The organism is Prevotella sp. P5-64, assembly GCF_002251285.1.
Lineage (GTDB): Bacteria > Bacteroidota > Bacteroidia > Bacteroidales > Bacteroidaceae > Prevotella.
In genome coordinates this window covers 173,015-230,685 of sequence record NZ_NPJK01000035.1, presented here as the reverse complement: position 1 = coordinate 230,685, position 57,671 = coordinate 173,015, and the positions used below count along the sequence as shown (strand labels likewise).

Genomic DNA, 57,671 nt, shown 5'->3' with positions numbered 1-57,671 from the left:
AAGCAGCTCTTGACGCATCATTTACAATTAACTGAATGTCAGCAGAAACATAATTGTGCGTCATATCTGCAAGCAATCCATAATCTAAGCCAAAATCGTATGGACGTTTTTCAAGGTATAACTTGAAAAGCGCTTCTCTTGCTGCTTTGTCGGGAACTCCAAGATAATATTTTTTTTCAAGCCTGCCAGCACGCAATACAGCCGGATCAAGTACATCAGGCTTATTGGTGGCACCTATGATAAAGATACCTTTCTCACCTGTTCTGTCCATCTGTGCCAGGAACTCGTTAATGCCAGACATACCTTTATCTTCAGCTAATGAACGATCCTTTAATAAATCATCCAATTCATCAATAAATATAATGGTAGGAGCATTTGCTTCTGCTTCTTGAAACATTGCAGCTATATTTTCCTGAGTAGCATTTATCCATTTGCTTTTTAGGGTAGCTGGAGTTACTTGCATGAAATTAAACCCGACTTCTTCTGCAAAATGTTTTGCAAAAAAAGTCTTGCCACAACCAGGAGGCCCGTATAATAACATTCCATTCGGAATTGTCACACCATATCTATGATATTCCTCTGGATTATGAAGTGGCTCTATAACCTCTTCCCTCATTTGACGTTTTAGGTCATCCATGCCAGCAATAGCTGCGAATCCAGGTCCCTCCACCTTGCGTGAAAGAGACCGCTTAGAATCTTTATCTTCCTTTTTTGATTCGTCAGATTTTACTTTTCTATACGTCGGCTGGCGTTCTACTTTTATCTCACCATCAATTGCTTTTATGAACTCCTGAGCTGTTTGGAAACGGTTTTCTACATCATAACTTAATGCCTTTATTATACAGTTTAAGAACTGTTCATCTAACTCAAAGATATCAGTTGTAGGGATTTTAAGAGGTTTTTCCCTTTCAGATAAAATGCGTTCCACTTTATCACCTTTGATCCTTGAAATGTCAAGAAACCAAGGTAGCTCTCCATATAGCAGGTGATACATCATTACACCGACAGAATAGATGTCAGATTGTATCTGGCAAACACCAGAGAATCTCTCAGGTGCCAAATAAAAAGGATTCAGTTCATTTAAGTTTGGCTTTGCTGGTGGTTGATTCAGGAACCGAGCATGTCCAAAATCAATCAACTTCAAATCCTCCAAGCCACCTACTAAATTTAGCATTACATTTTGAATCGTTACCTCTCCATGCACGATAGGCTCGTCTTGGTTGTGAATTGAATCGAGTGCTGACAGTACAGCTTTGGCAATCTTCTTAATATCGTAAACACTAATATCATCGTCTCGAATAATTCTCTGAGCAAGTGTTTCACCACTAATAAACTCCGTTACGATATATGTTCGTTGCCCTCCATTAACCATTATGCTTCCGGAGTCAATATAGCTACACAGGTTGTGATGGTTTAAACATTTTGAGATTTCAACTTCCACAACTCGTCCATTATCGTCTATTTGATGTCTATTAAGTTTGGAATAATCAATCAGTTTTAAGAATCGTGTTTTGCCTTGAGCATCCTTAACACGATATGTTTCAGCATAAGAACCTTCTTTATGCTGAAATGTAACTGTGTAGGGTCCAATATTATCCTTCTTATTGTAAAGCATATATGGATTATTGTATTAATTATCAATAATATCTAAGGTTCGCCTTCTGTGGCTAAACACAGAAGGCGAATAAATTTATCTGAGCATACCGCCAGCATCTTCTTTCTCATCATCCGGCATCAAATCAATCAATCCACATACTATTGGATGCAAAACATCCACCGTAGGATTGTTATTGATAGCCTCTAAACCTCGATTAAGTAACTGACGTGCTCGACCAGAATCAGTCCATCTTACAGAACCGAAACGGCCATTATAATGCTCTATAAAGCCCATACACTGATATAGCAGAGTCAAATGTACAAAGAGGGCATTTATTTGTTCAAGAACCTCACGTCCCATCTTAACATCCTTACTGTGGATGACTTGATCTGTTTGATGTCTCAATTGATTAACAATCTGTAAAGTTTTATCGTTACCAAGGTCATTTTGAGCTTTTTCAAGTCTATCGAATTCTTCACGCAAATCTTTTTCAATGCGATCCCATTCAGTTGCATCATCTTGATCCTCAATCTCACGAAGAACTTCTTTTAGATGCTGAAGGACGGCTTTTTTCTCAGAACTATTAGCTGCTTCATTCTTTACTGCATCAAGCTTATTCTGCAATTCATCAGTATTCACACCAGAACCACTGAGTCGACTTATACTACGTTGGGCTTCTGCAAGATCCTTGTTAATAATCTTTGCAGCATCATCGATAGACTGTTTCTTACTAGTATCGAGTTGCTTTTCTACAGTAGTATCTGTTGCAAGGAAATGAACTTCAAGGGTCATTTGTTCGGAAGTGTCAACCTTTAATGTTACATCTACAGAAGAATCTTCTGTAATTAATGATTCTACATCATCTCCTGTAATTACGATGTCTGCAACATATTCATACAAAGAAGCACTTCTACCTTCAGCACCCTTAAAATCATCTACCTGATAAACAGGAATCTTCAAAACATCACTTTCAACACCAGGACGTAACTTACTTGTGGTTTTGAGGTCATTAATAACTCCAACCGCAGGTACAGGTTTGTTCTTCTCCAAGCCTTTAGCCATTCTAAAGACTGGACGCTTCTTTGCTTCACTCCATGTAGCAATACCAATATTATAAGGAAGTGGAGCAGCACCTACTTTAGAGCCCTGTATAATCGTGATTTCATTTGGAAAACAAGGTACTTTGTTTCCTTGCTCATCATATGCAATAATTGCAAATGAATTTGGCTTTGATTCAAGAAGATTAGCCTCTATGACATTACCGGTAGCATCAATTTCTACCTTTCCGCTTGACCATGCCCTATCACTTCTTTCCAATTCAACGTAAACCTTTGAAAAAGAGCTACCAGGCTCCAACCTTGCACTTACCCATTCAGTTTGTTCAACTGATGTTGATTCGTAACCTATTTCTAATTTAACAGTTCCAACTTTAATGTCCTTCTGGTCAACAACTGCATCCATGGTAGATGCATATAGTGCTGCTCCTGTAGCCACTGCAGTCATCGGGTCAATAGATGTGTCAACATTCGGGGTAATTTGATCCTTTAACATCTGGCGAATCAATGGTGAATGAGTTGGACCTCCCACAAGTATCAACTTATTAATTTGTGAAGAAGAAAGATGGTTGCGATTTACTAGTTCCTTACAAATATCAACTGCTTTCTGGAAATAAGGACGCATAACATCAAACACTTCACTTTGTGAAACTGTTAAATCCAGTTCCATTTCTTCACCATCTTCATCCTCTCCCAAGTCACCAAGATTTGAAAGAATATCATACTTATCCTTGAATGAAAGCTGATTCTTCGCTTCTTCTGCAAATGTCTTCATTGCATCACGGAGCACTTCCTTCTTTTCCTCGTTATCAAGAGTTTCATCCAGAACAAAGTTCTTTTGCAAATATGGGATGATTATATTATCAACAATTGCGTAGTCAAGATTTTTACCTCCAAGATAGTTATCACCTTCGGTGTCAAACACTTGCATGATACCATCTTCTACTTTCAACAAAGCTGCATCAAAAGTTCCACCGCCAAAGTCGAACACCATCCAAATGCCATCTTTTGAATCCGTGGTTAAACCATAAGCCATAGCCGCTGCAATTGGTTCTTGGAGGAGTTCACATTTCGTGAAACCTGCCATTTTAGCCGCCTCCATTGTGGCAGTTTTTTGACCTACAGTAAACTTAGCAGGTACTGTAATAACCACAGAAGATATATTTTCATCTGTTACAAAAGACTTTAGTGTTTTCAGCACTTCTGCAGACAGTTCTTCTGAAGAATAGTCACGGCCCATATATGTACTGGTATACTTTGTATCAGTACCCATGGTACGTTTGAACTCAACATAGGCATTTGAAGCCTCTTTCTTACCAGCCTTAGATGCACGTCGTTTATCACTCTTCAAATCGTTAAAGGCCGAATCTCCAGCTTTAACGCTCTGGCGTTTGGTGAATGACACGCATGAAGGCATTGTGTCCTTAAGAACGTCTGTCTTAATAACGACAGGTTCACCTTTTTCCATCCTGCAAATTGCAGAGTTGGTAGTACCCAGGTCGATACCGTAATCAATTTTTAATCTTGCCATAATTGTTGAAAATTTTTATTCTGCTTGGCTAACTTCTATCTGAGCAGCCTGAATCATTACTTGCTTATAATTAACTTGTGGCTTTATAATTCGAGATATGATTTGCTGGCCAGGCTCTAAAGTGTCATCTGTAACAAAAGTAACAGCTGCCTTCATTCCTGCTTGATAAGGTTTTCCCAGCATATCAACGATTTCATAATCATTAGCCTTGAAATTGTCCTTTATTCGCTGAACACCTCTTGAAAGTTGCTTATATCCTTTTATACTCTCGTCCATTCGCGAAAGATTCATTTCTATCTTTACTATCTCATCAGCAACTTTAAGAGTAAGGGAGTGATCAATCTCACCATCATCTGTTGTTGTTGGAGCTGATACTGATTGCTTACTCAATACTTCAATTAATTTATTATCGAGTTGAATTGTTTCTTCTTGCATCTTTTCCTGAGCTTTGCGGATATTCTCTTGTGCTTCCTCTAAAGAAGACTGTGCTTTACGAACGTCATCAATTGATGTTGAACCAGACTTGATTTTTTTCATGAACGCCCAAACAGTTGCTGCAAGTGCAACTATTAATGCTATAATTCCACATATTCCCCATAATGTACGAGAGGACAGAATCTGTTCCGTAGCCAGAACTTTTTCATTGGTCTCTCCAATGATTGTAGAAAGTTCAGACTTATCTGCTTTTTGATCGTTTGCAAGATTGTCGTATTCCTTTTGCAAGCTATCAAGCTTAAGACTTAAATCTTTATTTAAAGACTCTAAAGCAGAAATGCGAGATTCTGCCTTTGCATTCTTATTCTTAAGTACAGAGACTTCGCCTCTTAATGAATTAAATTCTCTTTTAATATTATTCTGCTCTATTGTTACAGAGGTCAAATCTACTGATTTTACAGGTTCCTGCGCCAAAGAACAGAATGAAATTGTAGTAAAACATACTACCATTAGAAGTAATTTTTTCATATATGTAAAATTTTATAAACAACTAACTAAAATGCCTAATGTCACAACAATGGCTATTACAACCATACAACCACTTCCACTACCGCTACCGCCAGACCAAGTTGAAGTGGAAATACCAAGTTTTTCACACAGACCTTTAAGAATTCTTCTATTTTCATCGTAACGCTTATTCTTAAAATCTGATTCCATATCAAACTTGTCCATGAGTTTTATTGCATTCCATGCAGACTGAGCTACACTCTTAAAGGAGTCAACCTGAGAATTGTGGAGTTTAACCCATGCATTATAGGTTGATGCATCTAAACCACCTAAACCATATCGTGATGAAGTATATAACGAGGAATAAGAACTGCTCCTTCTGCCTAATATACTATCGAAAATAGGATCCTTATACATTTGTGATTGAAAATCCTCAAAACTTATAATCTTATTTTGTGCTCTATTCACTTCTTCAATAACAAATCCAAGGGCACAATTAACGACTATTGTAGATAGCTTCAAATAGTATGCTGATGATGCACCTAATTTATTTTTTATGCTTACTAAGTCATCTCTTGTGCCATTAAGAAGCGAAACTGCATTAGAAATAGTATTGGACTGCTTTGATGTATTAACCAACTTATCTTTGATGGCCTTGTCTTCTGCAAACACCTCTGATGGGGGAAGTTCTGCTATAATTTTTGTGAGAATATCAACATTCTCTTTGCAACGATCTCTTGCCATTTTTCCAACGACAACAGATTGTGCATATTTTTGTAGAACCATGGCTTTATGAGCAGCTTCCGCTGCATCAGAATCATTGTAGTAATCTATACCGCATTGCAGGATTTCCAAGCCGAGTTTATCCGCAATCATTTGATATTGCAAATCACTAGTAGAAACGAACTGCTTTAATTGTGTAAGATCGGCTTTGGTATCATTCATCAATTTTGTACCAGCGTTCAAACGAGCCGTAGGACCTTTTCCTCTTGATGATTTACATACATCAATAGCAGATGTGAGCTTATCAATGATTGGCTTTGTACTTTTGCTTCCAACAAATTCCTTCCATTCGGTATTTGTAATATAACCTAAGAATTGGGTGGGCTTAAACTCATCGCATAAGATATCCAAAAAGTCATGAGCCAGATTATCAGAAGTTGCTAAAGCATTGTCTCCCAATACCATTTTAACAAACTCATTGCTGTACGATGAATATAATGTCTGAGCATAACTAATTGCATTCCCTAACTGATTCTTAATTAAAGCACAAACGAGAAGGTTCTGCAATGACGAAGCTGAACTCTTTTTATTCCATATTTCAATTGCTCCATCAATATCACCATTCGTTAATTTCCCACATGCAATTTCATCCAACTGAGTGTTTTTTGAAAACCAAAACTGAGCATACTTTAGTTGCTCTGTTGGAAGAGACAGTTTTGATGTTGCGTCTGCAACACTTTGCTCTGTGCGCAAAACATCAGGTAAAAGTCCATTTAAATCAAGTGGAAACGATACCTGACGACCGACTTTCAGGAAAGCCTTCATCTTACCCTGGTTTGCAACAACTTCTTTCTGAGTAGAAGTTGAATAAACGCCAAGCTGACGATATGGGTTGTTATTGATAATTTTCATTGTTTTAATATCTGTATGTACTTATATAATAATCCACGCTGTAGTTGCCACCTTGTAAATTTTCGTTTCCTGCATAGTTACTAACATTTGACGCAGAAACTGATGCTGCAACTCTATAACTACCATTCTTTAATCTGACAGAGGATGTTCCACCTGCAGAAATAACCAACCTTTTACTATCAGGGCCACTATACAAAAGAGTTAGAGTATATGATGTACTGTTGGTCACCGTAATATATGACGTTGGACCACCACCATATCCAGTTCTATCCATTTCTGGAAGTGACCCGTGCTCACCTGCATATACACGAGAGACTTCAAGATCAATCAGTTTTTTCTCACATTGACTAATATGAGAACCATTTGGGTATAATGATTTGTATTTTGTAAATGCAGAAATGCTATTTTCTGACAAAGCCATTTGCCATGCTTTAGACTCAGTATTCCATGCTTGATTTTCTATTTCCTCTATCTTAGATTCAGAATCTTTGAAATAGTCTGTTGGTACCACTCTTTGATATTGCTTCCAACCAGAGGTGGTCGCTTTACTATCTGCAACTCTATACAATGAGTCGCAGATAGACTCTATCGCAGTTTGGGCTTTGTATCCATAACTATTTCCATCATTCTTGGAAATAAAGTCCTGCAACTTCTTAATCGGATTATCTATACTTGAAGAACTGCTATATAAAGAAGACCCTTCATAAGAATCGTAATCAAAATCTCCCGCTTCATTCAACAACAAACTCAACCATATATTACGAACCTTATCAGCATTGTCTGTATTATAGAATCGCTGAATGTATTTTTTACATGATTCTTCTGATGGATTGCTTATAATTTGATCATATAGTTCTTTTGACTCGCTTTCTTTCTCAATTTTATCTGCCCATTCATGAAGTCCAGCAGCAGAAAATCCAAACACGGCTGCAATAGCAGCACATATGAAAAAAGTGCCACAGCCACCATCCCTATCTTGCATTGACCCAAATGCTGCAAATCCAGAAATAACCGCAACAATAGTACAACCTACAGCAAAGCCCCGTATGCCCCAAATTAAATAAATGGCAAGAAGAATAAGCAAAGGTATTATTGCCCAAAGCATCCGCTTCAGAGCTTTACTTCTTTTTTCTGCTTTTTCTTTTTTTATCCGTTCTATTTCATTAATTTTTGTTTTTGCTTTCTGACCGCCAGTTGAACGAACACCATATGTTGAAACGACTTTTCGATAGTCATCTTCGCTTTTAGCTAATTCATACGCTCTTAAAGAACATTTTTCAGAATCAATCTTATTTGTCTTTTCTGATTCATATAATGTAACCACATCATTCGTGGTTTTACATGCAGACAAAGCCTTATCTTGCCGAGCAATTCTAACCTTGCGCTCATTTTCCTCACGGATAAGTTTGTTCATTTCATTTTGAGCTTTTGGCACAAAACTACTATTTGGGAAATCACCAATAAATTTTTGATAATCAGCAACTGTCTTACATTCCCTAAAACGCAATTCTACAAGATTAGATTTTGCTTGTGAAACATATTGGCTATGAGGATATTGCTGAATAAACTTCTCCAATGCTGCAACAGTTTTAGCAGCTTGGAAAGATAATTGTTCTATTTTTGACTTAGCTTGTGAGGCATATTTACCAGAAGGAAATCTCTTAAGAAAAGACCTATATGAAGTTAGATTGCGACATGATTGATAAAACTCTTCCTCAGTGCGCAAATCCACATCAGAAACGTCCAGGTCATTACACCACCCACAACCATATTGATACATAAAAGACAATCCAGAATCATCAAATCCCTTACAATTGCTAATAATTCCGTGAAGTGCTTCTCTGCATTCTTTATAGCGACCTTCTTTGTATTCTGGATCCAAGTCGAACTTATCCATATACAACTGAGCACGCCAAGCGGAAATAAGGGTAGTCTTCAGCGTGTTGAAATCAGAATTTTGAGCTTCATTAACCTCAGCTATGATATTGCCAAGAGCATTGTTAATAATTGTGGTTGAAATTTTAAGGTAATACTGGTGAGTACTTCCTAATTTCTCTTTTATATTAACTATATGTGGTGCACAGTCTTTAATCAACTGAATTGAACAGCTTATCAAGTCTGGCTCTATTGCAAATGCAGCCAGAGAAGCCTGAATAGCCCTATGGTTAGCCATTACCTCTAATGGAGGTAATTTGCTAATTATGCCTTCAAGAATACGAACATTTTCATCACACCTATCCTTAGCCATTTTTCCAACGACTACAGACTGTGCGTATTTCTGAAGTTTCATTGCTTTAAACGCAGCGTCATCATCATTAGAATCATTATAATAATCGATTCCACACTGAAGAATAGTCAATCCAAGTTTATCTGCAATTATCTGATACCTCGAATCTGACACAGACAATTCACTCTTTAAATTTCGTAGTGGAGTAAGTGTATCAGTCATTAATTTCGTACCGGCAGACAAACGAATATTCGCTCCTTTTCCTCTCGTTTCTTTAGCGATCGTTATACTGCGATCAATATCATCTATTAACGGCTTAACTATTTTACTTCCAACATACTCTCCCCAATCCTTATTGATTATATAAAGAGAAACTTCTGATGCACCAATTTCATCGCATAATACGTCAAGGAATCCATGTTCAAGGCTTTCTGACGTAACAATATTACTTTCTTTTCCTAATATCAGTTGGGCAAATTCAAACGAATATTTACCATAGAACAAGAAAGCCAATTCTAATGCCTTACCATAATTTCCTCTTATGAGGAATGTTAAAATCCGATTATGAACAGAAGATAGGTTTTCTTTCTTTTCCCATATTGAAATCGCCTTATCATATGAACCTACGGAAAGGTTGTTTATGGCGATTTTATCTATCTCCGTATTTTCAATGAACCAAAATTGGGCGTAACGTATTAAATCTGTAGGAAGGGTTAATTTCGACTCAGCATCTGCTATGTTTTCTGCTGTCCTTTGAAGAGAAGACAACACACCATCTAAGTCTGCGGGGAAAGAAATTTGACGGTTAACGCGCATGTTCGCTTTTATACGCGCTAAATTGGCCACAATCTCTTTTCTTGTAGCTGTCGAAAAAACGCCTATGAGACGATATGGATTATGTCGAATTATATCAAGCATAAATTATATTTAGAGTTTTTGCTTTCTTAAGATGCCCAATTTAAGCGTGAATCATCGTGGTGAAGTGCTTACTAATAGTTCACGGATGTCAATTTTCAATAAAGCAGCAATTTTTGAGAGAGTTAGCAAATCCGGCTGAGTGGTATTCGTACACCACTTTGAAATTGTAACAGGATCCTTGCCTAATTGTTCTGCCAACCATTTGTTCGTTTGACCAGCATCTGCTAGAACAGCTTTCAGTCTATTTAAATTCTCCATGCATTAAAAAATTAAATTCAAATGCAAATATAATAAATTCTGCTTGGATTATTCGTGAAAATACAAGAAAATTTTTCATTTTTAACGATAATAAATGAATAACCTATAAAATGACACCATAATTACACATTTTTGCATTAAAATATCAAATGAACAAATTAAACCATAAATTAGCAGATAGCATATATTAACTCAATATATATCAAGATAGGTATTACCACGCAAATAATAACAGAACTTATCACATAATTCCAGCCAATCCGTTTAAACCATAATAAAAATTCGACAGATTTGCTAAACATCAAATCACATCGGTCTCTAAATCTCAGCTGATCTTTCCAAAGAAAGATAATCCATGCCATTGCGAACATCGGCGTGAGGAATGGTAGCTTTGTGAGATAGTCGGCCATTATCACCCATGATAGAGGAATCAGTAAGTAGTATATTACAATATTCACCTCATTGTATGTTGCGCCAGTGAGTTTGGCTATGACGTGTTCAACCCCAGCAACGAAACCGAAGATGGGAAGTGCTATAATCAGTACGAACTTTTCTAGGAGAGAGAACCTCTTCCAATGAGTCTTGATGCTATTCATCTTTGGATAGTTGTTCTATTATTTGAGTTGCATTCTTTAAATATTTCTCTTGTACAGGATGGTCTTCCAACCCTTGTTCCATTGATTTTTTGAAGACACTGTCATTTTCCAATGGGTTAACCACCTTCTTTAGTTTGATTGTACCAATTATCAAATCGCCTATTTTTTGCGCTTCATCCCAATCCTGAGCATAAAAGTTTTCATTGAAGTAAACTACAATGTGAGAATCCTGGAGATAGGTGACGAACTGTTTCTGAATAATGGTGTCATTATCCACATAATTTGCAAAGTACAGAATACTTGTAGGATAACCTCCGACTTCCACACTGTCTATCTCATGGATTAGTTCCGCATCATCACCACTGATTGCCCGTGCAGTCTTTGCCATATCTTTCGCTTCATCAATGTTCTTCCATTTAATGGGCATGAAAGTTTTGACAAAATGAAACCACACGACATTACCATTAGGGTCAAATATCTCTACTACGTTCTGTAAAGAGTCCAAACCTTTCCAGCCCGAAGAATCGCATATCCAGCCTTTGGGTAAATCAATTGAAAACAGATCGTTTTCATAAGTTATTGGGAATGGGTCGTCGTTAATGGTATTTCTTGCTGTTGGCTTGGTGCATGAAATCATTCCGACGATAGTCATCCCAAGTATCAAAAATCCAATAGTTCTCATGACGATTGTATTTTGAATACCTCACAATTGTTGATTTCTAATCTCTCTCGAATGGAAGAAACAATCTGCTTCAGGAAATCATCCTCAACGACTACCGAATCCAGAATTTTTTTTGCTATTTCCATATCGCCAATCTCTCGATAGAATTCCGCTTTCATCACATTGTCTGTAATCAGATTGTTTATTAGCCAAAGGCCATTTTCACGAAATAGTTTTTTGTCTTCTTCGAGAATGTCCTTCTTGTCACCATTCCGATAATAGTAGTCATTATATGCGTGATGCAGCATCATACGCACGTTGATTTCTTCTTTTTCGTCAATAAAACCTTCTTTAGCTAATTGTGCGAAAGCTTCCTTCGTTTCAGGAAATGTCAGAAGACCTTTCTCAAAGCAATAGCCATCTTTGGCATACTTAACAGCTTGTCTTCCCTTGATGAAATATTTACCGCAACGGGGACATTTCTGGACATAAGAGATTTCTGGTAGCATTGGAGCTATCTGTTTATTATCAGACCACAGTTCTGAGCCAAAAGTGTTTCCAGACACTAATGACATGATTTCTTTCTCTTTGCCACAGAAGGGACAAGTGAGAATTTGGGGATTACCTGGCATCATAATACGTATATTTAAATGGGTTATAAATTAGTATTGAGTTATCTTTATTACTTTTTTGGCATTGTCAATCTCTATTTTGCCAAGTCTTGCGAGTACGCTTTGTCCGAGTAGGAGGGGGGCTTTTTGGTTCCTGACAACAGATGCACGTATGTTGTTCAGATCCAGACCTCCAAAATTGACATTCTTGATGTTGATTACAGTTCCGACATTGACATCGCCATTTGCATCCATATACCTTTGATTTCCTATCACGTCGTTTTTCGACAGGTAACCGTTTTTCATCATGAATGTCGCTTCGACCATTGAAAGCGTAACATCGCTGGCACCTGTGTCAAACACAAAATGAAGCGGCAATCCGTTTATCTGACATTTTACCTTGCAGATGCCATCTTCCTTTGTAAATGGTATTTCAGAGATAATCAGCTCTTTCTTAGAGACATTATTACTTTGTTCCCTGTTTATAGAAGAACTTGCAGATTTGTATTTTGTTATGAGGGCCTTAAACTCATCTGTTTCTCGCAAGAAATCCATATCAAAATCTCGTTCAATGTGAGCAAACCTGTTATAGCCAAGTTCAAGACATTTCTCCAAGCATCTTAGCGCATTGCCTTTATCTTGCATACGAGAGTATAGGCAAGCTGCATCATAATAGTTGCCAGAGTCTGTGGAATCTCGTGCAATAATACTGTCCATTGCAGCGATTGCCTTGGCATTTTCTCCTAAACCTTGGTAAGCGTAATGAATACAGTCATATTTGTCGGGCGTATCTTCTATCTCTATTACCTTTTTGAAATCGGCTTCAGCCAACTCTTTCTTGCCCTGTTTCATGTAAATGTCGCCTCTGCTGACGTATGAGTAAGAATAATCTGGATCTAAAACGATAGACATTGATAGGTCTTCTATTGCCCCTTCCATATCACCGGCCAATTCCTTGAACCATCCCCTACGATAGTAGCCAAAACCATATTCAGGCTGGGCTGTCAACACATTATCCCACTCAGCAATGGCGGAATGTACTTCTCCCATCTCATAATAGATATTGGCTCTACGAGCTTTATATGAAAGGTCTGTACTATCTAGACTTAATGCTTGGTTTATGCTGTTCAAGGCATCTTCATATTTTCCCATCTCATAATGACATATTGAGATTCGTTGATATACACTTGGTGACACGTCCTTACTATTAGCAGTCTCGTAGTATTCAATAGCTTTTGTATAATGTTTGTTTTGTTCATACATGGTTCCAAGAATATAGGGCCATGTCGCTTCATTCGGAGATTTTGCGGACTGTACTTTAATTTTAGAGACAAGCATGGTGAAAGCTGGTTCTTTGAGCGTTCCTGCCAGATAGTGGGCTTTTCTGTCCCAATCAAGGCTTAGAGCTTTCACAATATCATCGGTAGCTTCAGCCCACTTCTCTTTTCCGATGTATGATTCAGCCCTAAAAGCGTAACCTTGCGAATAATCACTTGCCAGTTTAGTAACATAATCAAATTGCTTGATTGCATCATCCCACCTTTTTTGTGAGTTTGCATTACGTCCCAGTCCCATGTAGCCCATCGTCTCGCCAGGTTTCAGTTCAATCATCTTCTGATAGTCGGCATCGGCAAGGTCATATCTTTCCTGCTCATAATAGATTTGAGCACGTTTTTCGTATAAGCTGTTTTCATCTGGTTTAATCTTGATAGCGGTTGTTAGGTCGGAAATCGCCTTAACGGTATCTTCAAGATTCAGATAAACATCAGCTCTTGTTGTGTATGCAAAGATGACATACTCCGCATCCTTCTTTGGGAGCAATTTGATAGCCATATCTGCAGCAGTGAGTGCTCGGCCATGTTCTTCCTGATGTTCTCTCAGCATAGCTATCCATGAGTATGAATAGCCGTTCTTGGGATTTTCTTGTATGTCCTTGTTAAAGAACTCCAGGGCTTCTTCCGTTTTCTCATTTTGTACGGCTTCAACCCCTCTCATGTAGTTATATGATGTAGGGCGGCCTTTTTTGTCTTGCGCTGTTGCGCTAATCGCTACTGCGAAAAGTAGCATAATCAAATAATTCTTCATACGCGACGATTGTTTATTGGACATTAGGATTTTTCACTTTAACGATGACTAATACATCTTTAACCCCAAGACATCCCAGAAGTCAGAAGGCAGGGCCACGTTTTCCAAAGGAATACACTCTTTGAAAAGTGGAGCTACTTGATTGGCAGAATAGCCAGCAATTCCGCACCCGATGCGAGTTACCAGGAAGCGCATATTGGAATGTTCAGCTGCGAATAATGTGAATCGTTGAATGGCTGTGCTCATTTCTGCAATACCTTCCATTGTGGGAATAGCGTAGCTTTGACCTTGAAGCCCTTCGCCCTGTCCCCATATAGCTCCGAATCTGCGCATGGCGTGTGCTGCAGCCCCTCCACCATGGAAACCTCCGGCATTGCTGCCAAATACGAATATTTCATTCTCTTCCAGATGATCAATTCGGTCTGGTGAGACTCTTGGCCCATAGTATTCCTTGGCATAGCGACGCTTCCTTTCCAGAATTTCCTCCCTTGACATACTTCTTTCTTCACTATACATCATGTTCATCTTTTCATAGTAGGCGCGTCTAGATGACCGCTCACGTCCCCAGGTGCTACCGGCTCCAAGGTCGTCATGGCTGAATTCAACAACGTTTTCAATGGAGAGCAAATCTGTCACTTCCTTCACATTATGTGCTGACCCCATATATGCGAATGACCAACCTTCCGATTTAAGTTGCTCTATCAGACGGCGTAATCCGGCAGCATCCCATTCCCTTGATGCGTTTTCCAGACCATCCGTTAGTACTGTGACTACGGCAGTTGCATCTTTATCATCTTTTATGCGGTCATGAAGGTGGGTCAATGACAGTCCCATTGCATCATAAAGTGGAGTACACCCATTGGGCATGTAATCCTTGAAATCTTTCACTCCAGAGATAGGTTGGTTGTCAATCATTGTGCGAACATCTGGTCTGTTTGATCCTGAGTCGAATGTTACAAGAGTTAATGTGTGCTCCTGTGTAGTCAGAAATTCTTCTTGTGCACTTCGAATCGTGCAGATGGTTTCATTGATTCCAGATAGTGTTGCCTCTCTGAGGTGGCTCATAGAACCACTCTCGTCAACAATAATCAGATTATAAATACGTGCTTTGCCGTTACTCATTTTATCCTCTTTTGAATCAGAATTGTTTTCACTTTGTTCTGTAGCTTTTTCTTCCTTGCTTGTTGTTTCAGAGGGGGCGGTTTCAACCTTGGTCGATTCCGGCTTTTCCACAGTTTCTGTATGTTGGTTATTATCCTTATTGAATAACCTCCAGAATTTACTGATTTTTTTCATGTCGTTATTTCTTTATTTATTTCCGTACTTATTCTCGAACTCAGTTATTATATCAAGAAACTCTGCAGGAAGATACTTTATTGCCTGCTTCCTCAATTCGTCAGGAACTCCGAAATATGCTTCTGCAATACTTCCTGTAATACATCCGATAGTATCGCTGTCACCCCCGATGGATATTGCGTTTCGGACAGAATCCTCAAAGTCTTTACCATCGAGAAATGCTACTATGGCCTGTGGAACACTATCTTGACATGTTCCTCCCCATGTGTAGGTCGGTCTGATTTCATCACAGGTAAACTGCAGATTGTATTCAAAGCGTTTTTCTATTTCAGTGCGAATATCTTCCTTGCCACATCCTTGCCTTGCCATCATAATGGCTAATGCTGTTGCTTGGGCACCTTTTATTCCTTCGGGATGATCATGAGTACACTCAGAACTTTTCTTCGCCATAGCAAGAATGTCTTCCTTTGTGTTGAAAGCCCATCCAACAGGACCAATACGCATGGCTGACCCATTACCACAGCTATTGTAAGGTCGATAATCTTGTTGCCGAATCGTGCGGACAAGCCATAGTTTAAATCCACCACCATATCCTCCCATTGGCCAAGGATATTTTTCTCCATACCTACTATAGTAGTGTGCGACCTCACCTCCATGTAAAAGCCAGTCAGCTGTTGCAATAGTCAGAATACTATCGTCCGTATAACTACCATTCTCGTTAAAGAACTTGAATTCCTTTGTTTTGATGTTGTTAGGAGTGAATTCATATACACTTCCTACTATGTCACCTATAATGCTGCCAATCATAACTTTCTGTTTTTAGGTTGTCAATCGATATTCCAATAAGCATCAGGGTCGCCATCGAAGGCATCGTCAATTACGTCGTCGCTATATCCTGCAACATCTTGTGCGTAGGTTCCAGCGTACTTTCCATAATGTGTTCCATATTCCTCTTCATAGGAATCATCTTGGAACATTTCATAATCATCATACTCATCCATAATGAAACGTTTTTAGAGGTTATTATATTAAAGTAATAGTCTATACGATGCGGTAACGGCATTATAACCGAAACCATTTACATATTCTGTTGCTGCCAGCATCCTTACGTGTTCACCATTAACCTTATAGAACCTTTCGCCTTCAATAATCTTGACGTACAAGGTCTGCGAAACTATGGAGTTGTCACATATTCGCTGTACAGAAACGTCTGCGATATTGTGCCATTCAGGGATGGACTTTTCGTAATTCTCATTCATATCTTTTTCTATTTAATTGATACTATACCTTGTTTCATTGTGTATTATTGACGCTTTGAGAATTTGGGGCCATTAAAACCTCCCAGTAGGGGAGGCTAATGGTGTGACTCTTTTAGAATTCCAGTCTCATCCCAATTTTCTTGGCATCCTTATATGCTTCTTCATCAAAGGTATATAGCTTTGGAGAGCGATATGGATTGCCAGTTACTTTCTTTCCTGTTTCTCTGATATAGCCAAGTTTAAGCATCTTTTTAGGAAAGTTTCTTCTGTCGCGTATCGTGTTGTCATCTTCAGGTGGATTGAGAATGGCAATGTATATGTTTTGCAACTGAGGCATAGTGAATTCCTTGTCGAGAAGATTAAAACCAATCGGTTCAAAGTGAATCCTTTCTCTAAGTCGATCAATTGCATCTTGAATTATCTGTGCGTGGTCAAATGCAAGTTTCAAATTAGGTATTTCGTCAATTGAAAACCATTTGGCTTCTGCTGCATCATCGCCGCCTTTGATTATATACTTGTCCTTTTTGACAAGTGCATAATATGCTACGGTTACAACGAACTCTCGTGGGTCTCTTCCTCGTGCCGAATATGTTTTGAGTTGTTCAATAAACTCTGGTTGGATGCCTTTGTCATTATTAAAGAGCCTCATTGATGATTCTTCAAATAATTCTCTATGGACACATTCGTCAGTAGGCTCGTCTTTTTGGATAAAACCACCGGGTAATGCCCAATAGCCTTCGAAAGCAGGAGTCTCACCTGGTTTAGCTTTTCCTCTTTTGATAAGAAGGACTTGCAAAGAACCATCTTCCTTGTCGAATCCGAAAACTACAGCGTCTGTTGTTAATGCCGGATGCCAATATGGGGATTCCCATTTGCCTGTTTTCTTATTATATTCCATACTATTATAGTTTCATTGTGTATTATTTACGCTGCAAATTTACAAAACATTTCTAACTCCACCAAACTTTATTGCGTAAAAATTACACATTAGGATAAAATTTCAGGAGAATTAACATTTAAAATATATTTTAGAGGGATAAAACCTTTGATTAAGACTTCTGCTTGTCTTTGCCAATAGTCATTGTCTTCAGGTTTTGCAAATGGTTTCTTCGTTGCCTGAATGTTAACCCTTTTGAGGTCATCAAACTCTCCTCCACATTTGAGATTAGGTTGAGTTGCTTCAATATCAGTATATAGAGTATCATCAAAGAGTGCAACTTCAGGGTCTATTTTCAGTAAAATAAGTTCTGCTCCTTCTGCTTGTCTTTCTTTTATTTTTGGTAATCGAGAACAGAAACTTGTTCTAACAAAGTCTTCGAGATCCATTCTTGCATCGATGTCTCGTGTCAATGCCATGTCTTCTCTAACAGGCATGGTAATACTTTCATCAAGACATCGCTTAAAGGATAATAGTCCACCATATTTTATAATCGACTCTAACCTATCTTTCTCTGTAAAATGATACAAATATTCAATTCCGTTCGACTGTAAATAACTTCTAATCTCATCTTTGTTTGCTTTGAAGGAAGGTGAAAAGTGGTCTCTTTTTAGATATGATATTGGCTCATCATTCTGAATGGCAATTTTCTCTTCTTCTTTGAAGTATTTACGTAGGAACAAATTGAGTTCGGAAATATCTTTCTGAGGCAGACTGTATTTTCCCTCTTTGTACTTTTTATGTATGGCCATTGCCAATTCGTCATTCATAAGAAATCCATCCTCTGATGCCCTTTCTGGAGAACTGGATTCAAAGATTTTTTTTGAATGGAACAATCTGATGGCATCTCTTTTATATATTGATTCATTGCCTACGATTTTATGAACATAAGCCATAAAATGTGCAGAATATAGGTCGGCAAGACTCATTTTGTTTATTTCTGCATCAATTATATTTGATACTAATTGCTCTCCATATAATTCAACAAGGGACGCTCTTAACCTGTAAGCGCGTAATTTGTGTTGGACGTTTATTGGCAAACGGGTGTCATCATACTTCTCATCTTTATTAGTTTCCTTATCTGTCCAATATATTGTTCTGGAAAGAAGTAGATAAAGTGTTTCCAGAAATACATTATGGAGTTTCGGGCTTAGAACAAGAAGTTGGTTCATTCCCTTTTGTCCTAATGCCTCCAGAATGTTATGGAGAATGTTTACACAACCAAAAATAGCTTCTTTGTTGTGCCAATAAATGTTGGGTGATGAGAAAATATGGTTAAATTCTTGGTGAGCGAAACGCAAAGCAACATTAACTTTGTTTGCTCTAAAGAATTTTTGGAATAATTCGCTTGCTATATAGGGATGAAAGGTTCTCAAATACTTGTTTGCAAAATCTGTGCATCTTTCATCTTGGGCATCTAAAGAATAGAAAGAATCGGCTGCTTCAGTTCTGAAATCATCTAACAGCCTTCTGTCATTTATCTGATGGCTATGGTTTACATAATGGATGGCTTCTTTATGGTCATCCATAATACGATAAAACCTTTCTTTAATGGTTTCCAAAAGAAAATCTATGTCAGCATTGTTGATACCTGTAGCATTCAGTTGTAGCTGGAATACCACAATCAAATCATATAGATTCTCTTTGTTGATATTATTGAGAAGATACGAGGAGAGCCCCGGCACTTTTGGAATAAAATGATCAAGATAGTCAATCTCCTCAACAGTCATATTGTTAGTCCACTTAGGTTTTGGATTCCAAGTGAGGATATGATACAAGTCAAATTCTTTCTGTTCTATGTTTTTGTCTTCAAATTCTTTCCTGAACAAGTCATACTTTTTAATTATAAGTTCAAGATTTGTTCTTATACCAGAAGTCGATGTACCTTCGGTTTCAACAAGCATTTTGAAGCTTGTAATAATACTTGTAAGCTCACGACCATTGTGGTCTGTTAGATATTGTAACAGACCAGGTATTTTACAAATGATTCGATTCAGTTTAGTGAACTGTTCCTCATTCAGGCAATATTTCCAGAGAAAATTCTCCATTTACATCATTTATGGTAATGGGTGGTAATTCATGCTCATGTATCTTCCTACGAGCAACTGCTGAAATACTTGCTTGGTAATAGTGTAATCCATGTGCTCAAGAGGTTCAATGATAACATCGCTCATTTTAGCAATCGCATCAACCTCTGATTCGCCAGACAGCCTAAATGCAATAAAATAGAGTACGCTCATATCATTGAGTAACTCAAAGATATAAGAGAATTCAAGTTCTTCCTGATATTTCTTATCTGTTTCCGCTTGGGTAGCCAGTTTTTCAAAGCGAGCTGTGCACAGAGAACCAACCTGTTCGTTCGGGTTATTGGCCATCCAATCTTCCAGATAGGGCATTACCTCTCTCAGTGCCGTTTCACCATAAAATTCTATGACGTATTTTGCGGCTTCTTGGAAATCGTCAAACTCCGGCATTTCGTCGTTGGCGAATGCTTGATATACAAGACGTGTACTGTAAGCTCGATACATCATGTTCAGTACAATCTTGTGAGGATAGACTTGGTGGGGATATTTGTTTCTCCAGTTGCCTAAGTTTCTCAAAGCCTCTTCAAATGCGGGTCTTAGTTCTATCATAATTATCTTTTTTAATTGAAAATTAAATAAATGCCTTGCTATTGTCGTTTGTAACAACAAGTTACGCCTATTTATATAACGTAAAAATCAGCCAAATATTGCCCCTAACAAGCCAAATATAGCAGCAAACAATAGAATGTTCAAAATATATCCAGCGATAGTGTACAAGCAGCCTTTCGCGTCATCCTTTACACTTGATTTTGAACCCTGCTCGTTCTCATCACTCTGTTCATATCCTAACTGTTTCAGATTTTCTTCAAGCCCCTTATAAACCATGCCAGCTGGAGAGATAAGAGTGTTTTCTGTGTACTTTATGCTATGATACGTAGAAACCTCTGGTAAGTAGTTCATCCATAATGCCGTCATGACCTTAAACACACGGATGATTGCTTCGTTCTGTGATTGGGACATTTGTTGATCCTCTGTTGAGTTGCCTTTCTGAAGATCTGCAATCTCCTTTGACTTATTGATAATCCAATCACCAAATTCAAAGTAACTCATGTTTCTACAGAAAGTCTTTGATGCAAATTTGTTCATCTTATTCTCTACGGCCATCATTTGGAAAAATCCAATCCATCCCGGCACATAAAAAGAGTGATGAAATCCAATAACAGGTGTCTTCTGAGACAGCTCATTTATGACTACGATAATGTCATTAAGCTTATCTTTCATTTCCCTCTCTGGGAACATGTCTAAGATATTGTTGAAATTGTTCATGTTTATATTAATTTAAAGAGGTTTCTTAGAAATGTGTGCAGCCTTGCGGACAAGGCCGCACACGTCAAATAAACAATATTAATGGATGAAGTAATACTTCAGGCCATCCTAATTATAACACACCTTACAGGGTTTTCTTCCCATCTCTTTGGCTTTTGCCAATGTAATGGCCATCACATGCCCTTCTTCGTTGCACCTTTTCAGTGTTCTACATGATTTCTTCATGTGGTAAGCATAGGCACTGCTGCCTTTGCTGATATACACTGTGTTGTTGTCATTGCTTGATACATTTGGTGTCAAGTACAACAACGCTGCAAGCAATACGGTTTTCATACGACACGGGCTTTTTGTAATGTTACTCTGTTAAAGGCATTGGAGAACTGTACTATCCTTACTTTCTGGGCACCTTTGATAGCAGCTTCGTAGTCACATTCTTTGTCAACGAGTTTGCTGACTACAACGAACAGTTCAAGACTCATTAGAAGAACAAAGAATACTACATAAAAGCCTCGAGCCAGTTTTCTTGTAGTGATAATGTCCCACATCGCTTCCAATTCTTCCAAGAATCCGACGCTTTCCTTGCATTCACGCCTAACGTCTTCTTCCACGTTTTGCTTTTTCTCGGTCCACTTTTGTTCTTGCTCACGCAGTTTGTCGACGGTTTTGCTGTTGGACTCCAGAAGTGCTTGTTTAGGGTTGGCCACCTGATTGGTCGTGACAGAAGGATTTGTCACAGTCTTTATTTGACCGTCAGGCATGACCAGCTTTGACGTACTGTTGGTGACCGACTTCTGGATGACAAACGGGTTTGCATTGATGTCTGCTTGTAATACGGCATTTATGCGATCTATGGAGTCGATTTCCATGTGTAAAGCAGCCAGTTTTTCATCGATAATCCTTACTCTTTGATTGGTAAGATCTGCAACTTGTATCTCAATGGTGTTTGTCATTTGCTTGTCAATGTCCTTGCCGAACATGGTCTGGTCGAATATCGTGGAGCCGACAATGGCCATGATAAAGGCTATGATTGCTCTGAAAGCTACCATCGAGAAAGTCTTCTCACTTGTCAGAATGATTTGACGTTCAATCATAATAACTATAGTGATAAAGAACAATGATACAAATCCGCATGCCCATGTTGGCAGTCCTATATACCTCTGTGCAAAGCAAAAACCTGTAACTCCCCAGATGAGGATAAGTATAAGTAATGCAGATGTGTACTTGCTTAATTGGCATTTACTTGCCTCAGAACACTGTGACAGTACTCCTGAACTCCATCCTGTCAACATGCAGCCGAATTTAATCCACCAGTTCATAATATATCTTTTTTATTGGTTAGACTTCATTAATTGGTCACTATATTATGCCGTTGCTCTTTGTTGTGAAAGAGGCTGTGCGATATTCGCTTGGGGCATGGCCTTCCTTTGAGGCGATGTCATGGCGATAGTTGCGACTCCTCTGAGGAAACCACAGTTGTATGACTGAAGAGGTACAGATGACTGGTCATCAGCCTTGAACTCTCTTTCAAGCTGCTCCAGTTCTTGCTTATGTGTGGTAATTATTGACATTTGATTCTCCAGTTCACTTACTGTAGAGATCAAACCAGCTGCACTGCAGGTGTCCATCCGAGTCTCAATATCTCTTTTCATCACATCGTAATTCAGATTGATTTCACGGAACACCATCAGGATCTTGTTCTTGATGATGTTCATGTTCATATCTCTGAAAGTCAAGTCGCTTTTAATCATGGAATCTCCGAATCCCTTTTCCTCATAGTTCTTGTGGAGATAACCATAAATAATGTCTATAGGCCAACCTGTAGCGTAAGAGACTGTCAATGGCTTGTTCTCTGAAGACTCTGGTTCAGCTGTTGTCATAACACTGCTCACCTCTTCCTCAGCTTGCTCGACTGGGTTAATTACTGGCAGCATAGAAATAGCTGCATTACCACTCTCATTCTTTCTGTTTAAAAAACTAAAAAGTCCCATAATTTAATATTGTTTATTTGTTAATGTTATTACTTCATTGTGTAATTCTGACGCAAAGGTAAAACAAATCCATCAATCCTCCAAATCTTTTGTGTATAAATTACGCAATGGGGTTGAAATTTAACTTTTGTTCACATAATTACGCCTAAAATCGGGGATTTTTAGGCGATATTCCTTTCTCTTATATCATTTCATTGCGTTCCGCATTTTTTCTATGTTTTCGTCTTTAACTTAATTAATTCATCAGTATTATGCGTGCACGCATATACATTATTACTTATAATTCGATAATGGACTGTATTCTAACCAATTATCATACAATCTTATTTGTAGAAGGCTTACTTGACCTTCTTCATACTTTTTTGTTCCCTTCTCTTCTTCCTGTTTCTTGTCGGAAGTCACATAGAGGCTGCCAAACATTGCGAGCCTGACTATTCCTGCGATGTCGTTCTTTCCTTTGGCGTAGCCCATTCGTATGTGGCATAGCCCTTCGTTATGTCAAATGGCATTTTGTTCTTGCTGCTCCCACTTTCTCCTTCCTTTAGCCTAACGCTATTCCTCGCTGTCCTTCTCCGTCCGATGAATGGTGATCGCAACTGGTCATAGTTGTGACTGTCGGGCATCCTCCTTTTCGAATCTGTCACTGAATTGTTCTTATTCCGACTTCTTCATTTATGCCTTTTCCGGGCGAAGCGAGTCACACTTACTTTTTCCGTCGCAAAGTTAGTGCAAGCCGTATTCTGCAAGTACCAGGTGCCTTATTCCTCGGATTTTTTCAAAAACTTTTTGCCGTCTGTGCCAGCCAATAAAAACTTTTCCTGGCCCAAGGGTGAAATAATTCGGTAATTCCTTGCATTCCCATACTTCCCTTGCCAACTCTTAAAGCAACGTAAAAAATAAATGTTTCACTTCTAAAAATTCAAAAAAATGAAAAAGATCGAGAACAATTTCACAGTTACAGGTTTCGTAGGTAAGGATGCAGAAATCCGTCAGTTCACAACCGCTTCAGTAGCACGTTTCTCACTGGCTATCGGCCGTAACGAGAAGAACGGCGAGGAAAACAACCGCGTATCAGCTTTCGTCAACGTGGAAGCATGGCGCAAGAACGAGAACGCCGAATCATTCGACAAACTCTCTAAGGGTTCTATGCTCACCGTCGAGGGTTACTTCAAGCCAGAGGAATGGAGCGACCAGGAAGGTGTCAAGCACAACCGCGTCGTGCTGGTAGCCACCAAGTTCTATGAGACTCCCGACAAGGAGGAAGAGACTCCGAAGGAGGGGAAGAAAACTTCAAAGAAGAAGGCCAAGTAAGCCTTCTTCTTCCTCTTAGGAGGAATCTCCCTAATGAAAGGGAAAAGAAAACTCTAAGAATATTCACCTATAAACAAATTCATAGTTATGATTTACACTCACACAATCGGTCGTATCGGCAAGGACTGTAAGACCATCACAGGCGCACACGGAACATTTATCGCAGTTGACATGGCTGTCGATGACTACTCCAAAGGTCAGAACATCACCACATGGGTAAGGGTACGCAGCAGCAGAGAGAACCATATCCGTTTGGCTGAATACCTAACTAAGGGCAGACTCATTCTTGTAGAGGGCACAATCTCCACGTCGCAGTGGACTGACCGCCAAGGTGAGAGCCACACGCAAATCTCCATCAATGCTGATAGCATCGCTTTCGTGAACGCAGGAAAGAAAGACGAGCAGGACACTGACCCGAAGAAGGCTGCCAAGAAAGGCGCAAAGGCTAAGAATACGCCCCAGCCACCACAGGATGCTCCAGAGCCAGACGAGAAAGATTTGCCATTCTGATAACCCCTTAATCCCTTCAGTTGTGGAATATCATATCGTCTATGCTAAGTTCGATGGATGCAAGAGCTTCAAGGCTTTTGATGTCAATGAGGGCAGACAAGTGGGCAATCTCATATATGCCTCACTGGTTGAGAACACAGAAGATACCAGGTCTAAGCTTCAGAAACTCGCAGACATGAACAAAAGTTGCAACCTCATTCTCCAGTTGAGGAGAAACGGCAAGGTTAAGTTTCAAACAACATAATAAGGTAACGGGCAGACCAACCATCTGCCCACAATTTTTTTTGTTCTCATGGATATAGTCGACAAAAAGAAGGAGCAGATAAAGGCTCTGATTGAAAAGATGAAGCAAGAGGGAAAGCCCATTGATTGGGCAACAGCCGTTTTATGCTAAATGTTAGTCCGTCCTGCTGTAAACGGCAGGACGGTTACTTATTGTACTTTCATTCCATTATCCTTCAGAAAGTGTACTCCATCGGTGAAGCGATGCTGCACTGATAAAGTACACCTACTTCAGGAGAGGCAAACCCGGAACGACTTGCTTCAGCTGCCAAGGATGATCGCATAGCGCACATGCTCAGCAGCTGAAGCAAGTCCATCCGTTTGGTCGTTTGCCTTTATAATTTCATTTCATATTTCATCTGGACTTCTTATAGCAGCTACGCAGGTTGAATATTCTAATCAGAATACCTTGCTCTTTGGTATTATAATACTTCGCCCCACACCATGAAGTCACCCCCAGTCCCATTAACAGAGTCTTTATTTTCAGTCAGCAGAGCGTGACATGAAAGAAAAGACACAGTTACAGGGATAGGCAATCACGAAAAGGTGTCCAGTCATCTTCAAACAGGGTCGGTGAGATCGCAAGGCGAAAACTCACTGACTCTGTTTTTGCTAACAGTACACCACTTCGTCGGGAAGATTGCCTTTCTGGAATTTGGCTTCACCCCATCCCAAACTGTTATACTCTTACGGCTATCCCTTTTCTAAACTGATATACATGATTCTTATAACCTACGCCCACACCATTGTCTAAACAGCATCATCAGTTTGTCATAGAGGGAAAACTCTTGTGGTCAAGCGAGTTGATCATAAGAGTTTCCTCACTCTGCCAAAGGTATGTCAAGGAGACTCTATCAATCATTGACAGAAGGTATTTGGCAAAACTAAACACTTTGCCAGATACTTTCAGTCTTTTATGCTTGATGGAGACTCCTCTTTCTGACATACTGGCTGATGATTCCTGTTTGGACAATCCCGCCCACCTTTATAAGTTGTTGTACAAGACATTATCTGTCTAATCCTTCAAAGCCCGTGAAAAGGAATTCTTCTGCAAAGGTAGTTTCGCCATTCAAACCGTCAAGAATAGCAGGGCTTCGCTTTCAACAATCTTCCTTTTCGCTGAAAAGAGTATTCTTGAAACTATTTTTGCCTTATTGCCTTGCTGTCACCTTGAAAAGCAGAAAAATTCCCAATCACAGGCTGAAAGGCTTGAAAGAAAGGGAAAATAAAAATTTCAGAGTATGGCAACAACAAATTTCAACAACCGACTGATAACGCCAGAGCTGACCGAGGCACTGAGCAGTTATCCCCTGTATTCTCAGGACGCAAAGAAGAAGGATGCAATGTGCATCGCAGTGTTTTACCTTGGCAATATCCGCTGGTACATTATGGAAGGTCAGCAGGAAGGCAATGACTTCACGCTCTATGGTATTGTGGCAGGTTTGCAAGAAACCGAGTACGGCTACCAATCCGCTACTGAAATGGCAAGTATCACCTATGACGCAAGTGAGTACGGACTTGGCACATTGAGAATTGAGCAGGACAAGGATTTCAAGCCTTGCAAACTTGCAGACATCAAGGACGAGGAACTGCAACTTTTCCTTTCACGGCTCTATGATAAAGACTAATGTATAACCCCAAATATTGAAGATTATGAAGATTATCGTAATGGACAGCGCAAATGTGCGCATCGAGGTATTAAATGTTCCCGACCACATGATTGAAGAGGACATCGAGCAGTTCTTGGCAGAACATGACTATTCGCTCAATAACATTTCATGGATGGCTGCACCCATCGACTTTGTGCCGGTGCAGTTCCATGAATATGGTATCTGCCATTCGGATGGAGAAGAGTTGCACTTTGTCCGTCAAGGAAAACTCAAAGACTTCTCTATCTATGACAGTGTGCAGGAGGTGAAGCACCGTGAGCAGGAGGAACTTGCCGAAAAGCTCAGACTTCGTGGCGAGAAGGTGGATGATGGCTATGAGTGGCACTTTGAGGGTGAATGTCCCATCGTAGCAGCTTATGACTATGACGAACCATGTGATGTGGTTATCCTTTCTGCCAGAGTTGACAAGGACGGATATTTCACCATCATTGGCGACGAGAAGAATGACCGAGGTAACGAGCACGAAATTGATGTTGACGAAATCTTTGCAGGTCATTTGGACTTCATCATTTCCGAAATAGGAAAGTAAATCACTTTGGGGATAGGTGGCAACTCCGCTGCCTATTCTCTATAATAACAAACTATTATGAAGCAGATATTTGTCGTTTATGAAACTGACGCATGGCACAGCACGAGCCATCGAGAATGTGCAGGAGTTTTCACCAGCAAATGGGCAGCCGTGAATGCCATCGTGAAGAACCACCGCATAGAGCTGGACGAGTTCTTCAGTGAAGAAGAGATTGAAAAGACCTCCAAAAGAGTGTTGGAAGCCGAAGTTAGACGCAGACTCCGCAAAGAACTGGAGTTTGCCTATCAGACACAAGGCTATGAAACCAACTATGACATTGAGGTATGGAATATCAATGAATGGTATCTGACATAACACTAAAGATTGTGGAACGATGCCTTGAATGGCTGCTTCGCCCTTCAGATGACGGATCCGAAGGGCGAAATGGCTGTTATAATATCCTTGCAGGTTAATACTCTTGAACTATACATGAACTACAGTTCACTTGATGGTTTCACCAATCTCCATATCGGACAAGTGACAGCGGAAAGTTTTTTCTGCGAAGTTATCACGTCCGCGTCAAATAGCAAGTCGTGCTTTGTGAACAATCTTCCTTTTCGCTGAAAAGAGTATTCTTCACAGCAGACTTGCCTTATTGCCGTTACCGTACTTCTGGAGGCAGAAAAAATCTTCCCTGGTCACAGTCCGAAAGGATTTAATGAAAGGGAAATAAAAAACGAAACGGCAATGAACATGGTCAAGGTTTTCATCAAGGGTCAAGAGGACAAGGAACTCAGCAGTTTCCTCCGTTACTATCCAACTCGCATCAAGAATGTGGGCATAGATGGTGTATTCGACCGACAGACTATCTTTGATTTCAAGGATGGCTGCAATCAGCCCCAAGTGGCTCAGTTCGTAGCAAAGGAACTTGTAAGAAAGTTCGGGCGCAAGATTGGAAAGGTGGTTTTCTCATGTGTCCCTGCAAGTAGCCAAGAGCGCAACGAGACACGCAACAAGGCTTTCTCTGCACTTGTATGTCAGTTGTCGGGAGCCATCGATGGTTTTTCCCATGTCAAGGTCAATGGAGAGCGGTCTGCAGTTCATGGCACAAAGATGAAGAAAGAGGTTCGTGCCAAGCGACTTGAAGAGAGCAACACCATAGAGGTAGATGCAAGTTTCTTTAAGAATAAGATTGTATGCGTATGGGATGATGTTGTGACTACAGGAACGTCATTTTGTGCCTATGCAGCGCAGTTGGAGAGTGCCGGAGCACACGTTACTAATGGAATATTCCTTGGAAAGACTTCATATAGATATGTACCAACTTATTGATGATTATATGGAACAAAGAAAATTTAGCAGGGCGGCAACAGCCGCCTTTACGGGGCATCGCTTTGTCAATGCTGCACAGAGGGAACACGTCAAGAAGCGGCTTTCAAATGCCGTGCTTGATGCTTATGGGCATGGCATCCGAAATTTCATATCCGGCTTTGCCATTGGATTTGATATGATGGCGGCAGAAACGATCGTTTCACTGAAACGTAGCTATCCCGACATCACATTGATAGCTGCAATTCCCTTCAAGGGTCAAGCCAGTCGTTTCAGTTTCTATGACCGAAAGCGATATGACAGGTTGCTGGAGGTTGCTGACGAAGTGATTGTGCTCAGTGAGAGTTATTATCCAAGGTGTTTCTTGGACAGGGATGAGTTCATGGTGAACAACTCCTCTAAGCTCATAGGCTATTATGATGGTCGAGAGAAAGGAGGAACGTTCTACACCATCCGTAAGGCGATGGCACAGAACATCCCTATAGTAAATGTGTTTTGAACTCTAAAAAAATGATTTATGGGTGATATTGGAAGCATTATTATCATCGTCATAGTCTTCCGCGTCATCTTCCTCGTGCTTAGTGCATGGTGGAGAGGTGATAGCAGGAATGACTTTAGACATGACAGGTAGCAGTCTGGCAAAAAGCCACACTACTCTTCTTCGATGTCGTCAGGCCACCAGAACAGTTGCAGTTCGTGGATGATGTCATCCCAATCTTTCATGGTGAACGTACCTTCACCCCTCATCATTATTGTCATGGTGATGTCGTTGTAGGTACGATAGACATTTGTGTCCTTAAAGCCGTTGCGAAGATAGAAATTCTGACGGCGTTTGCGTTGGTCAATGTTCTCACTGACCTGCGTTGGGCTTTCCATGTCCAGGACAAAGGATTGTCCTTTATAGTGTTCTATCATTTGAGTCAGTATTATCTGACCATAGCCTTTACCCCGTAACTCTTTGCACACGGCAAAGTACCAAAACCAGTTGATAGACTTACGTGGATAGACGATGGTGAATCCAATGAAGTCTTCGCCATCATAGTATGCAGTGAAATCCAACGGCATTTCCTCGACCAGGCGCATCAAGTCATCCCATGGGATTTGTTCGTCTTCAGGAAATGCCGTTTCATACAGCTGTTTTATCTTTTCGTCAGCATTGGATGCTGTTATCTGTTTTGTGGTCATAATTCTATAGTCTCTCCCTCTTTGGTTATCTCCCAGAAGGGAATAAACTTTTCGTCAGTAAACTCCTTCATTCGCCATGAGGATTCGAATCCACTGGCTACGAAATGCATGGGGACAAACATACCGACCTTAAACCGCTCGATAAACTGTCGGCCACCAAGCGTATAGCCATTGCCAATGCGTCCATCTATTGGGAACATAACAAGGTCAAAGCTATCTGTCACCTTGCAAATGTCCTTCAGTTCGCCCAAATATTGTTTTTCATGGGCTATCGGATCAATGTCCTCATCAAATTCCTCACTGTAGATAGTTTGTCCTGGCACTGCTTCGGACAGGAATCTTGCATACCAGTTGTTTAAGTCACCTGCATGGAAGATACGCTTGTCCTCCGTTTCTACTATCCATGATACTCCGCTGTCAGTACTGCCTAATGCTTTGACGGAAACAAGTTGGTCTGACCATGAGGCACCTTTGGCTAACCAAGCATCGGCTTCCTCCTTGCTTGCTCTTCTGTGTCTGAGAATATCCTTGCTCAGGATATAGGTGATATTCTCCCTCTGTTTTCTCCATTCAAAGACTTCTCTTGTGAAATGGTCTTCGTGAAAGTGACTGGAGAATACATAGAGAGGCTTCTTACTCTGAAAAACTGATTCCAATACATTGCCTGGATCCATCCAGTAATCGAATATTAGGATGGATTTTTCAGTTTCAAGCTTGAAACCACTATGGAATATGTAGGTCAGTTTCATTTCTTCTTTCCCTTACTTCAAAACAATAATGTCGCTCCAACGAGTCGTTGGATTCTTGCTTTTGAAATCATGTTTGATAGCATTGGCAAAGACGTTAGCCTTTCCCTTGCCATCTTTTTGTGTGTATTGCTGACTGCCAAGTACAATGGTTTCAGTTCCATTGACCTTGTTGATGCGGTCAATGACTGCATCCAGTCGTTTCATCTTCTCAAACTGTTCTGCATTGGTATCGAATAAGTCTTGTTGAATAGGACTGTTAGGCCCAATTCCCATGACGATGACACCTGCTTTCTTATAGTGATAGCCCTGACGGAAGAGCTTCTGAAGAACTTCATTGGCAGCTTTGACAATGGTGACAGTCGAACTGGAAGGCGTGATGAGTCGCATTTCCTGAAAGTTCCAGTATTGAGGAAGGTCTTCACGGAAAGCATTTGTGTTGAGAAATACGCCTACAATGGATGCGACCGTTCCTTGCTGACGCAGCTTCTCGGCACATCTGGCAGCATAGTTCGACACATGAGTACGGAGTCCGTCGAGGTCTGTAATCATGCCATTGAAAGAACGGCTGGTACAGATTGATTTTTTCTTTGCCATCTCTTCATTGGGTACACAGTCTTCACCATTCAGTTCTCGCCAAGTACGCTCAATGACGATGTTGTTAAATGTGGCACGTACCCAACTCTGGTTGTGCTCTGCAAAGTCGTAGGCAGTCTTCACGCCAAGGGCTTCGAGACGTGCTGCATAGCGTCGGCCAATGCCCCAGACTTCCTCAATGGGATATAGTTTCAATGCCTTAATACGCTTCTCGTCGGAATCGATCATGCAGCAATGGCGGTAGCCCTGGTATTTCTTGGCGAAATGGCTGGCCATCTTCGCAAGGGTCTTATTGGGTGCCAGTCCGATGCTGACAGGCATTCCTACATTCCGCTTAATCTTCTTATGAAGTTCTTCGCCCCATGCTTTCAAATCCAGATGCTCCATGCCATCAAGATAGACAAAGCACTCGTCGATGCTGTAACGGAAGTAGGCTGGAGCCTCTTTGCTGATGATTGATACCACACGGCTTGTCAGTTCGCCATACAACTCATAGTTCGATGAGAATACGACAATCTTTTGATTGGGGAACTGCTCTGCCAGTTGGAAGTATGGTGTTCCGGCTTTTATACCCATCTTTTTGGCTTCATTTGACCGTGCCACCACGCAGCCGTCATTGTTCGAGAGAACAACGACAGGCTTGTCCTTCAGGTCTGGCCGAAAGACACGCTCGCATGAAACGTAACAGTTATCGCAGTCAATGATGCCGTACATTCTTTACTTATGGGCTTTGTTGTATTCTTCTTTGGTCATTATGCCTTTTTTGGCTTCTTCAATGGTCTCTGCATCTTTATAGAAAATCCAATGAATAACCGGGTGGCCACCATATGCTGATGAATATGCTTGTTGAAAGCTCCAGCCTTTTTCAACCATATAATTTGCAGCATCGACCATACTGTTGAATTTTATTTCTTCTCCATTCTTTTCATCAACAAATTTTAGTTTGCTGCTCAAATCTCCCCACATATTATAAGATGCTTGGTTCCCAAAATCAAATATGATTTTAAGACCAGAAGAAAGTTCTTTCTCAATGCCTTTTACTTCACAATAATAACGTTTTGTCTGTGCATAAGAACACAAGACAACGAAGAGAAGTAAGATACTTGTCAAAATCTTTTTCATAATGATTGTATTTATTACTATCGCCACTTTTTTATAGTCCAAATTACCACGCCCCACACTTCAAAGTCATCATCGGCATCAATGCGGATAGGCTTGAAGTCCTTGTTGGCAGGACGTAACTCAATATAGCCGTCCTTACGGTGACGTAAGTCGAGGTATTTGATGGTGAACTCATCATTGATATATCCAACGACAATATCCCCATCCTGTGCTTCGATGGAACGGTCAATGACGGCAATATCACCGTCATTGATACCTGCTTCAATCATCGAATCGCCTTCCACCTTGCCATAGAATGTTGCTTCTGGGTTCCGAATCAGTTCACGATTGAAATCCAGTGTCTCATGGCTGTAGTCTTCAGCTGGAGATGGAAAACCAGCTTTTAAACCTTCTGCGATTGGTAACTTTAGTTTCTTTTTGAAGTCACCCAGTATGATTTGAATGTTTGCCATTTCAAATTAGAGGTTAATTATTCTTGTTAAAAGCCTTACGTCCTGCATCGGTTATAAATCCTTTTCTTTCAATAAGCTACAAATTTATACCTTTTCACAAAATAGGACATTTCATTACAAGCCAAATCCATCATACGCTTGGCTCTAAAATCAGGGTGCTTGTAAAATGAGTTCAACAACCATGCTTCAAAAATGAAGCTTTCGGTCATCTCAACAGGTTTTTCATAGCCTGTTACCATTGATGCACCTGTCAGTATTTTGAATTCTTTGATTTTTTGTTCGTTCATTTTTAAAGTACTGCAACTTCCAAAATGAACAATCTTTCCATCAAATACATTATGGTTGGCTTCCGCAAACTCTATCAAATCATAATGATCTTCGCCACCATATTTGCCAGAATCGGCAAAGACGATTCTACTTTTTTCACCATGAAAGCAAAGATATACAATGGTAAAATCTTTGTATGAAGCCCGTTTCAAATGGCTGATGTAATAGTCGAAATCTGATTTTGTCGCCACTTGTCTAAAAGCAAATCCAATTTGATTTGTTGAATTGTTTAAAAACTCAAGCATTGGCTTCGCTTGAGGTTCATATTTCATGTCAAACACGCTTTGCTCCCATTCTGTTTCTAAACAAAATATTTTATTATCCATAATTCTGCCCTTTTTTAAACCCACTCAAAGTTGACTTGCCCGGCACCAATTTCAAAATGGTATTTGGCAATGCCTAAATCCATCTTTGCATAGCCAATCATAGAGAATCCTTTCTTGGCTTTTATTTGATGGCAGTTGTTTTTCACTCCGACATGCTCAAACGAAAACTTCTGCTGGTTTACGGCTGTAGGAGCAAGCAAGGCTGCTTCAACGCCTTTCTTGAACCATGATGGAGTAATGTCACTGGCATTGCTTACCTGCTCGACAGTCTTGATTTTATGGCCGACACCTTGTGTCTCACCATAGCCGATAGCAATGTAACAAGCGATTTTCTCGTCTTCGCTAAGTTCATACGTTCCAGGCACCTTCGAGTAGGAGAGACCTACCCAGCATGTATTTAATCCAAGTGTCTGAGCCAATAATACCAGATGCTCACCATAGTAGCCTATGCGTTCATCAAGATCTTCGGCTTTCTTTCCTGCCATGACAATATAGTTGTTGGCATTACGGAACTTCCCATATTTGGCCATTGTCCCTTGGAATGCCTTTGGCTCGTTAAGGATCAACTGCATATGCAGCTTGCCTTCATGATTCAGAACGGCAATCTGCTCTTCCAGTGCCTTTACTACATCGTCTGTCAAAGGCTCTTTTTTATATGCCCTTACACTATGCCGGGCTTCAATAGCTTCTTGTAGTGTCATTGTTTGTCTTCTTTGATAATCGGGTTCTTCCTTTCGTTCCATTTCTTGATTGGGCCAGAATGTGGGCCACGATTTAGTGTTATGCCATATTTGCGCAGGATCCTGAAGATGGAACTTCTGCTCTTGAAACCGCTGACAGCCCAAATATCGTCAATAGCATGGCCTCCATTGTACATGTTTACAATCGTAGCCTCTCGTTCTTGACGGGATTTAGTTGATTTTGTCTTGGTTTTGGCAGTACGCAAACGCATGATATGGGTAGATGCCTTACGAAGTGTGGCAACTTCTGCAGGGAGGGAACCAATCATGTCGAGGAAGTCTGATGTCTTCAAAGCAGAGAAGACTTCATCCTTTGAGTCAACTTTGTCGTGAATGGATATTATACGTATCACCTTGATACGGCATAGTTCGAGGAAGTATGACAGTTCTCTGGTACCACGCAGCGCATTACTGAATTTGCTCAATACCAGTTCATCACCTCGTTCAAGACTCATGAGAAGAGCTTTCCACTCTGGACGCAACTTCTCATCCTCGGCATTCTCTTCGACAATTTTCACGCAGCCGAATTTCTCCATCCAAGCCTTATCAGACTCGACGGATTCGTATGCCTCTGCCAGAAAGATATAACCTACCTTTGCCATATTTGTTTTCAGTTTGTTAGTGGGTGAAACTTGCGTTTTTACCTGTTTTATGATGCAAAGATACACTTTTATTTCCAATAATAATCATACTCAAATGATATTTGTGCATTTTTAATACTTGATACTCGACTGTTTATTTATTTGCGAGTATGATTATTTCAAACTTCAAGTATCATTTATAACAATACTTAAAGTTACAATCATACTGCTCGCTATTTCGATTATTATACTTACCTTTGCAGCGGATTTCAAACAATTATCAGTATATGTACAGCACTAAACCAAATTGTTACATGAATACTTTAAAGCTTTACTCAATGTTGAAAGTCAACCAAAAGAAAGCAAAGGAAACAAAGTATAATCATACTCGCATTATATTGGCTATTTCTGCCACTATAATTGCCATCCTTTGTATGGCATCATGTGCCACTGACAAGTCGAAGTATCATTTCGATTCAAGTAAAGATGCTCTTACGAGTTATCATGTTTACTTGTCTGAACTACAGAAAAAGGAATCCCTGTCTTCAGATGATTTTGTAACCACCATCAGCAACTGGTCTGAGTTGCGTGATAGTGTTTACGCTTACATCAGCAAGGATTCAGCATTCTATGCTCATACTTATCTGTCTTCAGAGTTCTATAGCATACATGACTCTATCAGAACTGAGATGTTCAGACTTGCCGTTGGACAAGACAGGACACTCAAAGACGTTCTTAGAGTCAAGAAGTCCACCTCACAATATAATAATGAGGAGGACATCAAAACCACTTTTAACTCAGCCAAAGCGTTTTATGCCTCTCTTGACAGCCTTGAAGTTTTCAAAGCAGACAAAGGACAGACGCTTGTCTTATACAGAAAATTCTTTTCCGGCATAAACGATATCGAGTTTAAGAAGCTCAACGATCTGAAATCAGTCATCCGTACTGAAGACAGATTATTCCGTACCTTCCTTACCCATATCAATGAATATAGTGATATATCTCTTGCTGATATTACCAAAGGTACAGAACAATTATGTAAGTCTGTCTATGGATATGCGACTGATGGAGAACTTGATGCCAAGGATGTTATGGTATATATGTCTATGCGCACGAACCGCCGTTTGGTGCAGAATACCCAATCTTGTATTGAAAGCATCAAGCGCAGAGACAAGCTTACCGACAAGCAGCAGGAAGCTTATTACTGGATGCTCATTCAGCCTTACATAGCCATAGATTCCTTTGGAATGGCTATGCTCACCCCAGAACAGGAGAGGACTCTGCTCTCATACGCTGACGAGATTCAACGTATGGAACAGACACACAAGCTCGGCAAGAATCACAGGAAACTTTCAGAAATGAGCAACCTCATTCTCAAACTTTACATTTCAGGACTCTAATCAAGACATCACTATGATACAAGAAGAAATCGAACAATTCAAGATGCTTGCGCCAGCCATTCTGCCAGAACTCTTCGATAGCGTAAGCATCGCAGAAACAGACATCGACGAAGAGAGTGCCACAATTTCCTACGCTTTGTCTCACCAGTACGACCTGGAAGATGTAATGGACAAATTCGAGGATCAGATGGAACTTACCATCCTCTATCATTTCATCCCCTCTGCTCATACTGATTTCGGACACCAGTGCTGTGCTTACTCAGATACACAGTTCGGCCACATGTTCAAGATACATGCCAGTACGAATGCTTCTGGTAAGGTCGAGACTCTGACAGTCACAGTGTACGATTCCTTGGATGCCATGTGTACAGACCTCATGGAAGACCTTGACCGTCATGAGAATCGAGGAAAGTTCGTTCATAAGGTTCCAAAAGAAGACCTGTTGGTAGAGTTCTGCTAATGTATGGAGCTTGCTTTAATCAGACGAATAGCAGACATCATCAATGAACGAAGGACATGGATAAACGCAGAACTCAGTCCGAAACAAACTCCATATCTCATACCGCTCGACGGCACTATTTCTGTATGCTACAGTTGCTCCCTGAACCTTCAGGTCATAGAAGCACGAAATGGCTACAAAAAAAATCAGAAGTGGATAATACCAGAAGTCGTACTGGAGAAATCTGCCAGAAAGATAAAGGCCCAAGATGCAGCCTTTTGGGAACGGCTTATCACTGGGCAAATGAACTATCAGGACGTGGAACGTCTCATTCTCGATGCCACTTACGGCATAGTAAAACTCACACTCGATGAATACGGAATTTAATGTTTAACTCTAAAAACGTGTAAGTATGATATTCTCAATGATCCATCTGGTGCTTATCTCCGTGATAATCCTTGCACCTTGGTTCCTTTACAAGAACCCGTCGCGTCGGATGATACTGTTCTATCAGCGGATGTCCTACAGTACCCATTGCCGACTGTTCTATGGAAAGATTCTGCTGCTGACACTCATCCTTTTCCACTTCGTCTGTTACTGGATGAAGCCAGGAGAATATGGAGTGATGCTGTCCACTGTTTTGGTGTTTTATCTTTTCTCGGCAAAGCGTTCTCTCTCACTGATCAATGGCATACGCAACAGCCGTGGGGTCATGGTTTTTGTCTTCACAATAGCACTGGCACTATTGTTCACACCTCACATGTACAGTCTCGGTGTGACTTTGGGCTACATTCTTCTGGCAGTAGGCTTCTATCCTTCAAGTCTGCTGGAGGGTGAGAAGCCATCCCATAAGGAGTTTGCCACCTATCAGGAATTTCAGGATGACATTATTCGTAACTACTACTTATAGCACCACTCAAAGTGGACACTCGGTGATTTAATCAACGTCTGCTTCAGGCAGACAAGTATTCAAAACAAAAGGATTGTAAATGGATAACAAGAATGTAACTTTGTATGGAATGGAGAATGACATGGCTCTTCTCCAATTCCTTCGCTCTAAGAATACAGAACGATTCACCAAGCTCGATGCCTTCTGCTATTTGATTGGCAAAATGTCTGGACAAGGTAAGGCACATAAAGGCGATTCTTCAAAAGATATTTCACCACTTTGTCATGGTGAATTCACAGGTTCAATCTCGGAGCTTGCCAATGATTGGCATTGGCACCGCGCTACGGTACGCTCATTCCTCGATGGACTGGAAAGCCTTGGTGTCATCAAGCGAGAACTCCAAGGGCGTGACTATACCTTCATATTGCGTACCCACACCAGTCTTTCTATTCCAATCATCACTTACGACACAGTGCTTGAAGTCGCTTACCTTCTTCTCCAACACTGGGACGAATACAATCTGTCTCCTAAGTTCCTGGCTGCATACTTTGAAGCATACGACGGAACTATGAATGAAGAAGATGATTGTGGTGATCCCGACTGGAACAGGGAAGACCATAATGCAAAAATCGTCTTAGAATGTTTCTCTCATCTGGAATTTTCGGTCATCTTTAACCTACGACCCGATGATTCTCTTGTCCAGATGGTTGCATCCACTTTCAAAGGTGCAGGTCAATGGTCATGGACAAAATGGATGCAAGCTTTGATGTATATGGACTTTGTTCTGATGGGAGAAGATTTCCCAGACATTGATAAGTCTGATGAAGACTCATACAAGCACAATGCTTTTGTCTGTGACTTCTCAAAGCAGGACATGCGTCTGCTACGTGAACTGTTCTACAAGTTGAAGAAGATGGAGAAAGATGATTCCGAACAAACGGACTCAAACCACACTTCTTCTTCCCTTACTTCTCAGGATAACGAATGATGCTTTTAATCTGTAAACAGTCTTTTGCTTTTTTCATGTAGTCCGGGAGCAAGCCCGGAGGCTGACCGAAATGTTAGCGCGATGGGCTTGCCCTTATCGGGGCACCAGGCTTGCCTGTTGTCCACTCAACGAAAGGGAGGGGTAGCCTAATACCCCTCGACCTAAAAGGACGAGGGAGAGGTGTCCAGATGAATTAGCAAGCTAAGGACACAGATAGTAACAAAAACAACCATACGAAGCGTATGAATGGAGCTAAACAGGTAATTGATTTCCGTGCCTCTAAAGGCTTTACGGTATCGCAGAGCAACGAGCATCTACGTGTCTATTCAGACAAGACACTGAAACATGCTCTTTCCATAGGCAACTATGATTTGACTCGTGAGCATCTGAATTTCGAGATAACCAAAGGAGGCAAAATACAGCCAGTCGATAAGACCAGGAGCATCCCAGAGCGAATCGCAGCAAATCTTGCAGCTCGTGGTATCAAGGATCCAAATGAGGGACTTGAAGAACCTCGGTTCCGAACAGTGGTGAATTTCATCCTTGGAGGAAGCCGTGAGCGAATGCTTGAAATCGCTTTCGGTGACCAGAAAGTGAACCTGGCAAAAGGTGCTGATAATTCTCACCTGAAACGTAGCAAGGACATTGAACAATGGGCGAAGGATATGTACTACTTCGTCAGTGACAGATACGGTGAAGAAAACATTGCTGCTTTCGTCGTTCACTTGGACGAAATGAATCCTCATGTGCATCTTACTCTTCTGCCTATTGATGAGAATGGTCGCTTTGCCTACAAGAAGATTTTTGCAGGAAAGGATAAGTTTGAGTTCAAGGCAAGGACACTGGCCATGCATGATGCTTTTGCCAAGGTGAACGAGAAATGGGGTCTCTATCGTGGCACAAGCATCACTGAGACTGGAGCCAGACACCGCTCAACGGAAGAGTACCGCCGTTTGCTCGATGAGGAGTGTGTCACACTGGAAGATAAGATAGAGAACCATCGTAAGGTGCTGTCAGGTCTTCAACAGGACATTTCACTGGCAGAGCGTCGTGTGAAAGGTCTCACATCTATGGTGCTCAACCTTGAAAAGGATAAGGAATCCGTAGAGAGGGAACTGGATAGTCTGGCATCTGCTGTTTTGGATAATGCTGATGGCAAGCTTTCCAATGAAGATAAGATAGCTGCTCTTCACAGACAACTTGCAGACATCAATGCTAAACTGGCAGACAAGAAGCAGAAGCTGTCTGATGCTGAGGATAAACTTGACAAGCTGAAGAAAGAGGCTGAGAACATCAAGGAACGCACAGAAGAGCTACGAGGTGAAGCTACACAAGTGGCTACTTCGGTGCAGCAAAAGGTACGTGATGAAGTGACCAAGGCACTCTATGAGAATGTGGTCAGTGATTTCAGATTGAGACTCCCACAGATGCCTGATGACGTTCAGCTTCATCTGGACGAGTCAGTACTGATGGACGTTGCTGAACACGGGAACCAGATTGTGGCTTGCGCCATGCTTCTGTTTGCCGGATATGTCGAACAGGCTACAGAGTTTGCCAAGGGGCACGGGGGAGGAGGAGGTGGCCCATCTTCAGGATGGGGACGAGACCCTAAAGATGATGATCGTGAGTGGGCGCGTCGATGTGCGATGATGGCCACCAAGATGATGCGCTCTGGTTCTGGACGTAAACTGAAGCGATAATCCTTTGCTGAAGTTGCCACTTGAAAATTCGATTATAGTCAATACATTGCTCAAAGTAAGTAATCTTAAAAAGTAAAACAAGAATGAAAAAAAAGATTGTAATCATGTCCATGTTATGCCTGGCACTAACTGCTTCGGCATCTGGACAATCAAATGAAGTTGACTCTTCCTACATGGAGCCAGTCATCACGTCGGATGTCATGCTGCAATCCCTGCAGCCCACCTATCTCAGAAACGTCAGCGAAGGCTCAGGATGGGACAGAAACTGGTTCCTGGAGGTCAAGGGTGGAACATCTGCTTTCCTTGGTTCGCCAGTGGGTTGTGGTGACTTGTTCGATCGTCTCACTCCAGCTGTGCAGGTTGGTATCGGGAAATGGTTCACTCCAGCCGTCGGTGGCCGAATTGAGTTTCAGGGTTGCCAGTTCAAGAACGCAGAGTTTGCCACTATGAAGTACCAGTTCATACATGCTGACTTCATGTATAACCTGACCGCTTTCATTAGCCAGAATGAACTTGGACTATCCCGATGGGATGTAATTCCATTCCTGGGCGTAGGCATGGTTCATAACTCAGACTGGTCAAGTGGAAACGGAAGTGGCACTAACCATCCATTCGCCTTTGCCTACGGTCTCGAAGCAAGATACCGAATCACTAACCGTCTGCATCTGCTTGCAGAGCTGAGTGGTATGACTACCATGAAGAACTTTGATGCCATAGGTTCTTCCAGTCGGTTCGGTGACAATATGCTTACACTGTCAGCAGGATTGTCTGTGACCATAGGTAAGGTTGGCCATAAAAGAATCATCGATGCAAAGCCCTACATGAGCCAGAACGAATGGCTGCTGGACTATGCAAATGACCTGTCATCCCGAAACAGATACTTGACGAAACGTGTCCATGAGGATGAGCAGTGTATGGCAGAGTATCGTAAGATTCTGGAGATAGAAGGTCTGCTTGACCTCTACAAGGACAGGCTGACAGACAAGGGACATACGAAAATCAAGTCCCTATATCCTAAGAATGATTATTCCGGCTTGAACAGTCTTCGCGCACGTCTGGCTAACCGAGGATGGGACGGTAATCCCAATACGATGCCAAGAGCTATGCAGAAACGTAATGGCATGGAAGATACTGAGGATATCTATTCACTCGATAGCCTTTTCAACAACTCAGGCGTTACTGACAATGCTTATCTGAGTGCTATGCTCAACGGGCAGGAATACATTGGTGCTCCCATCTACTTCTTCTTCCATTTAGGTACGGATGTCCTAACCGAAAAGAACCAGGTGATGAACCTCGACGAGATAGCCAGAGTAGCCAACAAACATGGTCTTCAGGTAAAGGTCATTGGAGCTGCTGACAGTGCTACAGGTACGGAGTCCATCAACGATAATCTGAGCCGTCAGCGAGCGGAATATATACGTCGCTTGCTGCTTGACCGAGGCGTTGATGACAGTCGGGTATATACCATCTATGCAGGTGGCATAGACAAGTATTCTCCTGCTGAAGCAAACAGAAACACCTGTGTAGTGCTGTCTTTCTAAAGAATCTTTATAACAACCAATTTACAAACAATTATGATTGATATTGAAACTATTACCCCCCAGCAACTGTTGCTGATGCCCGTCGATGAGTATCTTCGTACCTTTGGCAACAAGAAAGCGTCTAAACGCGCTCTTGCCATCCTGTGTACCAAGTTACTGAAAAATGCAGACCGTCTGCGTAAGAATCTGATTGGTGGCCGTCCACTGTCAAAAGACGGAGAACCTCTTTGTGTCGGTGACCTCATTCGTGTTCCACATCCATACCTCTACAAAGCGAGGATTGGACAGGACAGCCTTCACTTTATCTGTGAGGCTCTGGAGAGAAATGAGCTTAGGCTGAATATGAACGACAAGGCTATCGAACAGTATATTGAGACTTTCGATATAAACATTACCAAGCTCCGCATGGTGCTTGAACTCCTTTGCCGTCAGTGCCTCAGAGAGAAGAAACGTGATTTCTCACGCATCTTCGACCGTAAGAAGGAAATCATGCCTGGCTTTGACTGCTATGTGCTTGTAACCAGAATTTAGATCTTCTAATTGTTATTGCTTTTTTTCTTTGGCATACAAAGAAGGGCACCGCTCGTGAGAGTAGTGCCCTTCATCCTTTGTGAGTCTGGCTGTTATCGGTGAAAACGATGTCCGATGCTTTGCGCCTCGTTCTCCTTGGGTGGTTCCTTTGCGGCAACAGCTTCAGACAGAATGGACGACTCCTTGCTTTCACGTTCTCTTGCATCATAGAAAGTGACGGGGTAAGTCTTCGTGGCAAGGAACGGTGACTCGCCTTTGCTGGTCAAGGCTTCCTCGTTCCTGGGCCCGAAAGCAGGGTATCGGTTTAACTCCGTGCTGTTCTCGAAGTCGATGTTCATCACGAAGCCATTGGGGAAGTGTTCCTTGGTAAACGCATCAACGTTGGCCACCTCCTCATCGGTCAGGTTGGTGGCATCACCGTTCTCCAGATAGTTCAGGCTCCATTCAGGAATGTCAAAGGTGCCCAGATTCTTCAGTTTCGGCTGTTCCGGCTGTGATTCGGACTTCCCCTCGTCAACACCTTTGTTCAACTGAAGCTGAATGGCATCGACCTTTTGGGTAATCATCTGTGATGCTTTCTTCACATCTGTCAGAATGGTCTTGATGAAGGTAGGTTCCTCCTTCAGACTCTCCAGCCAGCCTTTGAGATAGGCAGCTGAATCTTCCTTCAGATGCTTGGTCATGCCATAACGCTGAGATACAAGCGCAGCCGTCATTTCTGCCTTCAGCTCCTCGGTACTGTATTCCTTACTGCCGAAAGAGGTTGGTTTGAGCCTATCCAACTGGTCTTCAGCACCTGTTGAATGAGCCATCTCGTGAAAAAGGTTGCTATAGAAGGACTCACCATCCTTGAACTGTGATTTCTCTGGTATGACGATTTCCTTCTTTGAAATGCTGTAATAGGCATTGTCACCATGAATAGGCTTGATGGGGCAAATCCACTCGTTATGCTCAATCATGTGGTCAACAGGCTTGAAAGAGAACTCTTCACCCTCTGCTACCTGTGGACGCACCTGCTGATTCTGTTCCTCCAGCTTGTGATACAGTTCCGGGCGAGCTTCCTTCAGGTTCGTCTGGTCAACATTGAAGACGTTATAGACAGACAGTTTCGGATAGACATTGTATTTCGCCTTTTCCTCTTCTGAAAGTCGCTTGTAGTCATCATACTTAATCTTCTCCTTCGTTTCCTTGTCAACACAGGTGAAGGTAGTGATGAATACAGGGATGGACTTGCTTCCTTTGTTGATGGACACCTTGGGTAGTTCATTGCCCTCTGCATCGGTAAGCTGAACCTTACCACCTTCCTTGTCCTTGCCGTAGTTGAGACCAACCACGCGGTCGAAGGTACAGAAGACAGGCAACTTGAAGCCCTCTTTCTCGCAGTGCATCATGAGCATCATGGCGTTCATGCCATTGTACTCCCTGCCTGAGAGGTTCTTAGGCCATGTAAGGGCACCTTCCGTAAACCAGGGCTTCTTCCAGTCGCTCTGAAGAGTTGAGATTTTCTCAATCATCATTTCGGCAAACTTTTCCAAAGCTCTGTCTTCGGCTGATGGCCCTGCATGGTTATATTTATTATCCTTACGCATAGGCTTTAGGTGTTAGGATTGTTAGCTGTCTTGTCCCACTTAGACACCTCACTGACACGGCAAGCAATGTCAAGACGGTCGTTATAGACAGACATCTGGAGTTCTCCCTTGGCATTGATGCCTGCCTTGGGCTGCATCCAGTCCTTACGGCTCTCGCCAAACTGGAGGAAACGGATCCAGGTGTAATCGTAGTTCTCGCCGTTCTTCTCGCTGCTGAAGGCTGAGAACACACAGAAGGGATTGCCCTTCTTGTCCTTCTTCTCCTCAATCTTATTGCCGAGAGTGCCGCGAAACTCGATATCACCCTTGATGCTGTCTTCAGAACCTGCGCTGAAGGTGTTGATGCCTGTTGCAGAGAGATTCAGATAGAAAGCTTCTCCTTTCTTGTGGAAAGTGAGAGTGCCAACCACCTCGACACGATTGCCTACAGGATAGTTCGCAAGCTCCTCCTGAGAGCCGCCATCCTTGGCCACGCTGATTTCTACGGTCTTGTTGATGCCAGACTTGGCAGGGATGACCACGTTGATACCTAATGACATGAAGGGCTTACCCTCCTTACCTGTACGCATCTGCGCTGTGCGTGAGATGGTACCACAAACTGTTACATTACATTTAATCATAAAAGCTGAAAATTAGAAGTTAATATTAAGAGAAAAGTTATAGTTGCTGGTCTTTTGTCGCTGCATGTCTGATGTCTTCCGCTATCCAGCACAGTAAGGCTACCATGACAGAACAATAGATAATACATCCGATCAGACCTAACAGGCAATAAAGTCCATAGATGATGCTGATGATGATAGCTCCGGCTATCAGCAAGGTCAATACCTTATTGAAGATTCTTTCATTCATGTTACTTTCTTTGAATGGATTGTTCCTGGTTCTGTTGTGCATCCATGCCTTGCTGATAGTTTTGGGACATCTGCTGTGAAACAACAATGCCGTTCACCACACTGGCTACTGCACGACGTTTGTCATCCTCTGAGAGGTTGCTGTTTCCCAAGGCTTGCTGGAGTCTTATCATTTCAGCATTGGTGATTTCATGGGTGAAGTTCACCGTTCCGTTATCCACCTGAAGAAGTGGCCTGTTATCGGAAATGATGAGATTGCACACTTTCATCTGGGGGAGGAGAGAAGTCAGGTCTATCTGTCTGTTGGCTGCTGCATCAGTGACAGCTTGCATCTTTTCCTCCTCGCTCTTGTTGTCAATCTGGATTGCCAATGTCATCAGTGAGGTGAAAAGAGTCATGGCCATATCTATCACTGGGTCACCATTCGGGTTCATGCTCATACCGCTGTCCTCTGAAGACAAGATTTTCTTCATCCATTCGTCAGGTGACATATTCGTGTCAATCTGCTGCTGGGCTGTGACAGTTTCCTGAGCAACAGGATTTGCAGCCTTATAGCTGGCCAACAAGTCTTTTCCGTTATGAAGCAGCTGTTGAGACAATCCACCTTTCTGGCTTATCTCTGCGATATATGCAGCTGGGTCAATATTGCGTTTCGTGCCGTCACTGGCAATGGTCTTGACCTCAAAATGCAAATGTGGCCCTGTTGTCCTGGTTCCTGTATTTCCTGATACGCCAATCTTCTGACCGGCATTGACATTATCTCCAACCTTCACGTCGATGCTCGACATGTGCATGTAGGTCGTCTGATACTTGCTGCCATCTTCACGGTTATACTCAATCGTAACCGACTTGCCGCCGCCAGTGTTGGCATTGTGGTTCACACCAACCACCTTGCCGTTGTTCTCTGTGGCAAGCAGTGCCTCGTTTTTGCAGCTTACGTCAATTCCTTTATGGAACTGCGTCTTGCTGTGATCCATTGGGTCACGACGGTTGCCGAATGGTGAAGTCACCAGCATGAACTCACCTCGTTTCAAAGGAAGGGAATAAAGACCATTGGGAGTGGGCTTTGCAGTAACACTATTGGCAGGAGTGGCAGACACATCCCCCTTGCGGTAGTCTGTGGTGCCAATCTTCTTACCTTCTCTCTTAGCCTGTTCAATCACCATCTGGTCATATTTCTGCAGGTTTGCCCCTTCAATGACTCCAACGATGGTGCTGACATAGTTCTTGGCGGTAGCATAACCACCAGCCTTGATGCCAGCAGCCCATCCTTTGTAGTCATCGGCAGAGAGGTTCCTGGTGTATTTCTGATAGCGGTCTGCCATGAGGACTTTACTGTGGTCTTCATAGCTCTGCCCAACGTTATCATACTTCTTGAACTTCTCATTAGGCTTGTCATCGTCGGCACGGACAAACTGGCCGTTGAACTCACCCTTTACACCAAAATGGTTATTGGCAGTTCTGGAAAGCATACTCTTTCCTTCTGCTGACTCAATGATGCCTTGGGCAAGAGTGATGGATGCAGGGATGCCATATCTGCGCATCTGCTCCATAGCTTCCGCTGCATGTTCCTCAATATATTTTTGTCTTGATGCTGTCACTTTCTTTATTCTTTTAGGTTATCGATGAAAGGCTTGATGCTTCTCTGGTTCTGCCTTAGTTTCCTTTTCTGAGGCAACACCAGGTGACACCAATTCTGAAATACCACGCTTTGCCGTCTGTTTGGGAGCTTCCAACTGGTCACAGATGGCTACACGCTCTCCGGCACGGATGAGTTTTGGCAGATAGGTGTCAAGGGCATGGTAAGGGAAACCTGCCATCTTTACAGCATTGCCATCAGGCCCTTTCTGCTTGGTGCTCTTAGTGAGAGTGATGCCGAGTATCTTAGAGGCTTTCTCAGCGTCTTGCTGATAAGTCTCATAGAAATCGCCTGTGCGGAACAGAAGAAGTGCGTCTGGATGCTTGCTCTTCAAGTCCAGGAACTGTTTCATAATCGGAGAAAGGACTACGGCTGCTACGGCTTTGGTCTCTGCTTTGGTGGCTTCTTCCTTGGCTTTTTCCTCCTTACGCTCTCTCTCTTTCTGCTCTGGAGAGTTACGACGCTTCTCTTCCTCCTGTTTCTTCTCAGATTGCGTCTGCTCTTCCTTCTGCTCCTCCTTCTTGTCTTCCTCTTCATGGGCTTCGACATTCTTTGTCTGCTCCTTGGTCTCAGACTGTGCTTCCTGCTCAGTCTTGTCGGTACCAACGGCTACTGCATCGGTACGTTCCTTGCGGAGCACATCGGCAAAAAGGGATGCTGCAAGGTGGGTCTTGTAGTCCTGTTTGTCATCTGCCAGCCACATGCGCTGCCACTGCTGCTGATTGACCTCACGGGCTTGAAGCCTGTTGCCGTCGATGGTAGGTACGCACAGAATGACACTCGGCTTGTTGTCGGTGGCTTTGGTCTTGAAGATGTTCACACGCTCGATACGTGCCAACTCCTCGGCTGTAGCCTGACTCTTGAAAAGGTCAGTCTTCAACTCTGGCTTCTCCATCGCCATAGCATAGTATCTGGAAGCCATCTCCAGACGCATGTGGTCACTGGCTTCTTCATTGCCTTGCTTCATTGTCACGAAAAAGCGGTTGACATCTGCCTTATCAGCATACACGGCAAAGGATGGCTCATTCTCTGGCTTCAAGAACATCGCCCACTTGCCAGCATCATCCCTCAGCATAAGCACTTTGTCGAAAGCAACAGAGTTGGAACGGCTGACTGCCTCTGCAACATCGAGCTTGGCAAGGTCTCTCAGTTCCCAGTTGTTGAGCTTGGAAACGGAAACTTCCTTGCCAGCGAAGAAGCTGTCATCTGGGCGATAACCAAGTGAGCCATCCATGTTGAAGAAGGAAACAGTCTCGAAGCCTTCCTTGCGCAGGGCTTTCTCGATACGTCCTTTGTTCATGCCTGGTATCTCGTTGTCCACTTCCAAGGATGCACCTGCAGGGAGTACAACATCTGCTTTCTTTGCCTCGGAGTCACGGACTACGACAAATTCCTTGGTGTCCTTGTTAGGAAGGTTCTTCAGCTCATCGGCGACATAGTAGTGCTTGGGCTGTTCTGCCTGTGTTTCCTCTTTCTGCTGTGGGGATGACATTTCAACCTTCTCACCACGCTCTGCCTTGTGAAGCATATCCAGAGCATTGTTGACATCCATCTCCACGACATCAATTAGACAGGGATTCTCTTTGAGTTCACGCTGCCAGTAATCGACCATCTTCATGCTTTCGGCAGAGAGCTTTGCAGGAAGTCCCAATTCAAGCATCTTACTGCCAGCTGCCAACTCAACAATAAGGCGTTCCTGCTTTGCTGCATCTTCTTGAGAGGTGTTCCCGTTGTTCATGCCGTTGCGACCCAGACGCTGTGCATTGCCTGTGGCACTTACGACCTGACGCATGAGTTCATTGGTGAAGTCCTTGTAAGACTCAAAATCCTTCTCACTTGGCATATACACCGTGTCTTTCTTGGCATCGTAGTGGGCAACACCGCTGCCGTCGAGACGGATTGGAACAAGGTTGTCGCGTGTCTTCAGGATGAAGTCATTGACTGAAGTACGGAGGTGGTCACTCTCAGATTTGGAGTGCTCACGATCCTCAAAGGTTCCATGTGTCTTGACTTCCTGCTCGTAGCGTTCCTTGTCAACGAAAGGAAGGGTTGTCTGGTCAATATTGAACAAAGCACGGACTTCACGGGTTCTGACTCCCTTGTATTCTGCCTGTTGCTTCTCGTCTAAAGCCTTGTAGTCTTCACGGCTGATGACATCTTCAGGATTATGTCTGTTGACATACTCCTTCCAGTTGTACCAGTTGAAGGGAACTCCCTTTTCCTTGGACTGTACAGACTCACCTCGTTTCTTGGCTTCGCTGAAGAGCGTGTACTCGTTGGTCTTGTAGTTGTTCTGGTCACTGTGAAGTGCCATCGTCATGGCATTGAAGGCTGAGACATTGACACCTCGTGGATAGAAACGGGGTGCCGTCTTCTCTGATGGGTTCAACCATACGCCGCCATTCTCCTTGGCTCTTTCCATTGCATAGATGAGAAGTTCAGCCTGTTTTTCGGCTGCTGCTTTCTCCTGTGGGTTCTTTTCCTGCATATCTCTATTGTTTTAATGGGTTTATTATCGTTGTGCAAGTGTCCTGGTCTGAGCCTGTTGTTCACTGGCTGCATAATTCTCAGCTGCTATCTGTCGCATCTGGTCGTTCTTGGCAAGTACGGCATTGGCAAGGGTGTTAAGAGGCAGTGCGCCCTGATTGTATGCATCCACAACTCTGTCCGGCAATGCGATGGTGCATGGAACCTTGTCGATGGTTGCAATCAGACAGTTGCCCTTAATCTGCGGTTGCGAGATTCGGGCATTGAGGGTTTCATCCTCATAGACCTTGTAATTGCCCCGGACATTGGCGTTTCCACCTTGTCCGTAACTGACTCCTTTGTGATTATCCAAGGCTTCGTGACCAGCCTTGTTCAAAAGGTTGAGTCCTCCCATACCGATGAGAACCATCTTCAGAATGGGATTTCTGACAAACATACCTGCCACGATACTGGCTAAAGGCAGCATGTTATCCTTCAGACCAAGTGATTTGGTCTTACCTGTGAAAATGCCTACAAGCATGTCTGGAAGCATGGCCAGTACATAGCCGAGATTGTGACCTATGTCGGAAATGCCGTTCAGACCAACAGAGCTGAGCAATCCGCTCCAGCCATTCTGATTGGTCTGCTGTGGTTGCTCCTGCTGTGCTTCAGGTTGTGTCTGGGCGACTTCTTTTTGCTCTTTTACAGGCTGCACCTGTGTTTCCGTTGTCCGTTCCACTGTTGGGGTATTTTCTTTTGGTTTTGGCTTGGGTTGTTCCTGATTCCTTTTTGCCTGAGTAGCCTTGTATTCGGCTCTGTGTTCGGGCGCAATAATCAAGGGAACATCATCGGTTTCTTTTGCTCCCACCTTATCAATGGCGGCATTCAAGGCAAGGTCAACACCAACGAACTTGGCTGCTCCAGACCAACTGCCACCGATACCGCCCATCGTCATATAGTCTGCGGCTGCTCCTAAGACATAACCCGTTCCTTTTTCCAAAGTGGATGGATTATACCTCTTCTCAGCCTGTGCCGTGATATGGTTCTCCAGTGGCGATTTGTTAAGTGCCTGGGGAAGATAGAAGATGGTGTTGGTTGCTGCCTTGCGCATGATATAGTCAATGGATGACTTCGGAATCTCATCCTTGATCATCTTTTCAATCATCATCTTCTCTATCTCTGGAGTGACGGCGATGTGCTGCTTTTTCAGCTCATCCTTCACCATCTGAACGTAGTCTTCAGTATGCTTGGAGTTCCATTTCCCCGTGTATCTGAGAGAGGCAAGACTGGCTGCTTGTGCTGACATTCCACCGTCAGGCCCAGCTGCTCCAGCCATGATATACGGCAAGCTGCTGGTATGAATGGCCATCTCTTCAGACTGCTTTAACCGAAGGTCTCGCATTACTTTGTTCATTATTGGCAAGACCTTAGTTCTGAATAACTTATCGTTGTTTGTTTCTGCCATTACTTAAAGTGATGTTACAGGTTAATTATGAGGTAGATTACCTGATATTCTCATCAGCTGCTCAAACATGTCATGGTCGATTTGACCTTGACGATAGGCATTGTGAATGTAGGCAAGAGTACGTCCATAAGAACCTTCTCGTCCTGACCCGAAATGATCATAGATGTCCATCAAGTGATTGGCGACTGTCATATTCGTTTCTGGAGGGAATGTAATCCAGTTTCCAGTTTTGTCATGGAAGGATGGTATTTCCGTGTTGATGCCAGTCTGTGAGATTCCTCCTTTGTCAGAGGCAAGGAACCCGTCTGAATTTGCGCTACCTGTAGATGAACTGCTGCTTCCTCCTGTGGAAGAACCACTGCCATCAACTCCGAAGTACTGAGGTAAGGCGGTAGCCATCAATACGAAGCACATACAGCTGCCTACAGTCATCATCATCCTCTTCCTGATTTGGTTAGGATTGGTCTGCATACTCAGATAGATGCTCATGGCACCTGCAACGGCTATCACGGCAGCTATCACATAACACACTCCCTGAACATAAGGAAGGTAAGAACCTACGCCGTCAGCAGCATCGCTCAAACCAGACAAGCCACTGTCTGCGAATGAGGACACTGCCATTGGCATAGCGAAAATTATGGAAAACAATCTTTTTGTTATCATAAGTTCAATTGGTTTAATATCTGTTCTTTTGTCTGTTCGATGGCGTGATGATAGACTTCCATCTGTTTTGGAAAGTATTCCTCTAACCATTCGTCCTTATCTACATTGTCATTGATGAACTTGATTGCCAGCATACGGTCAATCTCTATGGCAGCTTCACCTGCCTCGCTGTTGTTGAACCATGCCTTTGTCCACCATCGGATTCCGCTTTTGTCTGGATAGACACTCACAAGTCTTGGTATATCGAAGCTCTGCACGTCAATCTCCAGCTCTGCCAGCGGATCGATGAGTCCGCTACTGGCTACGGCTCTGTCTTCAGCTTTTTTTTTTCGAGTGCGGACATCGTACTGAGGAATACATGATGCCTCAATGCCAGATAGTTGAGGAAATCGGCTATCAGCAGGTTCTGCACTTTCTCAGCCAATGGTATGCTCCTGGCACCCATACCCAAAGGATTTGCCATGCTGGGCAGGGTCTCATAGAAGTAGTTCTTCATCGCTGACATCGTGAAGATGTTGCGAAGCGCAAGCTCTGTATGCTCAGGAATGGAGTACAGGCCATTGCTCATGTCACTCATGTAGTCCGGGAAGAAGCGCATCATCAGCTCTTCAATCTCATTCTGGTCTTTGTCGTACATGGTATGCACGTCCATGTCGATGGTGACGAACTGAGGCACGGCACCAACCTGACCTTGCTGTTCCATTGTTTTGAGGTTGCCGTAAATCATGGTGAGAAATTCCAACGGGTTCATTTCCTCGCCATTGTACTTAACTTCCATGTGGAGCATGTCGGCACTCACAGCGACCACCTGACCTGCCTTTACTACCTGTCCGTAGTTGGCAAAGACATTGCTCAGATGGGAATAGGTCACTTCATAGTTGCCGTAGCGGATGACCTGATAGATGCCGTGAATGGCATCATTTCCCAATCCCGACACCTTACCTGTAGCAACAGCAGAAAGCAGGTAATGCTTGACATCGAAGTCAATCCCATGATGGAAGAATTTCTCTCCTGTCTTAGGGTGCTTCTGCTTGCCGTAGCCGAGCGACATCTCTACATCTTTGTTCTTCTCCTCAAACGGCATACAGTAGCCGCTGTCTGACTGGAGTATCATTTCATGTGTAAACTGCATATTGTTATCCTTGAAAATTAGTCTTTGATTATCTGCCCCTGTGAATCTGTTCCCTTGGCGGTTCATCCACCTGAACGACCTGTGCCTGTGGCTTCGGCAGCTCCCTCTGTGGTGTTTCCTGTGCCAAAGGCTTCTGCTGTCCACCTCCCAGCACCTGACTCATATTGGCATTGTTGCCAATCATCATCATGCCAAGGACTGCTCCGGCTATCTTTCCGAGCCATCCGAAACGTCCGAAGACAAGCAGAGCTGAAAGTACCAGTCCTGCAAGGCTGAGACCTGACACGTTGCCTTTGCCGAGGTTGCTGAAGAAGTTACTGAACATATCGCCTCCGTTGCCAGAGAACACACCACGAAGGAAGTTTGACATGCCGCTCCACTTGCTATCCACACTGGTCATGGCATTGTTCATGGTATCGACAGCACCGCCTACGGAATCTTTCAATTCGGTTACGGTATTGGCTACGCCATCAACCTTATCACTGACCGTATCAATGGTATCTGAGCCAACGACAGCATCGCCAACAATACGGGCGACACTCTTGTCTGTAGTCAGCTTTTCCCAGCCGACGTATGCGGCAGCACCGCCGACAGCAGCGGTCTTGGTGGCTGTACCGAGTCCCTTGATGGTTCTCTGAGGATGGATGACGGCACTGCCAACGGATGAAGCCGTTGCCTTGGCTGCACGGCCACCGTACTTAAATGTTGCTTTGAGTAATGAACTCCAACTCATATTCTATGCTCTTTAAGTTCAACAATCAATTATCTTCTGCCATTTCGCCTCCAGCGTTCCATACATTGCCTTGTGATACTGGCTTTGTCCGCTTCGCTCCTGGCACTGTAATCAATCTCTGCCCACACGTCAGCAAGGGATGTGTATTTCACCGCCTTGATGAGACGCTGGAGTTTCTTGTTCATGAGTTTGAGCTTAGGACGGATGCCAAAGATAATCTCCAGACGTTCCTTCTCGGTCATCTTGGTATTGGCGAGACAGACCTGACGGATGTCATTGACAATATCCACACTTCCCATGATAATCTCCCGATAGATCTTGTTACGATTAGCGGAAAGTGCCACTGCAAGGGCATTCGTGGGATGAGCACTTAGCTGATGGCTGAAACTTCCAAGGTTGTCAACCATCCTGTCAATCTCATGGTAGAAGCCGTATATCTGTGCTGCATAGGCTATGATGCCGTGAAAGTCATCAAGGTACTTGTTGAACTCCTTCTGAAGGTCTGTGGTAGCATTGACCTCTTCGGTAATCCAGATATGACCTGTTGCCTCCAGCAGCATCATCTTTTCCTGTTGCTTCAGCTCTTTCTTGGCTTTGTCCGTATAGAGCGCAATCATTCCTGCCAGCACAGGGTCATTGCCCTGAGCATGGAGCATACTCCCACCAACTCCCCCGAAGGGGAGGGCGAGAGTCAGCATGATTATGACAAAGAAAGATTTATTCAACATGATTCATTCCGTTTTAGTAAGCAGCTCTGGCACATCTTATCCATCGTCTGTGGGCCTGGAGTGCTATTTCCCCATTGGTACGGTCAATCATTCCAGCTGTCACACTGTTCCATACATCGGTCATGGTGTAGTAGCGGATGGACAGATAGAGCTTGGTGAGTTTCTTATTGAAAGCATCGAGCCTGTCATTGAGTGCCCAAAGGGTTTTACTTCTCTCGGCTCCAGTAAGCATATTCTCTGTACCTCCCTTGGCAATGGCATCCCTCAATGTCGTGTAGATGGTCACAAGTTCCGTGGCCGTCTCTATGTAGAGGTTATTCATAGACATAGTTGCTACGATACCTTGCGGATTGTCGGCCATCGCTTTTCTCAGGTTACAGAGATTGATGAAGATGCGTACACCGTCATCATATAGTGTGGTACAGGCTTTTAATGTACTGGCATAGCCGTCCACCGTCTTCAGATAGGAGTTGTACTTCTTTTCCCACTTGTGGATCATCGTAAACTCGGCTGCAATGCCGTTCTGAAGCAGTGCGGTCTTCTGCTGGTCATCAATCTGGGTCTTGATCTGACCATTGATGAGTTCATTGCCTTCTGCCAGTGCCACATATTCCAATGGATTACTGGAGGTTATCTGGGCATGGGCTTTCCCGAAACTCAACCACAAGAGGACAAACGCCATAACTGCGACTGTCCACCACCGTTGGTCAAAATGCCATCGGTCTTTGTTCATAGGATAGATGTTACCGATTGGTGATTTCATAAATGCCTTTTCTGCGTTTATTGTATTCAACTCTTTCTCTGATGATAGCCACCACATCGAGCTTTTCTTTCACTCCGTAGATGTCGAGCTTGGGATTTGTCCTGTCGCCGCTGTAGATGCTGACGGTCTTTAGCCCGAACAACTGTTCCAGTATATCCCTGCTCTCGCTGAAGTCCACGATGCGGTAAAGCTCAATGTAGTCGCTTGTTCTATGGAAGATGCCATGCTGGATGATAAGTTGCTCAGAGGAAACAATGAACCTGAGTTTGCACAGATACAGACAGCCATAAAGCATCATAAGGGTTGTGATGGTACCAAGTATCAGAAATGGTGCCTTGAAGGTGATGGCTTCATGTCCGGCAACAAGGAACAGTACCATACTGACAAGGAACATCAATCCTTGACTGATGATATACTGCGCCCAATGTGGGCGAAGCGTGATGATGTTGAAGCGTCTGATTACCTGTTCCATAGTTACCGATGATAATGTCTTCGCTCTTCCTGATCTGATGTCTCTACCTCCATAGCAACATTGCCTTGCTCGTCAACACTGGTGGTATAGTCCACGTCATGCTGTATCTTCTTGTCATTGCCAACATCCTCGGATTCCACGTCAAGTGCCGCCGTGTCTTCCTTGATGTCAAGAGCCTTGCAAAGACTCTCCTTGAAAGTCTTCCATGCCTCCGATGCCTGGTTGATAGCTTCCTCTTTGTCGCATGGTGCTACAAGTCTGGAAGAACGCATCTCGTAGGCATCTTCATACAGGGCTTCATATCTGGCATAGAGTTTCTGGACTGACTTCGGAAGAAGGTCAATCTGCTCACTATTCGGATGAAGCACATCTTTCGTGGATGGTATGTTATCCGTTCCTTTTCTGAAGGAATCCACGTAAGCCTTGTATTCTTCAGGGACATTGCCCTTGGCAAGTGGATGGTTCTTACGCTCAATCATGGCAAGCAGCTCTTCATTGAAGTCCTTATAGCCGTCATTGGTTTCCTCACGGACGACACGGTTACTTGGGACGTTGGCTTTCTCTGCCAAGTCCCTGAACATGTCTGCGAACTTCATTCCGGCATCATCCATGTCAAAGCCCATGTGAAAAGTGGCATCCTTGGCAGTTCTCAATAATCCTTCAAACTGTTTTGCGGATGGATTACCGCCCGTAGAAGCATAGATACCACCAACAAGCTCCTTCTTTTCCTGTGTGGTAAGGTTACTATCTTTGCCAGCCAGCATCTGATAGAAAGCCATTGCATCGTATGCACTCTCAAAGATGAAGACTCGCTTGGCATCCTGTAGCTTGGTGCCCATCGGACTGGCAATCCAAAGACCTTCACTGGCATTGGAGCCTCTGGCCATGCCTTTGTAAGATGTGCCGTCCTGCTTTCTTCTTCCCCTTTCTTCCAATCCGACAATCTTTCCGTCTGAAGATCCAGGAATGGTCATGGGGAAGGAGAGGTTTTTGTAAGTTTGGTCGCCTACAGTGCGTTCTGCAAGGACAAAATGATGATGGAAAGCATACTGCGTACTGAGGTTGATACCTCTTGGCTGGAAATATGGATAGAATGGCTTTTGCGTTTCCCTGTCATTGCCATCAAAACGATGCAGTTTGTAATCGTCTATCTTGAAAGGTGGAAGGTCACGCTGTGGATTGATAATCTTCTTTTCCCTTTCCTCGATAGGATTATTCAAAAGTCTGTTGCAGACAAGGTTGACGAGTCTGTCCTTATCCATGCCAGCCGTGTAGTCAGAGAACATTTCTGGATGCTCCTTGATGAAGCTGATGACGTTGTAATTCTTCCGCGTAGGCGGCTGGAAACAGCAAAGGCCATTGGCAGTGACAATGAACTTGTCACCACGAATACGTCTGCCCTCGCTGTCCAGCCTTACATACGACGGATAGCGCAAGCCGTCACGTCTGTTCAACGTGTAGCCAGCGTCTATCAGCACATCCTGAATACTGAGCTTGTTTTTGAAATCGTCGTAGGTGAGTTCTGCCATTTTGTTATCCTGAAAAAAACCTTTTACCTTGTGTGTCCTAATCCTACGCCGTGTTCTCCAGCATTCAGTCCTGCATCAAAAGCCCTCGATGCCAACTCCTGCGGTGAGTCAACACCAGGCTTAAAATACACATGAGGTCTGTCTGGCCCATGATGCTCCATGAAAATGGAAGGCCCACTGTGATGGTGGAAGTCATGGGTCAGCTCATGTGTGATGGCAAGTCCGGCAAGCAAGGCTCCACCGATCTTTGCGCCCAAGCTGGTATTCATACCAGGAATGTTTTTCATATCCACCTCACTGAAGATGTGGGAGAAGAGCTTCATGCGATGGTAGTCATCGATAGCCATGAACTTATCATACTGCTTCTGAGTAATCTCATGGCTGATGCTCTCACCGTTGATGACCGCTGTCATGCGGTACTTGGCTTCGCCCTTGGCATCCTTCTCGATTTCGCCCTGCTCATTCCTGACTGGCTCAACCTTGATGTCATCGACATTGACTTCACGACCATGTTTTCCCTCACGATACCATGCCTTGCCCTCATTGAGTTCATAGAGGGCATTGCCGTCAACATGAGCAACGGAGCGGTCTTCTGGTTCTAACTGAACCTGTCTGCCGTCCATAGTCAGGGGAATATTCGCCTGTTCCAGAATCAGTGTCTGACGGTCATTCAGTTCTGCTTCGACCTCTGGCTTCAGCTTAATACCAATCTGCTCCTTGGAATTGAGCATATCCATCGTAATCTTCTCGCTGAAGTCGCCCTTGATGACATTGTTGAGTATGTCGAGACGCTGCTGAACAGGCACTTCCTTGATGGAGTTGCTTGTCAGCTTCTTGACTTCTTCCTCAGTCAGGTCATAGACGAAATCCTGCTTGGTGGCAGAGGATTGGATGGTGAGAGTCTTCTTTTCTGGATCAATCACGATACCGTGACTGTCCAGACACTCCTTGAACTTCTCATTGGAGAAATAGACCTTCGAGGTGATAAGCTCATTATATGGCTTGGCTGGTTCCAGTTTACGTGGAGCCACTTCCATAGGAGTGATGACTGTCTGGAGGTCTGCCAGCACATCCTGTTTCGGAGGCTGAACGGCTGTCTGCTGTCCCTTGTAGTAGAAGCCGTAACCGCCATTCTGCAACTCTCCTGGTTTGATGCGTCCGTCTGGACGGTCTGGAACCATAGGAGCACCCTGCATGAAGAGCGCACCACCGACACGTCGCATGTGGAAACCTGCTTGCTGTCGAGGTGTCCACCCCAAGAAGAAACGGTCGTGCAGTCCCCACATAGGATGCAGCCCACGTCTGTCCCAAGCCATACGGCCATATTCACCGACACCGATCCTATAGCCGTGAAGTCCCATGGCAACACGTCCGTTGGCATTACGGGCATGTACGAAGTTCCTTGGAACATAAAAGTCATTGCCGACAAGTGCCGCAAAGGTGTTATAGGCATTCTTGTTGGCATAATTCGTACCCCAGTCTGTCATGGCTTTCATCTGCTGTGCAGAGATGGGATAGGTG

The 57,671-nt window shown here is 42.9% G+C and carries 58 protein-coding genes (2 of these 58 running past the window's edge); 16 read left to right on the top strand and 42 right to left on the bottom strand.

Annotated features, from left to right (window positions below):
- From CIK87_RS07205 to CIK87_RS07110, 20 genes are all read right to left on the bottom strand, one after another.
- Window positions 1–1,615: the 5' portion of an AAA family ATPase gene (locus CIK87_RS07205; protein ID WP_094386622.1), read on the bottom strand. 158 nt of this gene lie to the left of the window's left edge; the window shows 1,615 of its 1,773 coding nt (coding positions 1–1,615); its start codon is at window positions 1,613–1,615; its stop codon lies off the left edge, out of view.
- Between the two features lie 75 nt (window positions 1,616–1,690).
- Window positions 1,691–4,183, bottom strand: coding sequence for an Hsp70 family protein (locus tag CIK87_RS07200; RefSeq protein ID WP_094386621.1), 2,493 nt, complete (start codon window positions 4,181–4,183; stop codon window positions 1,691–1,693).
- A 15-nt stretch (window positions 4,184–4,198) separates the two neighbouring features.
- Window positions 4,199–5,146 (bottom strand): hypothetical protein, encoded by a 948-nt coding sequence (locus tag CIK87_RS07195; protein ID WP_094386620.1) that lies wholly within the window; start codon window positions 5,144–5,146, stop codon window positions 4,199–4,201.
- Between the two features lie 12 nt (window positions 5,147–5,158).
- Window positions 5,159–6,760, bottom strand: a complete 1,602-nt coding sequence (locus CIK87_RS07190; protein ID WP_094386619.1) for a hypothetical protein — start codon at window positions 6,758–6,760, stop codon at window positions 5,159–5,161.
- Between the two features lie 4 nt (window positions 6,761–6,764).
- On the bottom strand, window positions 6,765–9,905 hold the full coding sequence (locus CIK87_RS07185) for a tol-pal system YbgF family protein (protein ID WP_144008143.1): 3,141 nt from the start codon (window positions 9,903–9,905) through the stop codon (window positions 6,765–6,767).
- Between the two features lie 51 nt (window positions 9,906–9,956).
- A complete protein-coding gene (locus tag CIK87_RS07180; RefSeq protein WP_094386617.1) occupies window positions 9,957–10,163 on the bottom strand; it encodes a helix-turn-helix transcriptional regulator in 207 nt (68 codons plus the stop codon).
- 588 nt (window positions 10,164–10,751) lie between these two features.
- Entirely contained in the window at window positions 10,752–11,441 is a 690-nt protein-coding gene (locus tag CIK87_RS07170; RefSeq protein ID WP_094386615.1) for a hypothetical protein, read from the bottom strand.
- Window positions 11,438–12,055: a hypothetical protein gene (locus tag CIK87_RS07165; RefSeq protein ID WP_094386614.1), complete on the bottom strand. Its 618-nt coding sequence runs from the start codon at window positions 12,053–12,055 to the stop codon at window positions 11,438–11,440. The genes CIK87_RS07170 and CIK87_RS07165 overlap by 4 nt, the downstream gene beginning before the upstream one ends.
- Window positions 12,056–12,082: 27 nt before the next feature.
- On the bottom strand, window positions 12,083–14,116 hold the full coding sequence (locus CIK87_RS07160) for a tetratricopeptide repeat protein (protein ID WP_094386613.1): 2,034 nt from the start codon (window positions 14,114–14,116) through the stop codon (window positions 12,083–12,085).
- A gap of 48 nt (window positions 14,117–14,164) precedes the next feature.
- Entirely contained in the window at window positions 14,165–14,611 is a 447-nt protein-coding gene (locus CIK87_RS07155; RefSeq protein WP_094386645.1) for a hypothetical protein, read from the bottom strand.
- A gap of 813 nt (window positions 14,612–15,424) precedes the next feature.
- Window positions 15,425–16,219 (bottom strand): ADP-ribosylglycohydrolase family protein, encoded by a 795-nt coding sequence (locus tag CIK87_RS07150; RefSeq protein ID WP_094386612.1) that lies wholly within the window; start codon window positions 16,217–16,219, stop codon window positions 15,425–15,427.
- 20 nt (window positions 16,220–16,239) lie between these two features.
- Window positions 16,240–16,413, bottom strand: a complete 174-nt coding sequence (locus CIK87_RS14655) for a hypothetical protein (protein WP_254046521.1) — start codon at window positions 16,411–16,413, stop codon at window positions 16,240–16,242.
- 27 nt (window positions 16,414–16,440) lie between these two features.
- A complete protein-coding gene (locus CIK87_RS07145; RefSeq protein WP_094386611.1) occupies window positions 16,441–16,671 on the bottom strand; it encodes a hypothetical protein in 231 nt (76 codons plus the stop codon).
- A gap of 112 nt (window positions 16,672–16,783) precedes the next feature.
- Window positions 16,784–17,569: an NUDIX domain-containing protein gene (locus CIK87_RS07140; protein ID WP_094386610.1), complete on the bottom strand. Its 786-nt coding sequence runs from the start codon at window positions 17,567–17,569 to the stop codon at window positions 16,784–16,786.
- A gap of 89 nt (window positions 17,570–17,658) precedes the next feature.
- A complete protein-coding gene (locus CIK87_RS07135) occupies window positions 17,659–19,656 on the bottom strand; it encodes a DarT ssDNA thymidine ADP-ribosyltransferase family protein (protein WP_094386609.1) in 1,998 nt (665 codons plus the stop codon).
- A gap of 9 nt (window positions 19,657–19,665) precedes the next feature.
- Window positions 19,666–20,241 (bottom strand): hypothetical protein, encoded by a 576-nt coding sequence (locus tag CIK87_RS07130; RefSeq protein ID WP_144008142.1) that lies wholly within the window; start codon window positions 20,239–20,241, stop codon window positions 19,666–19,668.
- A gap of 87 nt (window positions 20,242–20,328) precedes the next feature.
- Window positions 20,329–20,958 carry a hypothetical protein gene (locus CIK87_RS07125; protein WP_094386607.1) on the bottom strand — a complete coding sequence of 210 codons (630 nt, stop codon included), beginning with the start codon at window positions 20,956–20,958 and terminating at the stop codon, window positions 20,329–20,331.
- Window positions 20,959–21,066: 108 nt separating this feature from the next.
- Window positions 21,067–21,291: a hypothetical protein gene (locus CIK87_RS07120; RefSeq protein WP_094386606.1), complete on the bottom strand. Its 225-nt coding sequence runs from the start codon at window positions 21,289–21,291 to the stop codon at window positions 21,067–21,069.
- Window positions 21,288–22,247: a DUF4407 domain-containing protein gene (locus CIK87_RS07115; RefSeq protein WP_254046524.1), complete on the bottom strand. Its 960-nt coding sequence runs from the start codon at window positions 22,245–22,247 to the stop codon at window positions 21,288–21,290. Before CIK87_RS07115 ends, CIK87_RS07120 begins: the two co-directional genes overlap by 4 nt.
- 72 nt (window positions 22,248–22,319) lie before the next feature.
- On the bottom strand, window positions 22,320–22,946 hold the full coding sequence (locus tag CIK87_RS07110; protein WP_094386604.1) for a hypothetical protein: 627 nt from the start codon (window positions 22,944–22,946) through the stop codon (window positions 22,320–22,322).
- A 927-nt stretch (window positions 22,947–23,873) separates the two neighbouring features.
- Here CIK87_RS07110 and CIK87_RS07100 point away from each other — a divergent pair.
- The 8 genes from CIK87_RS07100 (at window position 23,874) to CIK87_RS07060 (ending at window position 29,055) form a co-directional block, all read left to right on the top strand.
- A complete protein-coding gene (locus tag CIK87_RS07100) occupies window positions 23,874–24,257 on the top strand; it encodes a single-stranded DNA-binding protein (protein WP_094386602.1) in 384 nt (127 codons plus the stop codon).
- A gap of 87 nt (window positions 24,258–24,344) precedes the next feature.
- Window positions 24,345–24,767, top strand: a complete 423-nt coding sequence (locus tag CIK87_RS07095) for a single-stranded DNA-binding protein (RefSeq protein ID WP_027452765.1) — start codon at window positions 24,345–24,347, stop codon at window positions 24,765–24,767.
- Window positions 24,768–24,789: 22 nt separating this feature from the next.
- Window positions 24,790–25,011, top strand: a complete 222-nt coding sequence (locus tag CIK87_RS07090) for a hypothetical protein (RefSeq protein WP_027452764.1) — start codon at window positions 24,790–24,792, stop codon at window positions 25,009–25,011.
- Between the two features lie 1,279 nt (window positions 25,012–26,290).
- A complete protein-coding gene (locus CIK87_RS07085) occupies window positions 26,291–26,677 on the top strand; it encodes a hypothetical protein (protein ID WP_044109262.1) in 387 nt (128 codons plus the stop codon).
- A gap of 25 nt (window positions 26,678–26,702) precedes the next feature.
- Window positions 26,703–27,248, top strand: a complete 546-nt coding sequence (locus tag CIK87_RS07080; protein ID WP_094386601.1) for a hypothetical protein — start codon at window positions 26,703–26,705, stop codon at window positions 27,246–27,248.
- Between the two features lie 57 nt (window positions 27,249–27,305).
- On the top strand, window positions 27,306–27,602 hold the full coding sequence (locus CIK87_RS07075) for a hypothetical protein (protein ID WP_094386600.1): 297 nt from the start codon (window positions 27,306–27,308) through the stop codon (window positions 27,600–27,602).
- 372 nt (window positions 27,603–27,974) lie between these two features.
- Window positions 27,975–28,559, top strand: coding sequence for a ribonucleotide-diphosphate reductase subunit alpha (locus tag CIK87_RS07065; RefSeq protein ID WP_094386598.1), 585 nt, complete (start codon window positions 27,975–27,977; stop codon window positions 28,557–28,559).
- Window positions 28,543–29,055 (top strand): SLOG family protein, encoded by a 513-nt coding sequence (locus CIK87_RS07060; RefSeq protein WP_254046520.1) that lies wholly within the window; start codon window positions 28,543–28,545, stop codon window positions 29,053–29,055. Before CIK87_RS07065 ends, CIK87_RS07060 begins: the two co-directional genes overlap by 17 nt.
- A 152-nt stretch (window positions 29,056–29,207) precedes the next feature.
- Here CIK87_RS07060 and CIK87_RS07055 read toward each other — a convergent pair whose 3' ends face one another.
- From CIK87_RS07055 to CIK87_RS07020, 8 genes are all read right to left on the bottom strand, one after another.
- Window positions 29,208–29,741: a GNAT family N-acetyltransferase gene (locus CIK87_RS07055; protein ID WP_094386597.1), complete on the bottom strand. Its 534-nt coding sequence runs from the start codon at window positions 29,739–29,741 to the stop codon at window positions 29,208–29,210.
- Window positions 29,738–30,490 carry an MBL fold metallo-hydrolase gene (locus CIK87_RS07050; RefSeq protein ID WP_094386596.1) on the bottom strand — a complete coding sequence of 251 codons (753 nt, stop codon included), beginning with the start codon at window positions 30,488–30,490 and terminating at the stop codon, window positions 29,738–29,740. Before CIK87_RS07050 ends, CIK87_RS07055 begins: the two co-directional genes overlap by 4 nt.
- A gap of 12 nt (window positions 30,491–30,502) precedes the next feature.
- Complete coding sequence (locus CIK87_RS07045) at window positions 30,503–31,798, bottom strand: Y-family DNA polymerase (protein WP_094386595.1); 1,296 nt, start codon at window positions 31,796–31,798, stop codon at window positions 30,503–30,505.
- A gap of 3 nt (window positions 31,799–31,801) precedes the next feature.
- Window positions 31,802–32,206 carry a hypothetical protein gene (locus CIK87_RS07040; RefSeq protein ID WP_094386643.1) on the bottom strand — a complete coding sequence of 135 codons (405 nt, stop codon included), beginning with the start codon at window positions 32,204–32,206 and terminating at the stop codon, window positions 31,802–31,804.
- A 17-nt stretch (window positions 32,207–32,223) separates the two neighbouring features.
- Window positions 32,224–32,658 (bottom strand): LexA family transcriptional regulator, encoded by a 435-nt coding sequence (locus tag CIK87_RS07035; RefSeq protein WP_094386594.1) that lies wholly within the window; start codon window positions 32,656–32,658, stop codon window positions 32,224–32,226.
- A 68-nt stretch (window positions 32,659–32,726) separates the two neighbouring features.
- Window positions 32,727–33,311: a DUF6642 family protein gene (locus tag CIK87_RS07030; RefSeq protein WP_144008141.1), complete on the bottom strand. Its 585-nt coding sequence runs from the start codon at window positions 33,309–33,311 to the stop codon at window positions 32,727–32,729.
- Window positions 33,312–33,325: 14 nt separating this feature from the next.
- Window positions 33,326–34,054, bottom strand: a complete 729-nt coding sequence (locus tag CIK87_RS07025) for a nitroreductase family protein (RefSeq protein ID WP_254046519.1) — start codon at window positions 34,052–34,054, stop codon at window positions 33,326–33,328.
- Window positions 34,009–34,653, bottom strand: a complete 645-nt coding sequence (locus tag CIK87_RS07020; RefSeq protein ID WP_094386591.1) for a recombinase family protein — start codon at window positions 34,651–34,653, stop codon at window positions 34,009–34,011. The genes CIK87_RS07025 and CIK87_RS07020 overlap by 46 nt, the downstream gene beginning before the upstream one ends.
- Window positions 34,654–34,970: 317 nt before the next feature.
- On the opposite strand from CIK87_RS07020, the gene CIK87_RS07015 reads away from it, so the two are divergent.
- From CIK87_RS07015 to CIK87_RS06980, 8 genes are all read left to right on the top strand, one after another.
- Entirely contained in the window at window positions 34,971–36,032 is a 1,062-nt protein-coding gene (locus tag CIK87_RS07015) for a hypothetical protein (RefSeq protein WP_144008140.1), read from the top strand.
- A 13-nt stretch (window positions 36,033–36,045) separates the two neighbouring features.
- On the top strand, window positions 36,046–36,492 hold the full coding sequence (locus tag CIK87_RS07010; protein WP_027455107.1) for a hypothetical protein: 447 nt from the start codon (window positions 36,046–36,048) through the stop codon (window positions 36,490–36,492).
- A gap of 3 nt (window positions 36,493–36,495) precedes the next feature.
- Window positions 36,496–36,858 carry a hypothetical protein gene (locus CIK87_RS07005; protein ID WP_094386589.1) on the top strand — a complete coding sequence of 121 codons (363 nt, stop codon included), beginning with the start codon at window positions 36,496–36,498 and terminating at the stop codon, window positions 36,856–36,858.
- Between the two features lie 25 nt (window positions 36,859–36,883).
- A complete protein-coding gene (locus CIK87_RS07000; protein ID WP_094386588.1) occupies window positions 36,884–37,381 on the top strand; it encodes a hypothetical protein in 498 nt (165 codons plus the stop codon).
- A gap of 79 nt (window positions 37,382–37,460) precedes the next feature.
- Window positions 37,461–38,348: a hypothetical protein gene (locus tag CIK87_RS06995; RefSeq protein WP_144008139.1), complete on the top strand. Its 888-nt coding sequence runs from the start codon at window positions 37,461–37,463 to the stop codon at window positions 38,346–38,348.
- 242 nt (window positions 38,349–38,590) lie between these two features.
- The gene (gene mobV / locus CIK87_RS06990; protein ID WP_094386586.1) at window positions 38,591–40,048 is read left to right on the top strand and encodes a MobV family relaxase; all 1,458 of its coding nucleotides are present in this window, start codon (window positions 38,591–38,593) and stop codon (window positions 40,046–40,048) included.
- A gap of 83 nt (window positions 40,049–40,131) precedes the next feature.
- A complete protein-coding gene (locus tag CIK87_RS06985) occupies window positions 40,132–41,592 on the top strand; it encodes an OmpA family protein (RefSeq protein ID WP_094386585.1) in 1,461 nt (486 codons plus the stop codon).
- Window positions 41,593–41,625: 33 nt separating this feature from the next.
- Window positions 41,626–42,123: a hypothetical protein gene (locus CIK87_RS06980; protein WP_094386584.1), complete on the top strand. Its 498-nt coding sequence runs from the start codon at window positions 41,626–41,628 to the stop codon at window positions 42,121–42,123.
- 92 nt (window positions 42,124–42,215) lie between these two features.
- Here CIK87_RS06980 and CIK87_RS06975 read toward each other — a convergent pair whose 3' ends face one another.
- The 14 genes from CIK87_RS06975 to CIK87_RS06910 all read right to left on the bottom strand — a co-directional run.
- Entirely contained in the window at window positions 42,216–43,712 is a 1,497-nt protein-coding gene (locus CIK87_RS06975; protein ID WP_094386583.1) for a zincin-like metallopeptidase domain-containing protein, read from the bottom strand.
- Window positions 43,713–43,717: 5 nt separating this feature from the next.
- Window positions 43,718–44,332 carry a hypothetical protein gene (locus CIK87_RS06970; protein WP_027455114.1) on the bottom strand — a complete coding sequence of 205 codons (615 nt, stop codon included), beginning with the start codon at window positions 44,330–44,332 and terminating at the stop codon, window positions 43,718–43,720.
- Window positions 44,333–44,562: 230 nt separating this feature from the next.
- On the bottom strand, window positions 44,563–46,113 hold the full coding sequence (locus CIK87_RS06965) for a glucosaminidase domain-containing protein (RefSeq protein ID WP_094386582.1): 1,551 nt from the start codon (window positions 46,111–46,113) through the stop codon (window positions 44,563–44,565).
- Between the two features lie 66 nt (window positions 46,114–46,179).
- Entirely contained in the window at window positions 46,180–48,687 is a 2,508-nt protein-coding gene (locus tag CIK87_RS06960) for a zincin-like metallopeptidase domain-containing protein (RefSeq protein WP_094386581.1), read from the bottom strand.
- A gap of 24 nt (window positions 48,688–48,711) precedes the next feature.
- Window positions 48,712–50,130, bottom strand: coding sequence for a hypothetical protein (locus CIK87_RS06955; protein WP_094386580.1), 1,419 nt, complete (start codon window positions 50,128–50,130; stop codon window positions 48,712–48,714).
- Window positions 50,131–50,151: 21 nt separating this feature from the next.
- Window positions 50,152–50,793, bottom strand: coding sequence for a DUF4134 family protein (locus tag CIK87_RS06950; RefSeq protein WP_158216216.1), 642 nt, complete (start codon window positions 50,791–50,793; stop codon window positions 50,152–50,154).
- Entirely contained in the window at window positions 50,790–51,071 is a 282-nt protein-coding gene (locus tag CIK87_RS06945) for a hypothetical protein (RefSeq protein WP_027455118.1), read from the bottom strand. The genes CIK87_RS06950 and CIK87_RS06945 overlap by 4 nt, the downstream gene beginning before the upstream one ends.
- Window positions 51,072–51,094: 23 nt before the next feature.
- Entirely contained in the window at window positions 51,095–51,925 is an 831-nt protein-coding gene (locus CIK87_RS06940; protein ID WP_094386578.1) for a M23 family metallopeptidase, read from the bottom strand.
- 28 nt (window positions 51,926–51,953) lie between these two features.
- Window positions 51,954–52,658 (bottom strand): hypothetical protein, encoded by a 705-nt coding sequence (locus CIK87_RS06935; protein WP_044109272.1) that lies wholly within the window; start codon window positions 52,656–52,658, stop codon window positions 51,954–51,956.
- Window positions 52,659–52,687: 29 nt separating this feature from the next.
- The gene (locus CIK87_RS06930; RefSeq protein WP_094386577.1) at window positions 52,688–53,356 is read right to left on the bottom strand and encodes a hypothetical protein; all 669 of its coding nucleotides are present in this window, start codon (window positions 53,354–53,356) and stop codon (window positions 52,688–52,690) included.
- Window positions 53,357–53,399: 43 nt separating this feature from the next.
- Entirely contained in the window at window positions 53,400–54,068 is a 669-nt protein-coding gene (locus CIK87_RS06925; protein ID WP_094386576.1) for a hypothetical protein, read from the bottom strand.
- A gap of 61 nt (window positions 54,069–54,129) precedes the next feature.
- The gene (locus CIK87_RS06920) at window positions 54,130–54,621 is read right to left on the bottom strand and encodes a PH domain-containing protein (RefSeq protein ID WP_027455122.1); all 492 of its coding nucleotides are present in this window, start codon (window positions 54,619–54,621) and stop codon (window positions 54,130–54,132) included.
- Between the two features lie 2 nt (window positions 54,622–54,623).
- On the bottom strand, window positions 54,624–56,150 hold the full coding sequence (locus CIK87_RS06915; protein ID WP_094386575.1) for a toprim domain-containing protein: 1,527 nt from the start codon (window positions 56,148–56,150) through the stop codon (window positions 54,624–54,626).
- Between the two features lie 23 nt (window positions 56,151–56,173).
- Window positions 56,174–57,671: the 3' portion of a hypothetical protein gene (locus tag CIK87_RS06910; protein WP_094386574.1), read on the bottom strand. Its footprint extends 149 nt past the window's final position; 1,498 of the gene's 1,647 nt are visible here — the last part of the coding sequence; its start codon lies beyond the right edge, outside the window; the stop codon is at window positions 56,174–56,176.

Excerpts from the sequence above, each read along its gene's own strand:
- CIK87_RS07150 (WP_094386612.1), bottom strand. The coding sequence starts at position 16,219 with ATGATTGGCAGCATTATAGGTGACATAGTAGGAAGTGTATATGAATTC.
- CIK87_RS07180 (WP_094386617.1), bottom strand. The coding sequence starts at position 10,163 with ATGGAGAATTTAAATAGACTGAAAGCTGTTCTAGCAGATGCTGGTCAA.
- CIK87_RS07135 (WP_094386609.1), bottom strand. The coding sequence starts at position 19,656 with ATGGAGAATTTTCTCTGGAAATATTGCCTGAATGAGGAACAGTTCACT.
- CIK87_RS07165 (WP_094386614.1), bottom strand. The coding sequence starts at position 12,055 with ATGATGCCAGGTAATCCCCAAATTCTCACTTGTCCCTTCTGTGGCAAA.
- CIK87_RS07125 (WP_094386607.1), bottom strand. The coding sequence starts at position 20,958 with ATGAACAATTTCAACAATATCTTAGACATGTTCCCAGAGAGGGAAATG.
- CIK87_RS06920 (WP_027455122.1), bottom strand. The coding sequence starts at position 54,621 with ATGGAACAGGTAATCAGACGCTTCAACATCATCACGCTTCGCCCACAT.
- CIK87_RS07170 (WP_094386615.1), bottom strand. The coding sequence starts at position 11,441 with ATGAGAACTATTGGATTTTTGATACTTGGGATGACTATCGTCGGAATG.
- CIK87_RS06915 (WP_094386575.1), bottom strand. The coding sequence starts at position 56,150 with ATGGCAGAACTCACCTACGACGATTTCAAAAACAAGCTCAGTATTCAG.
- CIK87_RS07160 (WP_094386613.1), bottom strand. The coding sequence starts at position 14,116 with ATGAAGAATTATTTGATTATGCTACTTTTCGCAGTAGCGATTAGCGCA.
- CIK87_RS07060 (WP_254046520.1), top strand. The coding sequence starts at position 28,543 with ATGTACCAACTTATTGATGATTATATGGAACAAAGAAAATTTAGCAGG.
- CIK87_RS07145 (WP_094386611.1), bottom strand. The coding sequence starts at position 16,671 with ATGAATGAGAATTACGAAAAGTCCATCCCTGAATGGCACAATATCGCA.
- CIK87_RS06930 (WP_094386577.1), bottom strand. The coding sequence starts at position 53,356 with ATGCTGACTCTCGCCCTCCCCTTCGGGGGAGTTGGTGGGAGTATGCTC.
- CIK87_RS07095 (WP_027452765.1), top strand. The coding sequence starts at position 24,345 with ATGATTTACACTCACACAATCGGTCGTATCGGCAAGGACTGTAAGACC.
- CIK87_RS06955 (WP_094386580.1), bottom strand. The coding sequence starts at position 50,130 with ATGGCAGAAACAAACAACGATAAGTTATTCAGAACTAAGGTCTTGCCA.
- CIK87_RS06975 (WP_094386583.1), bottom strand. The coding sequence starts at position 43,712 with ATGCGTAAGGATAATAAATATAACCATGCAGGGCCATCAGCCGAAGAC.
- CIK87_RS07045 (WP_094386595.1), bottom strand. The coding sequence starts at position 31,798 with ATGTACGGCATCATTGACTGCGATAACTGTTACGTTTCATGCGAGCGT.
- CIK87_RS07005 (WP_094386589.1), top strand. The coding sequence starts at position 36,496 with ATGGAGCTTGCTTTAATCAGACGAATAGCAGACATCATCAATGAACGA.
- CIK87_RS07110 (WP_094386604.1), bottom strand. The coding sequence starts at position 22,946 with ATGGGACTTTTTAGTTTTTTAAACAGAAAGAATGAGAGTGGTAATGCA.
- CIK87_RS07055 (WP_094386597.1), bottom strand. The coding sequence starts at position 29,741 with ATGACCACAAAACAGATAACAGCATCCAATGCTGACGAAAAGATAAAA.
- CIK87_RS07000 (WP_094386588.1), top strand. The coding sequence starts at position 36,884 with ATGATATTCTCAATGATCCATCTGGTGCTTATCTCCGTGATAATCCTT.
- CIK87_RS07075 (WP_094386600.1), top strand. The coding sequence starts at position 27,306 with ATGAAGCAGATATTTGTCGTTTATGAAACTGACGCATGGCACAGCACG.
- CIK87_RS07020 (WP_094386591.1), bottom strand. The coding sequence starts at position 34,653 with ATGGCAAAGGTAGGTTATATCTTTCTGGCAGAGGCATACGAATCCGTC.
- CIK87_RS07080 (WP_094386601.1), top strand. The coding sequence starts at position 26,703 with ATGAAGATTATCGTAATGGACAGCGCAAATGTGCGCATCGAGGTATTA.
- CIK87_RS07050 (WP_094386596.1), bottom strand. The coding sequence starts at position 30,490 with ATGAAACTGACCTACATATTCCATAGTGGTTTCAAGCTTGAAACTGAA.
- CIK87_RS06980 (WP_094386584.1), top strand. The coding sequence starts at position 41,626 with ATGATTGATATTGAAACTATTACCCCCCAGCAACTGTTGCTGATGCCC.
- CIK87_RS06940 (WP_094386578.1), bottom strand. The coding sequence starts at position 51,925 with ATGCAGTTTACACATGAAATGATACTCCAGTCAGACAGCGGCTACTGT.
- CIK87_RS07040 (WP_094386643.1), bottom strand. The coding sequence starts at position 32,206 with ATGAAAAAGATTTTGACAAGTATCTTACTTCTCTTCGTTGTCTTGTGT.
- CIK87_RS07100 (WP_094386602.1), top strand. The coding sequence starts at position 23,874 with ATGAAAAAGATCGAGAACAATTTCACAGTTACAGGTTTCGTAGGTAAG.
- CIK87_RS06935 (WP_044109272.1), bottom strand. The coding sequence starts at position 52,658 with ATGAGTTGGAGTTCATTACTCAAAGCAACATTTAAGTACGGTGGCCGT.
- CIK87_RS06950 (WP_158216216.1), bottom strand. The coding sequence starts at position 50,793 with ATGATAACAAAAAGATTGTTTTCCATAATTTTCGCTATGCCAATGGCA.
- CIK87_RS14655 (WP_254046521.1), bottom strand. The coding sequence starts at position 16,413 with ATGGATGAGTATGATGATTATGAAATGTTCCAAGATGATTCCTATGAA.
- CIK87_RS07015 (WP_144008140.1), top strand. The coding sequence starts at position 34,971 with ATGTTGAAAGTCAACCAAAAGAAAGCAAAGGAAACAAAGTATAATCAT.
- CIK87_RS07155 (WP_094386645.1), bottom strand. The coding sequence starts at position 14,611 with ATGTCAAGGGAGGAAATTCTGGAAAGGAAGCGTCGCTATGCCAAGGAA.
- CIK87_RS07035 (WP_094386594.1), bottom strand. The coding sequence starts at position 32,658 with ATGGCAAACATTCAAATCATACTGGGTGACTTCAAAAAGAAACTAAAG.
- CIK87_RS07065 (WP_094386598.1), top strand. The coding sequence starts at position 27,975 with ATGAACATGGTCAAGGTTTTCATCAAGGGTCAAGAGGACAAGGAACTC.
- CIK87_RS07190 (WP_094386619.1), bottom strand. The coding sequence starts at position 6,760 with ATGAAAATTATCAATAACAACCCATATCGTCAGCTTGGCGTTTATTCA.
- CIK87_RS06925 (WP_094386576.1), bottom strand. The coding sequence starts at position 54,068 with ATGGCGTTTGTCCTCTTGTGGTTGAGTTTCGGGAAAGCCCATGCCCAG.
- CIK87_RS07115 (WP_254046524.1), bottom strand. The coding sequence starts at position 22,247 with ATGTTGACAGGATGGAGTTCAGGAGTACTGTCACAGTGTTCTGAGGCA.
- CIK87_RS07025 (WP_254046519.1), bottom strand. The coding sequence starts at position 34,054 with ATGGAACGAAAGGAAGAACCCGATTATCAAAGAAGACAAACAATGACA.
- mobV (WP_094386586.1), top strand. The coding sequence starts at position 38,591 with ATGAATGGAGCTAAACAGGTAATTGATTTCCGTGCCTCTAAAGGCTTT.
- CIK87_RS06995 (WP_144008139.1), top strand. The coding sequence starts at position 37,461 with ATGGATAACAAGAATGTAACTTTGTATGGAATGGAGAATGACATGGCT.
- CIK87_RS06960 (WP_094386581.1), bottom strand. The coding sequence starts at position 48,687 with ATGCAGGAAAAGAACCCACAGGAGAAAGCAGCAGCCGAAAAACAGGCT.
- CIK87_RS06965 (WP_094386582.1), bottom strand. The coding sequence starts at position 46,113 with ATGGAGCAGATGCGCAGATATGGCATCCCTGCATCCATCACTCTTGCC.
- CIK87_RS07140 (WP_094386610.1), bottom strand. The coding sequence starts at position 17,569 with ATGGAATATAATAAGAAAACAGGCAAATGGGAATCCCCATATTGGCAT.
- CIK87_RS07130 (WP_144008142.1), bottom strand. The coding sequence starts at position 20,241 with ATGATAGAACTAAGACCCGCATTTGAAGAGGCTTTGAGAAACTTAGGC.
- CIK87_RS06970 (WP_027455114.1), bottom strand. The coding sequence starts at position 44,332 with ATGATTAAATGTAATGTAACAGTTTGTGGTACCATCTCACGCACAGCG.
- CIK87_RS07030 (WP_144008141.1), bottom strand. The coding sequence starts at position 33,311 with ATGGATAATAAAATATTTTGTTTAGAAACAGAATGGGAGCAAAGCGTG.
- CIK87_RS07200 (WP_094386621.1), bottom strand. The coding sequence starts at position 4,183 with ATGGCAAGATTAAAAATTGATTACGGTATCGACCTGGGTACTACCAAC.
- CIK87_RS07195 (WP_094386620.1), bottom strand. The coding sequence starts at position 5,146 with ATGAAAAAATTACTTCTAATGGTAGTATGTTTTACTACAATTTCATTC.
- CIK87_RS07120 (WP_094386606.1), bottom strand. The coding sequence starts at position 21,291 with ATGAAAACCGTATTGCTTGCAGCGTTGTTGTACTTGACACCAAATGTA.
- CIK87_RS07010 (WP_027455107.1), top strand. The coding sequence starts at position 36,046 with ATGATACAAGAAGAAATCGAACAATTCAAGATGCTTGCGCCAGCCATT.
- CIK87_RS07185 (WP_144008143.1), bottom strand. The coding sequence starts at position 9,905 with ATGCTTGATATAATTCGACATAATCCATATCGTCTCATAGGCGTTTTT.
- CIK87_RS07085 (WP_044109262.1), top strand. The coding sequence starts at position 26,291 with ATGGCAACAACAAATTTCAACAACCGACTGATAACGCCAGAGCTGACC.
- CIK87_RS06985 (WP_094386585.1), top strand. The coding sequence starts at position 40,132 with ATGAAAAAAAAGATTGTAATCATGTCCATGTTATGCCTGGCACTAACT.